49 protein-coding genes, 2 tRNA genes and 2 pseudogenes (2 of these 53 running past the window's edge) are annotated in these 57671 nt (G+C 67.1%); 22 read left to right on the plus strand and 31 right to left on the minus strand.

The annotated features are described in order from the left end of the window. Positions 1–37 carry the 3' end of a ribokinase gene (locus AC5Y4C_RS14705; RefSeq protein ID WP_499911205.1) on the plus strand. Its footprint begins 812 nt before the window's first position, so the window shows 37 of its 849 coding nt (coding positions 813–849); its start codon lies off the left edge, out of view; the stop codon is at positions 35–37. A gap of 82 nt (positions 38–119) precedes the next feature. On the opposite strand, the gene AC5Y4C_RS14710 is transcribed toward AC5Y4C_RS14705, so the two are convergent. Beyond that, positions 120–2162 carry an NAD(+) synthase gene (locus AC5Y4C_RS14710; protein WP_499911276.1) on the minus strand — a complete coding sequence of 681 codons (2043 nt, stop codon included), beginning with the start codon at positions 2160–2162 and terminating at the stop codon, positions 120–122. A gap of 58 nt (positions 2163–2220) precedes the next feature. Between AC5Y4C_RS14710 and AC5Y4C_RS14715 the strand changes: the two genes are divergently transcribed. The 6 genes from AC5Y4C_RS14715 to AC5Y4C_RS14740 are packed head-to-tail and all read left to right on the plus strand — an operon-like array spanning position 2221 to position 10711. Beyond that, complete coding sequence (locus tag AC5Y4C_RS14715) at positions 2221–2760, plus strand: cysteine hydrolase family protein (RefSeq protein ID WP_499963789.1); 540 nt, start codon at positions 2221–2223, stop codon at positions 2758–2760. 40 nt (positions 2761–2800) lie between these two features. Continuing rightward, positions 2801–6940 carry a SpoIIE family protein phosphatase gene (locus tag AC5Y4C_RS14720; RefSeq protein WP_499963787.1) on the plus strand — a complete coding sequence of 1380 codons (4140 nt, stop codon included), beginning with the start codon at positions 2801–2803 and terminating at the stop codon, positions 6938–6940. Beyond that, entirely contained in the window at positions 6937–7251 is a 315-nt protein-coding gene (locus AC5Y4C_RS14725; protein WP_499911212.1) for an STAS domain-containing protein, read from the plus strand. Before AC5Y4C_RS14720 ends, AC5Y4C_RS14725 begins: the two co-directional genes overlap by 4 nt. A gap of 3 nt (positions 7252–7254) precedes the next feature. Then, positions 7255–8058, plus strand: a complete 804-nt coding sequence (locus tag AC5Y4C_RS14730) for an ANTAR domain-containing protein (protein ID WP_499911214.1) — start codon at positions 7255–7257, stop codon at positions 8056–8058. Next, the gene (locus tag AC5Y4C_RS14735; RefSeq protein WP_500008500.1) at positions 8055–8879 is read left to right on the plus strand and encodes an NAD-dependent protein deacetylase; all 825 of its coding nucleotides are present in this window, start codon (positions 8055–8057) and stop codon (positions 8877–8879) included. The genes AC5Y4C_RS14730 and AC5Y4C_RS14735 overlap by 4 nt, the downstream gene beginning before the upstream one ends. Continuing rightward, entirely contained in the window at positions 8876–10711 is a 1836-nt protein-coding gene (locus tag AC5Y4C_RS14740) for a carboxyl transferase domain-containing protein (protein ID WP_499911215.1), read from the plus strand. The genes AC5Y4C_RS14735 and AC5Y4C_RS14740 overlap by 4 nt, the downstream gene beginning before the upstream one ends. A gap of 4 nt (positions 10712–10715) precedes the next feature. Here the strand turns inward: AC5Y4C_RS14740 and AC5Y4C_RS14745 are convergent, their stop codons facing one another. Both AC5Y4C_RS14745 and AC5Y4C_RS14750 read right to left on the minus strand, forming a co-directional pair. After that, positions 10716–11162 (minus strand): ATP-binding protein, encoded by a 447-nt coding sequence (locus AC5Y4C_RS14745; protein WP_499963785.1) that lies wholly within the window; start codon positions 11160–11162, stop codon positions 10716–10718. Between the two features lie 46 nt (positions 11163–11208). Beyond that, positions 11209–11577, minus strand: a complete 369-nt coding sequence (locus AC5Y4C_RS14750) for an STAS domain-containing protein (protein ID WP_499911218.1) — start codon at positions 11575–11577, stop codon at positions 11209–11211. 588 nt (positions 11578–12165) lie between these two features. On the opposite strand from AC5Y4C_RS14750, the gene AC5Y4C_RS14755 reads away from it, so the two are divergent. Together AC5Y4C_RS14755 and AC5Y4C_RS14760 are read left to right on the plus strand one after the other, a co-directional pair. Beyond that, complete coding sequence (locus AC5Y4C_RS14755) at positions 12166–13134, plus strand: Acg family FMN-binding oxidoreductase (protein WP_499963783.1); 969 nt, start codon at positions 12166–12168, stop codon at positions 13132–13134. 15 nt (positions 13135–13149) lie between these two features. Further along, positions 13150–13377, plus strand: a complete 228-nt coding sequence (locus AC5Y4C_RS14760) for a DUF1918 domain-containing protein (protein WP_499911224.1) — start codon at positions 13150–13152, stop codon at positions 13375–13377. A gap of 14 nt (positions 13378–13391) precedes the next feature. Here the strand turns inward: AC5Y4C_RS14760 and AC5Y4C_RS14765 are convergent, their stop codons facing one another. After that, on the minus strand, positions 13392–14300 hold the full coding sequence (locus AC5Y4C_RS14765) for a universal stress protein (RefSeq protein WP_499963781.1): 909 nt from the start codon (positions 14298–14300) through the stop codon (positions 13392–13394). A 62-nt stretch (positions 14301–14362) separates the two neighbouring features. Here AC5Y4C_RS14765 and AC5Y4C_RS14770 point away from each other — a divergent pair, with 62 nt between their 5' ends. The 4 genes from AC5Y4C_RS14770 to AC5Y4C_RS14785 all read left to right on the plus strand — a co-directional run bounded on the left by AC5Y4C_RS14770 (position 14363) and on the right by AC5Y4C_RS14785 (position 18604). Then, the gene (locus AC5Y4C_RS14770) at positions 14363–15319 is read left to right on the plus strand and encodes a 1-phosphofructokinase family hexose kinase (protein WP_499963779.1); all 957 of its coding nucleotides are present in this window, start codon (positions 14363–14365) and stop codon (positions 15317–15319) included. Between the two features lie 30 nt (positions 15320–15349). Beyond that, positions 15350–16186, plus strand: coding sequence for a universal stress protein (locus AC5Y4C_RS14775; protein WP_499963777.1), 837 nt, complete (start codon positions 15350–15352; stop codon positions 16184–16186). 29 nt (positions 16187–16215) lie between these two features. Then, on the plus strand, positions 16216–16863 hold the full coding sequence (gene dosR, locus AC5Y4C_RS14780; RefSeq protein ID WP_499963775.1) for a hypoxia response regulator transcription factor DosR/DevR: 648 nt from the start codon (positions 16216–16218) through the stop codon (positions 16861–16863). A 70-nt stretch (positions 16864–16933) separates the two neighbouring features. Next, a complete protein-coding gene (locus AC5Y4C_RS14785; RefSeq protein WP_499963848.1) occupies positions 16934–18604 on the plus strand; it encodes a GAF domain-containing sensor histidine kinase in 1671 nt (556 codons plus the stop codon). A gap of 5 nt (positions 18605–18609) precedes the next feature. Here AC5Y4C_RS14785 and AC5Y4C_RS14790 read toward each other — a convergent pair whose 3' ends face one another. The 11 genes and pseudogenes from AC5Y4C_RS14790 to AC5Y4C_RS14840 all read right to left on the minus strand — a co-directional run bounded on the left by AC5Y4C_RS14790 (position 18610) and on the right by AC5Y4C_RS14840 (position 32055). Continuing rightward, positions 18610–19605, minus strand: a complete 996-nt coding sequence (locus AC5Y4C_RS14790; protein WP_499963773.1) for an Acg family FMN-binding oxidoreductase — start codon at positions 19603–19605, stop codon at positions 18610–18612. 81 nt (positions 19606–19686) lie between these two features. Beyond that, a complete protein-coding gene (proB, locus tag AC5Y4C_RS14795; protein WP_499911237.1) occupies positions 19687–20796 on the minus strand; it encodes a glutamate 5-kinase in 1110 nt (369 codons plus the stop codon). Next, a complete protein-coding gene (gene obgE, locus AC5Y4C_RS14800; RefSeq protein WP_499963771.1) occupies positions 20793–22241 on the minus strand; it encodes a GTPase ObgE in 1449 nt (482 codons plus the stop codon). Before obgE ends, proB begins: the two co-directional genes overlap by 4 nt. Before the next feature lie 83 nt (positions 22242–22324). After that, positions 22325–22582, minus strand: a complete 258-nt coding sequence (gene rpmA, locus AC5Y4C_RS14805; RefSeq protein ID WP_499911241.1) for a 50S ribosomal protein L27 — start codon at positions 22580–22582, stop codon at positions 22325–22327. 16 nt (positions 22583–22598) lie between these two features. Continuing rightward, on the minus strand, positions 22599–22907 hold the full coding sequence (gene rplU / locus AC5Y4C_RS14810) for a 50S ribosomal protein L21 (protein ID WP_499911243.1): 309 nt from the start codon (positions 22905–22907) through the stop codon (positions 22599–22601). Positions 22908–23091: 184 nt separating this feature from the next. After that, a pseudogene (gene rne / locus AC5Y4C_RS14815) lies at positions 23092–25623 on the minus strand (ribonuclease E); the annotation flags it as partial. A 250-nt stretch (positions 25624–25873) separates the two neighbouring features. Continuing rightward, the gene (gene ndk / locus AC5Y4C_RS14820; RefSeq protein ID WP_499911245.1) at positions 25874–26281 is read right to left on the minus strand and encodes a nucleoside-diphosphate kinase; all 408 of its coding nucleotides are present in this window, start codon (positions 26279–26281) and stop codon (positions 25874–25876) included. Positions 26282–26291: 10 nt separating this feature from the next. Continuing rightward, complete coding sequence (locus AC5Y4C_RS14825; protein WP_499963846.1) at positions 26292–26639, minus strand: DUF4233 domain-containing protein; 348 nt, start codon at positions 26637–26639, stop codon at positions 26292–26294. 35 nt (positions 26640–26674) lie between these two features. Then, entirely contained in the window at positions 26675–28078 is a 1404-nt protein-coding gene (folC, locus tag AC5Y4C_RS14830) for a bifunctional tetrahydrofolate synthase/dihydrofolate synthase (protein WP_499963769.1), read from the minus strand. After that, the gene (locus AC5Y4C_RS14835) at positions 28075–30729 is read right to left on the minus strand and encodes a valine--tRNA ligase (RefSeq protein WP_499963767.1); all 2655 of its coding nucleotides are present in this window, start codon (positions 30727–30729) and stop codon (positions 28075–28077) included. Before AC5Y4C_RS14835 ends, folC begins: the two co-directional genes overlap by 4 nt. Before the next feature lie 69 nt (positions 30730–30798). Continuing rightward, positions 30799–32055, minus strand: a complete 1257-nt coding sequence (locus AC5Y4C_RS14840) for a saccharopine dehydrogenase family protein (RefSeq protein WP_499963765.1) — start codon at positions 32053–32055, stop codon at positions 30799–30801. Positions 32056–32078: 23 nt separating this feature from the next. On the opposite strand from AC5Y4C_RS14840, the gene AC5Y4C_RS14845 reads away from it, so the two are divergent. Further along, positions 32079–33245: an FAD-dependent oxidoreductase gene (locus AC5Y4C_RS14845; protein ID WP_499963763.1), complete on the plus strand. Its 1167-nt coding sequence runs from the start codon at positions 32079–32081 to the stop codon at positions 33243–33245. Between the two features lie 49 nt (positions 33246–33294). On the opposite strand, the gene AC5Y4C_RS14850 is transcribed toward AC5Y4C_RS14845, so the two are convergent. The 5 genes and pseudogenes from AC5Y4C_RS14850 to AC5Y4C_RS14870 all read right to left on the minus strand — a co-directional run bounded on the left by AC5Y4C_RS14850 (position 33295) and on the right by AC5Y4C_RS14870 (position 38506). Next, a complete protein-coding gene (locus tag AC5Y4C_RS14850; protein ID WP_499963761.1) occupies positions 33295–33780 on the minus strand; it encodes a transglycosylase family protein in 486 nt (161 codons plus the stop codon). A 179-nt stretch (positions 33781–33959) separates the two neighbouring features. Then, positions 33960–34193: pseudogene (locus tag AC5Y4C_RS14855) on the minus strand (transglycosylase family protein); the annotation flags it as partial. A 711-nt stretch (positions 34194–34904) separates the two neighbouring features. Then, positions 34905–35483, minus strand: coding sequence for a molybdenum cofactor guanylyltransferase (gene mobA, locus AC5Y4C_RS14860; RefSeq protein WP_499963759.1), 579 nt, complete (start codon positions 35481–35483; stop codon positions 34905–34907). Further along, positions 35476–36573: a 2-oxoacid:ferredoxin oxidoreductase subunit beta gene (locus AC5Y4C_RS14865; RefSeq protein ID WP_499948622.1), complete on the minus strand. Its 1098-nt coding sequence runs from the start codon at positions 36571–36573 to the stop codon at positions 35476–35478. The genes mobA and AC5Y4C_RS14865 overlap by 8 nt, the downstream gene beginning before the upstream one ends. Next, positions 36566–38506 carry a 2-oxoacid:acceptor oxidoreductase subunit alpha gene (locus tag AC5Y4C_RS14870; RefSeq protein WP_499908734.1) on the minus strand — a complete coding sequence of 647 codons (1941 nt, stop codon included), beginning with the start codon at positions 38504–38506 and terminating at the stop codon, positions 36566–36568. The genes AC5Y4C_RS14865 and AC5Y4C_RS14870 overlap by 8 nt, the downstream gene beginning before the upstream one ends. A 284-nt stretch (positions 38507–38790) precedes the next feature. Here AC5Y4C_RS14870 and AC5Y4C_RS14875 point away from each other — a divergent pair, with 284 nt between their 5' ends. Beyond that, positions 38791–41097, plus strand: coding sequence for a YncE family protein (locus AC5Y4C_RS14875; protein WP_499948625.1), 2307 nt, complete (start codon positions 38791–38793; stop codon positions 41095–41097). Between the two features lie 4 nt (positions 41098–41101). On the opposite strand, the gene AC5Y4C_RS14880 is transcribed toward AC5Y4C_RS14875, so the two are convergent. Beyond that, positions 41102–42235, minus strand: a complete 1134-nt coding sequence (locus tag AC5Y4C_RS14880; RefSeq protein ID WP_499948626.1) for a YeiH family protein — start codon at positions 42233–42235, stop codon at positions 41102–41104. Between the two features lie 249 nt (positions 42236–42484). Here AC5Y4C_RS14880 and AC5Y4C_RS14885 point away from each other — a divergent pair, with 249 nt between their 5' ends. Genes AC5Y4C_RS14885 through AC5Y4C_RS14895 form a run of 3 tightly spaced genes read left to right on the plus strand, consistent with a single transcriptional unit; the run spans position 42485 to position 45427 of the window. Beyond that, positions 42485–44119 carry a fatty acyl-AMP ligase gene (locus AC5Y4C_RS14885; RefSeq protein ID WP_499963757.1) on the plus strand — a complete coding sequence of 545 codons (1635 nt, stop codon included), beginning with the start codon at positions 42485–42487 and terminating at the stop codon, positions 44117–44119. Positions 44120–44141: 22 nt separating this feature from the next. Continuing rightward, positions 44142–44969: a formate dehydrogenase accessory sulfurtransferase FdhD gene (gene fdhD / locus AC5Y4C_RS14890; RefSeq protein WP_499963755.1), complete on the plus strand. Its 828-nt coding sequence runs from the start codon at positions 44142–44144 to the stop codon at positions 44967–44969. After that, positions 44966–45427: a pyridoxamine 5'-phosphate oxidase family protein gene (locus tag AC5Y4C_RS14895; protein WP_499908744.1), complete on the plus strand. Its 462-nt coding sequence runs from the start codon at positions 44966–44968 to the stop codon at positions 45425–45427. Before fdhD ends, AC5Y4C_RS14895 begins: the two co-directional genes overlap by 4 nt. 196 nt (positions 45428–45623) lie before the next feature. On the opposite strand, the gene clpX is transcribed toward AC5Y4C_RS14895, so the two are convergent. The 5 genes from clpX to AC5Y4C_RS14920 form a co-directional block, all read right to left on the minus strand. Continuing rightward, positions 45624–46904 carry an ATP-dependent Clp protease ATP-binding subunit ClpX gene (gene clpX, locus AC5Y4C_RS14900; protein ID WP_499908746.1) on the minus strand — a complete coding sequence of 427 codons (1281 nt, stop codon included), beginning with the start codon at positions 46902–46904 and terminating at the stop codon, positions 45624–45626. Positions 46905–47176: 272 nt separating this feature from the next. Beyond that, positions 47177–47827 (minus strand): ATP-dependent CLP protease proteolytic subunit ClpP2, encoded by a 651-nt coding sequence (clpP2, locus tag AC5Y4C_RS14905; protein WP_499909308.1) that lies wholly within the window; start codon positions 47825–47827, stop codon positions 47177–47179. 8 nt (positions 47828–47835) lie between these two features. Then, a complete protein-coding gene (locus AC5Y4C_RS14910) occupies positions 47836–48498 on the minus strand; it encodes an ATP-dependent Clp protease proteolytic subunit (RefSeq protein ID WP_499908748.1) in 663 nt (220 codons plus the stop codon). 41 nt (positions 48499–48539) lie between these two features. Beyond that, positions 48540–49949: a trigger factor gene (gene tig / locus AC5Y4C_RS14915; RefSeq protein WP_499963753.1), complete on the minus strand. Its 1410-nt coding sequence runs from the start codon at positions 49947–49949 to the stop codon at positions 48540–48542. A gap of 36 nt (positions 49950–49985) precedes the next feature. Beyond that, positions 49986–50059: transfer RNA gene (locus tag AC5Y4C_RS14920), tRNA-Pro, on the minus strand. 78 nt (positions 50060–50137) lie between these two features. On the opposite strand from AC5Y4C_RS14920, the gene AC5Y4C_RS14925 reads away from it, so the two are divergent. After that, positions 50138–50208, plus strand: a tRNA-Gly gene (locus AC5Y4C_RS14925). A gap of 122 nt (positions 50209–50330) precedes the next feature. After that, positions 50331–51128, plus strand: a complete 798-nt coding sequence (locus AC5Y4C_RS14930; protein ID WP_499963751.1) for a DUF1542 domain-containing protein — start codon at positions 50331–50333, stop codon at positions 51126–51128. A gap of 7 nt (positions 51129–51135) precedes the next feature. Here AC5Y4C_RS14930 and AC5Y4C_RS14935 read toward each other — a convergent pair whose 3' ends face one another. Then, entirely contained in the window at positions 51136–52092 is a 957-nt protein-coding gene (locus AC5Y4C_RS14935) for a cation diffusion facilitator family transporter (protein ID WP_499963749.1), read from the minus strand. Positions 52093–52223: 131 nt separating this feature from the next. Between AC5Y4C_RS14935 and AC5Y4C_RS14940 the strand changes: the two genes are divergently transcribed. Beyond that, positions 52224–53264, plus strand: coding sequence for a LamG-like jellyroll fold domain-containing protein (locus AC5Y4C_RS14940; protein ID WP_499963747.1), 1041 nt, complete (start codon positions 52224–52226; stop codon positions 53262–53264). A 1-nt stretch (position 53265) separates the two neighbouring features. Next, a complete protein-coding gene (locus AC5Y4C_RS14945) occupies positions 53266–55461 on the plus strand; it encodes a hypothetical protein (protein ID WP_499963745.1) in 2196 nt (731 codons plus the stop codon). Here AC5Y4C_RS14945 and AC5Y4C_RS14950 read toward each other — a convergent pair. The 4 genes from AC5Y4C_RS14950 to AC5Y4C_RS14965 all read right to left on the minus strand — a co-directional run. Beyond that, positions 55458–56252: an Fpg/Nei family DNA glycosylase gene (locus AC5Y4C_RS14950; protein WP_499948641.1), complete on the minus strand. Its 795-nt coding sequence runs from the start codon at positions 56250–56252 to the stop codon at positions 55458–55460. The genes AC5Y4C_RS14945 and AC5Y4C_RS14950 overlap by 4 nt on opposite strands. Beyond that, positions 56252–56725, minus strand: coding sequence for a ribose-5-phosphate isomerase (locus AC5Y4C_RS14955; RefSeq protein WP_499908762.1), 474 nt, complete (start codon positions 56723–56725; stop codon positions 56252–56254). Before AC5Y4C_RS14955 ends, AC5Y4C_RS14950 begins: the two co-directional genes overlap by 1 nt. Positions 56726–56742: 17 nt before the next feature. Continuing rightward, a complete protein-coding gene (locus AC5Y4C_RS14960; protein ID WP_499908764.1) occupies positions 56743–57351 on the minus strand; it encodes a mycothiol-dependent nitroreductase Rv2466c family protein in 609 nt (202 codons plus the stop codon). A gap of 94 nt (positions 57352–57445) precedes the next feature. Continuing rightward, positions 57446–57671: the 3' end of an Ig-like domain-containing protein gene (locus AC5Y4C_RS14965; RefSeq protein ID WP_499963743.1), read on the minus strand. 3617 nt of this gene lie beyond the right edge of the window; only the last 226 of its 3843 coding nucleotides appear in the window; its start codon lies off the right edge, out of view; the stop codon is at positions 57446–57448.

A 57671-nucleotide genomic window follows, 5' to 3' on the forward strand; every position in this document is an offset into this window, starting at 1 on the left:
GCCGTCCGCTGAGACAATCGACGACGCGGTGCACTGAGCTGAGCCGGCCGCGAGCGTGAACTCATTGCGACGACACGCCGGGCGGGTCCGCAATGGTTTCACGTTCGCGGACGAAGAAGCTAGTCCTCTGGCACTTCGCGTTCGATCTCGTCGAGCCAGGTGCGCGCTGACATGTCCGACGGCGCGCGCCAGTCGCCGCGCGGCGACAACGACCCGCCATGAGACACCTTCGGGCCGTTCGGCAGCGCCGAGCGCTTGAATTGGCTGAACGAATAGAACCGTTCACAGAACACCTGCAGCCAGTGCCGAATCTCCTTGAGCGAGTACGACGGCCGCTTGTCCGGCGGGAAGCCGGGGGGCCAGTCTCCGCGCTCGGGATCGCTCCACGCGTGGTATGCGAGGAAAGCGATCTTCGACGGCCGAAAGCCGTACCGCAGCACCTGAAACAGTGAAAAGTCCTGCAGCGAGTACGGTCCCACCTTGTCCTCGGTGCTTTGCAGTTCCTCTTCCTCGCCGCTGGGCACGAGCTCCGGACTGATCTCGGTATCGAGCACGGACTGCAGCACGTCGCACACCTCGGCGTCGAACTGGCCCGACGAGATGACCCAGCGAATCAGGTGCTGTATCAACGTCTTCGGCACACCGCCGTTGACGTTGTAGTGCGACATCTGGTCGCCCACCCCGTAGGTGCACCAGCCCAGTGCCAGCTCCGACAGGTCGCCGGTGCCCAGCACGATGCCGCCGCGTTGGTTGGCGAGCCGGAACAGGTAGTCGGTGCGCAGACCCGCCTGCACGTTCTCGAACGTGACGTCGTAGATTTTTTCGCCGCGCGCGAACGGATGGTCCATCTCCTTGAGCATCTGTTCTGCCGTCCCGCGGATGTCGATCTCCTCGAACGTCACACCCAGTGCACGACACAGCCGAATCGCGTTGTTCTTGGTCCTTTCACCAGTCGCGAAACCGGGCAGCGTGAACGCGAGAATGTCGCTGCGCGGCCGGTTTTCGCGGTCCATCGCCCGGGCGGCGACGATCAGCGCGTGCGTCGAGTCGAGACCCCCCGATACGCCGATCACCACCTTGGGGTAGTCCAGCGCACGCAGCCGCTGCTCCAAGCCGGCCACCTGGATGTTGTAGCCCTCGTAGCAATCCTGTTCCAGCCGTTCGGCATTCGACGGCACGAACGGGAACCGCTCGACGCGCCTGCGCAGGCCGATGTCACCGCCCGGAGGGTCGAGCCGAAACTCCAGACGGCGGAACGCATCTGACACCGACGCGTGATGCCGCCGGTTGTCGTCGAACGTGCCCATACGCAGGCGCTCGTTGCGCAACAGCTCCAGGTCGACGTCGGCGACCGAGTGCTGCGGCCCCTTGGGGAAGCGCTCGGTGTCAGCCAGCAACCGACCGTTCTCCCAGATCATCGTCTGCCCGTCCCACGCCAGGTCAGTGCTGGATTCCCCCTGCCCCGCCGCGGCGTAGACGTACGCGGCCAAGCAGCGCGCCGACGCCGAACGCGCAAGCAGGCAGCGGTCTTCGGCGCGTGCGATCGTGATCGGGCTGCCGGACAGGTTGGTCAGCACGGTCGCACCGGCCAGCGCGGCCTGAGCGCTCGGCGGCACCGGCACGAACATGTCCTCGCACACCTCGACATGCACCACGAAGCCGGGCACGTCTGACGCCGCGAACAACAGGTCGGGGCCGAACGGTACCTCTGCGCCGCCCACCCGGATGACCCCGCGCACGTCGTCACCCGGCGCCAATTGACGACGCTCGTAGAACTCCCGGTAGGTCGGCAGGTACGACTTGGGCACCACACCCAGCACCCGGCCGCGGTGAACCACGACCGCGGTGTTGTAGACCCGGTTGCGGTAGCGCAGCGGTGCGCCCACCACGAGCATGGGCAGCAACTCCGACGACGCGTCCACCACCGCGGCCAGCGCGTCCTCGACCGCGTCCAGCAGCGCGTCTTGCAACAGGATGTCCTCGATCGAGTACCCGCACAGGGTCAGTTCCGGGAAAACCGCCAGGGCGACGGCCTCGTCGTGACATTCCCGTGCCATCTGTAGCACCGACTCGGCGTTGGCGGCCGGGTCCGCGATCGCAGTGCTGATGGTGCAGGCGGCCACGCGGACGAACCCGTGCCGGTACGCCGAGTAGAAGTCCATGACCACATTGTTGCCCCCAACCGTGCGCGGATAACCCACGACTGGGTAAGCAGATGGCATGACCAACACCGCCCTGCTCGTGATCGACATGATGAACACCTACGAGCATGCGGATGCGGAGAAGCTGACGCGGAACGTGGAAAACGTGATCGATCCGCTGGCCGAGCTGATTTCGCGAGTCCGTGAGCGCGAGGACATCGACCTGATCTACGTCAACGACAACTACGGTGACTTCACCGCCACCCAGCGCGACATCGTTCAGTCTGCGCTCGAGGGAAAGCGGCCCGACCTGGTCAAGCCAATCGCACCTGACCCGGGGTGCCGCTTTTTGACCAAGGTGCGCCACAGCGCGTTCTACTCCACTCCGCTGGAATATCTTCTGGGCGGCCTCGACATCGATCGGGTGATCCTCACCGGCCAAGTGACCGAGCAGTGCATTCTCTACAGCGCGCTTGACGCCTATTTGCGCCATTTCTCCGTGGTCGTCCCGAAAGACGCCGTCGCGCACATCGACAGTGAACTCGGCGAGGCCGCCCTGCGGATGATGGCGCAAAACATGAGCGCGGAAATCGTCACCGCGGCCGACTGCCTCGAATAGTTCGCCGACGTCGGAGCCCCCGACGTGGTATGAGGAGGTAGTGACGCACGGTCCCGGCACCGATCCGGGCGGTCATCGCACCACACAGGTGCTGCCATTCGTCGGCGACGGCGAGATGGCGGCGCGCATGCGTGCGTTCAACTGGGCGGCAAGTCCTCTCGGGCCCGCAGCGAAGTGGCCACAGAGCCTCAAGACCGCGGTCGGGATCTGTCTGAGCTCGCGGTATCCGATGGTGATTTGGTGGGGCCCCGACCTTGTGCTGCTGTACAACGACGCGTGGGTGCCGATCCTCGGTCCCGAGAAGCACCCGGCGCTGGGGCTGCCAGGGATGCGGGTGTGGCCTGAACTGTGGCACATCATCGGCGCCCAACTGCACAGCGTTCTTGCCACGGGCCAGGCCACCTTCTCCGCCGACCAACTGCTGGCGCCGATGCGCTTCGGCCATCTCGAGGAGTCGTATTTCACCTACTCCTACAGCGCGATCCGCAACGAGCTCGGTGCGGTCGCCGGCGTGTTCACCGCGGTCACCGAGACGACGCAGCGGGTGCTGTCGGACCGGCGGCTGCGCACGCTGCGGACGCTGGGCGAGAAGACCGCCATGGCGGCGACCAAAGGCGCGGCGTCCGTGGTAAACGTCTGTGCGGCGGCCATGGAGGCGTTGGCCGGCGACCGCGCCGACATCCCGTTCGCCGCGATATACATGCTGCATCCCGGCGACCCGGTGGCACACCTGGTCGATTCAATGGGAATCGCCGACGAATCCGTGCTGTCGGCCGCGGTGTACGGATCGACCGCCGGGCTGGTGTTGCGCGACATCGTCAACACCGGGGCCTCTACGGTTTTAGACACCATGCCCGAATCCTGGGCGGCGGCGATGACGCCCGGTGCAAGTCCGGTGGGTGACGCGCCGCCGGAGATCGCGCTGATCCTGCCGGTGCAGGCCGGGGGCGACGACATGCCGGCGATCGTGATGGTGGCGGGCGTGACGCCGTACCGCCGCCTCGACGACGACTTCCGCGGCTTCTTCGATCTGGCCACCGCACAGATCAGCCGCGCAATCGTCGACGCGCAGGCATACGAAACAGAACGCCGCCGCGCCGAGGCGCTGACCGAACTCGACCGCGCCAGAAGCGAGTTCTTCGCCAACGTCAGCCATGAGCTGCGCACCCCGCTCACGCTGATCGCCGGTCCCGCCGAGGATGGTCTCGCCGATGTCGACCAGCCGCTCACCGGCACACAGCGCGAGCGCCTGGAAGTGATACGACGCAACGCCGGTCGGTTGCGCCACCTGGTCGACGACCTGCTGGACCTGTCGCGGCTCGAGGCCAACCAGCGCCAGCCTGAGTTGGAGCCCGTCGACCTCGCGGCCGCCACCCGCGAACTCGTCGCGTCGTTCGCGCCGGCGGTGGCACGGGCCGGTCTCGACTTGCGGGCTGAGATCGAACCGCTGCCGCGACCGTTCCCGGTGGACGTCGCCATGTGGGAGAAGATCGTCCTGAACCTCCTGTCCAATGCGGTCAAGTACACGCTGGCCGGCCACATCGACGTGCGGCTGCACCACGACGACGGCCGCGTGGTGCTGTCGGTCCGCGACACGGGCATCGGTATCCCGGCCGACGAGCTGCCGCGGCTCTTCGAACGGTTCCACCGGATCCGTGGGCGCACCGGACGCAGTCACGAAGGCGCAGGCATCGGGTTGGCGCTGGTGGCTGAACTCGTGCGGCTGCATGCCGGCACCGTCGACGTCGACTCCCGCGAAGACCAGGGCAGCGCATTCACTGTCACACTGCCCTATCCAGTGGCGTCCGACCCCGCCGTCACCGACTCGTCACCGCGGCTGGCGCGCGCGTACGTCGACGAGGCGCTGCAATGGTCCAGTGACAGCGCGCAACCCGCCGACGCTGACAGGGCCGAGGCCGACGCCACGGTGCTGGTGGTCGAGGACAACGCCGATATGCGCACGTTCATCACAAAGGTGCTCTCGCCGCACTGGCGCGTGCTGCAAGCCGTCGACGGCGCCGAGGGCCTCGAGATTGCCCGGGCTCATCGCCCCGACCTGGTGTTGACCGACGTGATGATGCCGCGGCTGGACGGGTTCGAGCTGCTGTCGGCCCTGCGGGCCGAGCCGCGAACCGCGTCGCTGCCGGTGGTCTTCCTGTCGGCCCGTGCCGGCGAGGAGGCCGCCGTCGGGGGTCTGGCCGCAGGCGCCGACGACTACTTGCCCAAGCCGTTCTCGACGGCCGAGCTGCTGGCCCGCGTCCGCTCGAACCTCGAGATGGCCCGGCTGCGCAACCGCGAGTCGGCGTTTCTGCGCACACTGATCGATTCCATGCAGGAGGGCTTCTTCCTGTGCGACGACAACGGAACCATTGTCGAAGCCAACCACGCGTTCTTCGCGCTCACCGGCTATGACGCCGCAGACCTGCCGTATCCGTGGCCGCAGCCGTGGGTGCCACCGCAGGACGCGGACCCGGCCGGTTGGACCGCCAACGCGACCGCGTTCGAACAATGCCAGCGCGACGGCCGCGGCCACTTCATGCTGCCGTTCCGGCACAGAGACGGCCACACGGTGTGGGTTGCCTGCTCCGCGGGCAGCGTCGGTGACCCACACACCGCGGAGCGGCTGTTCGTCGGCACCGCACGCGACGTCACCGACGAATGGCTGAAAAGCCGTCGAGACGCGGCACTTTCCCGCTTCGCCGCCGCAATCGCCGGAGTCGAGTCGTCCAGCGAACTGCTAAAGGTGGCGGCCAAGCAGCTGGGCACCGAGTTGGCCGCGCGCCGGGTACTGGTGGCCCAGTGGAGCCGCGGCATCGACCGGCCGGCGGTGCTCGGCTGGCCGGACGCACAGGCCGAGCGCACAACGCTGAACGTGCTGGACAGTGCACGGCGCCGACAACCTTCGGCCGCGACCATCGTTCCCGGCGACCACGACACCGTGCTCCTCGCCGCCCCGCTCGGCAGCAGCGGCTCAGCGGCGATTGCCGTGGAGTTCGGCGCGGCGCGTTACATCCGCCCCGAGCATCGCGCCTTGTTCGACCTGCTGACAGCTCAGCTGGCTCAGGCGCTGATCACCGCGCGCGAATACGAGCAGACCCGCGCCGTGGCCCTCACGCTGCAGCACGCGATTCTCGGGCCTACGCAGCTGCCGCACGGGTTCGCCGTGCGCTACACCCCGGCCGTCGAGCCGTTGGAGGTCGGCGGCGACTGGTACGACGTGATCACTCTCGACGAGAACCGCATCGGGCTGGTCGTCGGCGATTCCGTCGGCCGCGGGTTGCCCGCCGCTGCCGTGATGGGTCAGCTGCGGTCGGCGGCGCAGGCGCTGCTGCTGCGCACGCCTCGACCCGCGCAGGCGCTCAGCGACCTGGACAGTTTCGCCCGCCGGCTTCCGGCGGCCCGCTGCACCACGGTGTTCTGTGCGGTGATCGACCTGGCGAATGCGACCGTGCGCTACAGCAGTGCCGGCCATCCCCCGCCGGTGCTCGTGGACCGCACCGGCTCCCGGCTGCTCGACCACGCGCAATCGGTGCCGCTGGCCGCCACCGAGAGGGTGTGGTCACGGCCCGAGGCCGAACTGTCGCTGCTGCCGGGTGCGACGCTTCTCCTCTACACCGACGGGCTGATCGAGCGCAGACACGAGTCACTGCAGGTGGGTATCGATCGGGCGGCCACCGCGCTGGATCGCTACCGGCACAGCCACCCGGACTTCGTCGCCGATCATGTGGTGACCGAGCTGGCGCCGCCGGGCGGGTTCGACGACGACGTGGCCGTGTTGCTGTACCGGCACCCGCCGGCGTCGCTGCGTCTGCGGTCTCCGGCGCAACCGGCGAGCCTGGCCACCATCCGCGACCAGCTTCGCCGCTGGCTGCCCGCCGCGGCTGTCAACGCCGAAACCGCTGAGGAGGTTCTGCTAGCTGTGGGAGAAGCCGCGGCGAACGCCACCGAACACGCGAGCCGGGCGGCGGATCATCAGGTTCAGCTGACCGTCACCGCACAGCTGTCAGACGCCCATCTGGCGCTGACCGTCGCCGACGACGGGCACTGGCACGAGCCGCCCGCATCGCAGGCTCACCGCGGACACGGCATCGCGCTGATGAACGCTTTCGTCGACACCGTCGAGATCACGCAGACGGGACACGGCACAACCGTGAGGATGCTCAAGGAGCTGCACTCATGACCGAGGGGCAATTTCGGCTGGCGGTCAGCGCCAACGGACAACCGCCCGTCGTCGTCGCGACCGGAGACATCGACCTCGCCAACGTCAACCAGTTCGAGGACGTGCTGGCCAAGGCCGCCGCCGACTCGTCCGCAATCACCGTGGACCTGTCCGAGGTGTCCTACTGCGACAGCGCCGCGGTGCGCGCGCTGTTCACCGTCGCGGCCAGCACCGATCTCGCGCTCATCGTCCGTGCGACAGGTCCGATCAAGACCCTGCTGTCGGTATCGGGCCTCGATCGCGTCGCCACCGTCACCACGGCTGCCGAGTAGCCGATGTCCGGCGCCGAATTTCACCCGCGCAAGTACCCCCAACTGTTCGCGTTGCTGCATCGCATCCTGGACCGAGTGCACCGCGACATCCCCGAGGCGATCGGGCTGGCCATCACCGTGCACGGCAGGCGCTACAGCGACGGGCCGGTGGTGGCGGCGGCCTCCGGCGGGGGGTCCGACATTGTCAGCGCGCAACTGTCAGGCCTCGGCGGCCCGCTGGCCGATGCGCTTCGGTACGAGGTACCGGTGCTCAGCCTCGACCTGTGGACGGATGACCGCTGGCCGGAGCTGACACTGGAGGCGATGACGATGCGGGCGCCGCAGGACCGTGAGACCTGGGAGCGGGTTCGCGGCGCCGCGGTGGTTCCGGGGCTATGGGAAGACGGCGGCAACATCGTGATCTCGTGTCTTCTCGACCAGCCGGCGACGGCAGCGACGGTAGCGACGCTGATCAGCTACGAACGCCTGGTCAACGCGGCGTTTGTGACCAACGCCGTCCAGAACGCCGCCGGCATCGAGGACATGCTGGCCATCCTGCAATCCCGCGGGGTGATCGAACAGGCCAAGGGCGCGATCATGGGATGCATGGGGTGTGACGCCGACCAGGCCTGGAACGTTCTGCGCCGCGCGAGCCAGGACTTCAACGTGAAGGTCCGTGGGCTGGCCGTCGCGCTCGTCGAGCACATCAGCGGCGCACCCGCCGAGCAGCCCGCATTCAGCGCGCCGATCGTCCCCGACCGGCGCACGCGCCACGCCGCTGAGATGACGTGGGCGGCGCTGTCACGGCCGGCCCGGCCGGTGCCATGAACGCACCGGAGCTCTTGGCGGCGTTGCAGGGACGCCGGATCGCGGTGCTGACGGGTGCGGGACTCTCCACCGATTCGGGCATCCCCGACTACCGAGGGCCGGACTCGCCGCCCAGCAACCCCATGACGATCCAGCAGTTCAGGTCGGATCCGGAGTACCGGCAACGGTATTGGGCCCGCAATCACGTCGGCTGGCGGCACATGGACCGGACGGCTCCCAACGCCGGCCATCGTGCGCTGGCCACACTGGAGCGCGCCGGCGTCGTCACCGCAGTGATCACTCAAAACGTGGATCTTCTGCACACGAAGGCAGGCAGCCGCAGAGTGGTCAATCTCCACGGCACCTACGCGCAGGTGGTGTGTCTGGATTGCGGGCACACGATGACGCGCGCGCATCTCGCCGAGGTGCTGGAGGCGCTGAACCCCGCGTTCGACTCGGCCGCCGACGGGCTGGCGGTGGCACCCGACGCCGATGCAGTCGTGGCCGACACGTCCTCGTTCGTGATCGCCGACTGTCCAGCATGTGGCGGCATGCTCAAACCCGACATCGTCTACTTCGGCGAGAGCGTGCCGAAACACCGTGTGGCGCAGGCGTATTCGTTCGTCGACGAGGCCGATGCGCTGCTGGTCGCCGGATCGTCGCTGACCGTGTTCTCCGGATACCGGTTCGTCCGGCATGCCGCCGCGCGAGGCATTCCGATCGCGATCGTCAACCGCGGCCGCACCCGCGGCGACGACCTGGCGACGGTGAAGGTGGACGCCGGATGCTCGCCGCTGTTGACGCTGCTTGCCGACGAGCTGGCCGTGGGCGCAGTCGCGTGACGGAACAGATCCGCTCGCCGATGGCCGGCACGGTGATTGCCGTTGACGCCGAGATCGGCCAGACCGTGGCCGCCGGCGCAGTGCTGGTGGTGGTCGAGGCGATGAAGATGCATCACTCGCTGCGTGCGCAGCACAGCGGACGAGTCGAGGACATCCGCGTCAAGCAAGGCGACATCGTCGCCGCGGACGACGTGGTGGTGGTGCTGGAGCCCGCCCACTCCCCCGCGGCCGCCGGAGCACCGACGCGCCAGGCCGATCCCGGCGCAATCCGCCCCGATCTGGCGGAGGTGCATCGGCGCCGCGGCAAGCTGCTCGACGAGAACCGGCCTGAGGCCGTGGCGCGCCGCCACTCCCGCGGCATGCGTACCGCGCGCGAGAACATCGCCGATCTGACCGACGGCGGGCTGCTTGTGGAATACGGCGGCTTGGCCGTCGCGGCGCAGCGGGGACGGCGCCCCGTCGCCGAGCTCGAGGACGCGACGCCGGCCGACGGCGTGATCACCGGGCTCGGTCGCGTGAATGGCGCGGTGTTTCCGCCGGAACGGTCCACCTGTGCGATCGTCGCCTACGACTACACCGTGCTGTCGGGCACGCAGGGCCACTTCGGTCACCGCAAGACGGATCGGATTTTGCAGCTGGCCCGTCGGCATCGCTATCCGGTGGTGTTGTTCGCCGAGGGTGCCGGTGGCCGACCGGGCGACACCGACGCTCCGAACGTCGCAGGGCTGCACTACACCACGTTCGCCGAGATGGGTGCGCTGTCCGGGGTGGTGCCGCTGGTCGGGGTGGTGGCCGGCCGCTGTTTCGCTGGTAACGCGGCACTGCTGGGCACCTGCGATGTCATCATCGCCACCGCCGACGCGACCATCGGCATGGCCGGTCCGGTGATGATCGAGGGCGGCGGCCTGGGCAGCTTCACCCCGGAAGAGGTAGGCCCTATCGACGTGCAGACCCGCAACGGCGTGGTGGACATCGCGGTGGCCGACGAGGCGGAGGCGGTGGCCGCCGCGAAGCGCTACCTCGCGTATTTCCAAGGCGCAGTTGAGGATTACGAGGTGGCCGACCAGCGGGCGCTTCGCCACCTCGTGCCGGAGGACCGCCAGGCTGCTTATGACGTCCGCGCGGTGGTGAACGGGCTGTTCGACGTGGGGTCGGTGCTCGAGTTGCGGCCTCGGTTCGGACGCTGCGTCGTCACCGCGCTGGCGCGCATCGAGGGCCGCGCCGTCGGGGTGATTGCCAACGATCCCGCCGTGCTGGGCGGCGCGATCGATGCCGACGGCGCCGACAAGCTGGCCCGGTTCCTGTCACTGTGTGACGGCTTCGGCCTTCCTGTTGTATCTCTTTGCGACACACCGGGATTCATGGTGGGGCCGGAGGCGGAGAAGAGAGCGACGGTGCGGCACTTCGCTCGGCTGTTCGTGATCGGCGGCCACCTCAGCGTGCCGATGGTGACGATCGTGCTGCGCAAGGGGTACGGACTGGGTGCGATGGCGATGACGGCCGGATGCTTCCACAGCCCCGCGGCCACCGTGGCGTGGCCGACCGGCGAGTTCGGCGGCATGAATCTCGAAGGCGCGGTGCGCATCGCAGCGCGCGACACGCTGGCCGCGATCGCCGACGAGGCGCAGCGGCAGAAGACCTACGACGAACTGCTGGCCGCTGCGTACCGGCAGGGCAGTGCGTTGAACACCGCGGCGCACTTAGAGATCGACGACGTGATCGATCCGGCTGACACCCGGGCGGTGATCGCGGCGACCCTACTGTCGGCGCCGGCGCCGACCGCGGATGGCTGGGCCAATCCGGATCGAAGGCCCGGCATCGACACGTGGTGATGCCTCAGGCGCCGCTGACGTGGTCCCAGCGCATCTGCACTTGCGTTCCGGCGCTTGACGTCTCGATGCTGACGTGGTCAGCGAGGGCTTTCATCAACGGAAGGCCGCGGCCGCGCGAGCTGCTGGGAGCTCTAGAAGCCGGTGGGCGCCAGATCCCTTGGTCGGTGATAGTGACCGTCATGGTGTCGGCGCCGGCGTCGTAGTGGGCGCGCAGATCCATCGTCCTGGGCCGATTGTTGTTGAGGTAGGCGAACTCTGCGGCGTTGGCCAGCGCTTCGTTGATGGCCAGCACGAGATCGCTGGAGCGGATCGGGTCCAGATTGAAGAAGCGCTCCAGCCAGCCCGCGAACTCTTCCCGGATGCGACAAGCACTTTCAGGATCGGCCGTGACGCCAACACGCTCGAAACACTGAGCGTTAGCGACGTCGGCGCGTGACACGGATTCGATCATGGCAGACGCTTGACTACCCGATCATGTCGCTTTCTACGCCGGCTTCTTACGCACTCAAGGCCGACAGCGCTTCGTCGCGGGTGGCGTACAGCTTGATCAGGTCGGCGATGCCGACGAGCTTGAGCGGGCGGCTGGTTGCCGGACCGTCTGCGACCACGCAAAACCGGACGTCCGGTGTCACTTCGTCGTGCACGGCGACCAGCACGCCCATGCCTGCGGAGGCCAAGAAATCGATGTCAGTGAAATCGATCACCAGCCCCGCTGGCTTCTGCTCGAGAGCCGCGCGAATCGCCTGCTCCAACTGCGGCGCCGTCAGCATGTCCACTACGCCGGAGGCCGACACGACAGCCACGCGGCCGACCCATTCCTCATTGACAATGCAGCTCGTCGCCTTAGTTGCCTGTTGTTCGTCCACAGTCGAATTCTCCTGATGTCCCGGACGCTCGCGCGGCTGCGGTCTGAACCTGCACGTTCATGTGTTTCGGCCTGCACCGATGATGGTGCACCTAGAAACAGGGTAACGCAGACGCCTGCGGTTATCGTCTTGCTGGCCTGTCAGAAGGGTAAGGGGGACTATTTGCGGGGTTGGTCAGTGCATCTTGCGAGGCCTCATCCGGTGGTCGCTGCTCCGCCACCGGCGGTGGAGGCTTGGTGGCCGCCGCCTGTTGGCTTGATAGTCACCCAGGATGGCCTTGCTCAGCTTGCGCTCGTCGTCAACGGTGGGCTCATGCATTCGATGCTCCGGCTCGCTTACTTACGCCTTGTCGACCGAATCCTCATGTGGGCGACCGGACTGAAAACGCCAAATCGCGTGATCGGAACCTCTCGCCTGGAATAACTAAGGCGGTCGATCACAGAGGCAGTAATCTCACCCGTAACCGCGTCTGCGGTCTCAGCCGTAGGTGGTGCGGGGCGGGTATCCGATTTCAACCACGTTTGCGCTCATCCTAATTGCGGAAGAAGACCTCTGGCGCGCAGCCTGATTTCGCCTACTGTCGAAAGTGTGGACAGCGAGGTGATCACCAAGGCGGTACAGCTCGCGTGCCGGGCTCCGTCTCTCCACAACACCCAGCCCTGGCGCTGGCTGGTCGGGGTCAACAAGGTCGACCTCTTCGAGGACCCCACGCGCGTCGTCCGGTCCACCGACAGCTCGGGGCGGGAAGCGGTGATCAGTTGCGGTGCCGCACTCGGACACTTCCGCGTCGCGATGGCCGCTGCGGGCTGGAACACGCACGTCGACCGCTTCCCCAACCCCAACGAGCTCGACCACTTGGCCGCAGTTGAGTTCTCGCCCGCCCAGTTCGTCACCGCCGCCCAGCGGGACCGCGCCGACGCCATTCTGCGCCGCCGCACAGACCGGCTGCCGTTCGCCGCGCCCGAAAGCTGGGACGCATTCGAGGAGCTGTTGCGGCCCACGGTCGATCCCACGATGGCCAAGCTGGACGTGTTGCCCGACGATGCCCGTCCGGCGCTGGCCGAGGCCTCGCGACTGACCGAGTCGCTGCGTCGATACGACCAGTACTACCACGATGAATTACATTGGTGGACCCAGCCTTTCAGCCTCTTCGAGGGTCTGCCCCACAGTGCTCTGGTGTCCGAAGAAGAGAATACCCGGGTGGCAGTGAACCGGCACTTCCCGGCCGCGGGCCATGGTGAACGCCGCCCAGACCTGCCGGTCGACCAAGCCAAGATTCTGGTGCTGTCGACACCCGAGAACACCCGCGCCGACGCCCTCAATTGCGGCGAGGTGCTGTCCACCGTGCTGCTGGAGGCGACGATGGCCGGCCTGGCCACCTGCACGCTGACCCACATCACCGAAGTACCGGAGAGCCGCGAGGTCATCACCGGCCTGATCGGTGGCAGCGGCTTCCCACAGGTGTTGATCCGCGTCGGGAAGGTGCCGGCGCTCGAAGAGACTCCGGCGCCCACGCCGAGGCGCCCGTTGAGCGAAGTCATGCAAATTCGCCGCTGATTTCGGGAGGTAGTCATGAAGGCGCGAGTTGGTGACTGGCTGGTGATCAAGGGCACCACTGTCGACAAGCCCGACCAGCGGGGGCGCATCGAAGAGGTGCACTCCGACGACGGCTCGCCACCCTACGTAGTGCGCTGGGTCGCCACCGACCATGTTGCGACGGTGTTTCCGGGCCCCGACGCGCTGATCGTCACACCCGAGGAACAGGAGGCCGCCGAGCAACGGGCCAGATCCCGCGGATAGCGCTGTCGCGCAAGCTAATTGGACCGAGCGACGATCACCGGCGTGTGCGCGGCGTGCGCCACGGCGGTACTGACCGAGCCGAGCAGCATCCCCGTGAAGCCGCCGCGGCCACGGCTGCCCACGACCACCAGCTGAGCGGTCTCCGAGCGCTCGATCAGATGGCGTGCGGGATGGTCCCACACCACCACCCGCCGGACCGCGACGTCCGGATAGCGCTCCTCCCAGCCGGCCAGCCGCTCGGCCAACGTCTTGTCGGCCGCCGACTCGAGCGCTGACCACTCCAGGCTGGACAGGTTGGACGCATCCGTGTCGTTCCAGGCGTGCAGCGCCAGCAGATCGGCACCGCGCCACGACGCCTGATCGAACGCGATGGCCGTCGCCGCTTCGGATGCGGGTGAACCGTCGACGCCCACCAGCACGGGCCACTCGGATCGGGCCGCGACTTCGTCGTGGATCACGGCCACCGGGCAATGGGCGTGTTGGATCAAGCCGCTGCTGACCGAGCCCAGCAGCGTCCGCCGCATCGCGCCTTGACCACGACAGCCCACGACCACCATGTCGGCTGCGGCGGACAACTCGACGAGCGTCGGGACGGCCGCCGCGAACACCGTCTTGGTATGCACTTGCGGTCGGCGCACGGTCTCGGTGCGTTCGACGATCTTGGCGGCGTCGTCGAGCACCTGGCTGGCTTCCTCTTGTTGCCACTGCTCGACGGAATCGGGAACCGGGGCCACCGGCCATGCCAATGCGGCCGCACCGGCCATCGTGGTGCCTCGCACGTGGACGAGCGTGAGGGGCAGTTTGCACATCGCCGCTTGCTGCGTGCCCCAGCGCACCGCAGCGTTGGAAGGCGCCGAACCGTCGACACCGACGAGGATTCCCAACCGCGTGGGGGTCACGGGCGCACCTCCTGTGAAAGGCATTCTGTCAGCGACTCTAGGAGCTCTACCGCAGCGGCGGAGTGGTCGGATTAGATGGGAGCACAGTGCAAACCACCATCGTCACACTCACCATGAACCCGGCGCTCGACATCACGACAAGCGCCGACGAAGTCCGACCGACCAGCAAGGTGCGGTGCAGCGGCCTGCGGTACGACGCCGGCGGCGGCGGCATCAACGTGGCCAGAGTCGCCCAGGTGCTCGGGGGCTCGGTGTCCGCGGTGTTTCCCGCAGGCGGCTACACCGGTGACATGGTGACCGGACTCCTCCGCCAGGCCGGGGTGCCATACCGGCGCGTCGACATCCGCGACTCGACGCGCGAGAGCTTCACCATCGACGAGCAGAGCAGCGGCCAGCAGTACCGGTTCGTGCTACCGGGGCCGCGGCTGTCGTTCGTCGAACAAGCGAAATGCATTGACCAGCTGCGAGAAGTGGCGCAGTCGGCCGAATTCGTGGTGGCCAGCGGCAGTTTGCCGCCGGGCGTTCCTGACGACTTCTATCAGCGCGTCGCCGACATGTGCCAAGAGTTGGGCGTGCCGCTGATTCTCGACAGCTCGGGAGGCGGGCTGCGGCACATCAGCTCTGGAGTGTTCCTGCTCAAACCCAGCGTGCGAGAACTGCGAGATTATTGCGGCCGTGAACTGGCCACCGAAGCCGAGCAGGTGGCCGCCGCCCGTGAGCTCGTCGACTCCGGAATAGCCCAGAGCGTGGTGGTGTCCCTCGGCGCCAGCGGTGCCCTACTGGTGACATTGCATGACACTCAACGTTTTTCACCGGTGCCCGTGAAAGCGGTGAGCGGTGTGGGCGCGGGAGATGCGATGGTGGCCGCGATCACGGTCGGCCTGTCGCGCGGCTGGCCGTTGAGCAAGGCCGTACGGTTCGGGATCGCTACCGGCAGCGCGATGTTGATGACGCCCGGCACGGCGCCGTGCCACCGCGACGACGCGGAGCGGATCTTCGAGATGGCCGCCGAACCCGTGGACGTCAGCTCGTCATACCCCTGAGCAACGGCTGACTCCACTACGGTAGAGGCGATGTCCGAGCAGTCCGCACCTCGGTCGATAGTCGTCGGCGTCGACGGCTCGAAGGCTGCTGTGCGTGCGGCACTGTGGGCGGTCGACGAAGCGCTCGCTCGCGACATCCCGCTACGCCTGCTCTATGCCGCCGATCCCGGCGAGGCCTCGCAGACTCCCGAACGAGTCCCACGTGAAGCGATCGCAGCGATCGACGCGACCGGTAAGCCTGTCAAGACTGAGGTCCAGATCGACCATGACCGCCCCGTGAGCGCACTCGTGCGGGCGTCGCGTGGCGCCGCGATGCTCTGCGTCGGCGCGGTCGGCTCGAAGCACTTTCAGCCGGGCAGAGTCGGCTCCACGGCCGCCGCGGTGGCCACTGCGGCGCGCTGTCCGGTCGCAATCATTCACGGCCACAACGGCCTTCATTCTCGCGATGACGCGGGCTGGATCGTCGTGCAAGCCGACACCGCCCCGCACACCGGCGTGCTGCTCGAGGCCGCCGTGGCCGAAGCCCACTTGCGCGGGGCAGGGCTGCGGGTGGTGACGTGCTGGCGATCCAGCGGCGAAGACACTCACCGCGTCCGCGACGTCGCCGACGCCAATCGGCAGGTGCAGGGCGACCTCGAACGCCGACTGGCCCGCTGGACCCGCCACCACCCCGACCTCGACGTCCAGACGGTGGCGATGCACGGCAGCCTGCTCGACTATCTGAGCCAGAACGCGGAGTCGGTGCAGATGGTTGTTGTCGGCGCGCGCGACCGGCACAACGTCGCACAACTGGCCAGCCCGTCGGGAAATGCCACCCTGCGCCACACGAACTGTTCCGTGCTCGTCGTCGATCATCAACACTTGTGACGTGGTGACCGCCATGAAAGGGGTTGGCCGTGGTTAGGGTTTTTCTGGTCGACGACCACGAAGTTGTCCGACGTGGGCTGTTCGACCTGCTCGACGCCGACCCCGACCTCGAAGTGGTGGGCGAAGCAGCGTCGGTCGGTGAGGCGCTGGCCAAGATCCCGGCCGTGGCGCCCGATGTTGCCGTGCTCGACGTCCGATTGCCCGACGGCAACGGCATCGAACTGTGCCGGGAGTTGCTGTCGGACATGCCGGACCTGCGCTGCCTGATGCTGACGTCCTACACCTCCGACGAAGCGATGCTCGACGCCATCCTGGCCGGCGCCAGCGGATACGTGGTCAAAGACATCAAGGGCATGGAACTGGCCCAGGCGATCAAGGACGTCGGCGCAGGAAAGTCGCTGCTCGACAACCGCGCGGCGGCCGCGTTGATGGCCAAGCTGCGCGGCTCGGCCGAGCAGGCGGACCCGTTGTCCGGGCTGACCGCCCAAGAGCGCACGCTTCTGGGTCTGTTGGGCGAAGGCCTGACCAACAAGCAGATCGCGGCACGGATGTTTCTGGCCGAGAAGACCGTGAAGAATTACGTCTCGCGGCTCCTGGCCAAGCTGGGAATGGAACGACGCACCCAGGCTGCGGTGTTCGCCAGCAAACTCGGCCCCAGCCAGCGGATCACCGAATAACCGAAAGGCCTCCCGCACTCAGCAACCTCGATGCCAACATAAAGGCGTGCCAGAGCACGCAAACCGCGGCATGAGTCCGCTGCGTGACACCCTTTCCCAGCTCCGGCTGCGCGAGCTGCTCAAAGAGGTGCAAGACCGCGTCGAGCAGATCGTCGAAGGCAGAGACCGGCTCGACGGTCTGGTCGAGGCCATGCTCGTGGTCAACTCCAACCTGGAGCTCGACTACACGCTGCGCACGATCGTGCACACCGCGATCAATCTGGTGGATGCGAAGTACGGGGCGCTGGGCGTGCGAGGCCACGACGATCAACTCCGCGAGTTCGTCTACGAAGGCATCGACGAAGCGACCCGCAGGCGAATCGGGCCGTTGCCGGAGGGACGCGGTGTGCTCGGTGTGCTGATCGACGACCCCAAGCCGATCCGGTTGGACAACATCACGCAGCACCCCGCCTCGGTGGGGTTTCCGCCCAACCATCCGCCGATGCGGACGTTTCTCGGGGTGCCGGTGCGCATCCGCCACGAGGTTTACGGAAACCTCTACCTCACGGAGAAGGCCGACGGACAGCCATTCAGCGAAGACGACGAGGTGCTGGCGCAGGCATTGGCTGCCGCGGCTGGCATCGCGATTGACAATGCGCGCCTCTACGAGCAGTCCCGCGCCCGTCAATCGTGGATCGAGGCAACCCGCGACATCGCCACGGAGCTGCTCTCCAGCACCGACCCCGCGCGGGTGTTCCGGCTCATTGCGGACGAGGCGCTGAAGCTCTCGGAAGCCACCGCGACGTTGGTCGCGGTTCCGGCCGATCCCGAATCCCTGGTCACCGAGGTGTCCGAGCTCTTGGTGGTGGAGACGGCCGGTGAGGCGAATCTGCATGTCCCACAGAGCATTCCAGTCGCCGGTACACAGATCGGCGCCGTCTTCACGCAGCGCGCGCCCTGCCGGCTGGACGACCTGAAGATCAACGGCACGGAAGGCCCCGCGCTGGTGCTGCCACTTCGAACCACCGACACCGTGGCTGGCGTGCTGGTGGCACTGCGGCGCACGGGCGAGCATCGGTTCGACAGCGAACAACTCGACATGCTTGCCGCTTTCGCCGACCAGGCCGCATTGGCGTGGCAGCTCGCCACCACCCAACGCCACCTGCGGGAGCTGGACGTCCTCACCGACCGCGACCGCATTGCCCGCGATTTGCACGATCATGTGATTCAGCGATTGTTCGCCGTCGGGCTCACGCTGCAGGGCACGATCCCGCGAGCCCAGTCGACCGACGTGCAGGAGCGGCTGACCAATTGCGTCGACGACCTGCAAGCGGTGATCCAGGAGATCAGGACCGCGATTTTCGACCTGCACGGGGCGTCGTCGGGAATCACCCGGCTGCGGCAGCGGCTGGAAGAGGCCGTCACGCGGTTCTCCACGCCAGATGTGCGGACCTCGATTCAGTTGGTGGGTCCACTGTCCGTCGTCAGCACGACTCTGGCGGAGCACGCAGAAGCCGTTGTGCGCGAAGCGGTTTCGAATGCGGTTCGGCATGCCGATGCGTCCGCGGTGACCGTCTGCGTCACCGTCGAGGATGACTTGGCCATCGAGGTCACCGACAACGGCCGCGGCATCTCAGCAGACATCACCGGCAGCGGGTTGACCAATCTGACCCGACGCGCCGACGACGTCGGCGGCAGGTTCGCGGTGGCGCCGAATCCCGACGGCGGCACCGTGTTGCGGTGGACCGCTCCGCTGGAGTAGCGGCGTCAGACCGCCGGCGCCTCGCTGTCCAGCCACTCGACCACGTCGGACAGGGGGCGGCGCGGGGTGGCCGGCAGCGGTTCGGCGTTGACCGCCGCCCAGCCGACGCGAAGCAACATCTGCGGATAGCCGCTGTCGCCGAAGACGTCCTCCTGCACCGCAGCCCGAGTCGCCGGAATCTCCAGCGGTTCGGTGACCGGGCAACTCGCCAGGCCCTGCGCAGTGGCCGTCAGCAACACCAGGCTCGTGGCTTCGCCGGCGCGCAGGCGCGACAGCTGGCTGTCGTCCTTGGTGCCCAGCGCCAGCACCACGGCGTTGTCCTCGGCGGGCGCCACGCCGTCGGGCTGAGCCAGCCCCGGCCCGGCGAAGAAGCGGCCCGGGATCACGGCAGCCGGATCCGACGGCGGCGTACTGCGGGCCGGCACACCGGCCACCGACCCGTACCGCCCGCTCCAGGCCGTCAATTCAGTCAGGTACTCGCGGTCGGTGGCGTGCTCGCTAACCGCTTGTGCCACAACGCTTTGCAGCTTCGGCAGCGATTCCACCTGACGCAGCATCACGCCGGCCCGCGCGGCTCGCGCACCCATCAGACCGATGTCGGCGATCGGCACCGGCCAGGAGCTGTAATGGCGCCGGTCGGTCCGGCGCCGCGGGATGGCGGCAGCCAGCATGATGTCCAGCTCGTTGGCGGGCTGCCGCCAGACATGGATCGCGGCAAGGTGGTTCGGGTCAGCCGGGTTCGGCAGCCGCTGCACCTTGGCTTGCCAGCCCAGAGCCCCCAGAGCGACCACGCAGTGATGCAGCGATGCACCGCAGGACAGCATCAGATCGCGGCGGTCCGGGTCCGTCTTCGGCAGATGCCGGCTGGGGTCGGCATACAGGTGCAAACTGCGGTGACCCACCCGCCAGCGCCACGGCTGGGAGTTGTGCACCGACGGCGCGCGCGTGGCAAGCTCCATCACCGAACCGATCGTCCCGGTGTCGGGAAACTGCGCGCTCATGGACTGGACTCCCTGCTCCTGCCGTTGAACCTGCTCATAGGCTGCCGTCCGGCGGTCGCGGCGGGTAGGGAAGAAAGACCCTTATTGACGAGGCTGAAGGGCGACCAAGTCGTCGGCGTGCACCACCGGGCGGCGCAGCTCCGGTGCCAGCTCCGAGGTGGAGCGCCCGATCATCGCGGCCAGCTCGGTGGCGTCGTAGGCCACGACGCCGCGCCCCACCACGGTTCCGTCGGGACCTTGTAGCTCCACTACGTCGCCGCCGAAGAACCGGCCCGCCACCGCGGTGATGCCCGCCGGCAGCAACGAGCGGCGCTGTTGGACCACCGCCCGCACCGCCCCGTGGTCCAGAGTGAGCGCGCCCGTGGTCTCGGCGGCGTAGCGCACCCAGAACCGGCGGGCTGACATGCGCGACCCGCGCGGCGCGAACACCGTGCCCACCGACGCGTCGGTGAGCGCCGTGCCGGCGTCGTCGGCGGCGGCCAGCAGCACCGGCACCCCAGCGTCCGACGCCAACAGCGCCGAGGACAGTTTGGACGCCATGCCGCCGGTGCCGAAGTGGTGGCCGCGGCCGGCCACCACGCCCTCGAGGTCGCCCGGCCCGGTGACTTCGGGGATGAACCGCGCGTTGCCTTTGCGAGGGTCCGAGTCGTATAGGCCGTCGACATCGGACAGCAGCACCAGCGCGTCGGCCCCGACCAGGTGCGCGACGAGCGCCGACAGCCGGTCGTTGTCGCCGAAGCGGATCTCGTTGGTGGCGACGGTGTCGTTCTCGTTCACGATCGCCACCGCGTGCAATGCCCGCAGCCTGTCCAGCGTTCGCTGGGCGTTGGTGTGTTGTACCCGCTGGGCGATGTCGTGGGCGGTGAGCAGCACTTGGCCCACGGTGCGGTTGTAGCGGGCGAACGCAGCGCTCCACGAGTTCACCAGCGCCACCTGACCGACGCTGGCCGCCGCCTGCTTAGTCGCCAAATCCGTTGGCCGCCTGGTCAATCCGAGCGGCTCCAGGCCGGCGGCGATGGCGCCCGAGGACACGATGACGACGTCGGAGCCGGCCTTCATCCGGGTTTCGATCGCGTCGGCGAGCCGGTCCAGCCGCGCCACGTCGAACATCCCGGTGGGCGTGGTCAGCGCCGTGGTGCCGATCTTGACGACGACGCGGCGCGCGGTGCGCACCGCCTCGCGGGCGCTCACGACGGTTCGCCCTGCCGGCGCTCACGCCGCGCGGCTTTGCGTTCGGCGGCCGAGATGCGCTCGGTCCTGTCGAGCCGGGCGTCGGTGCCGCGTCCGGAGGGCGTCACATCGACGCCGGCCGGGGTTTGCGGTTCCCAGTCGAACGTCACGTCGCCGATGGTCACCTCGCAACCCGGGGTGCCGCCCAGCCGCAGCAGCTCGTCCTCGACGCCCAGCCGGGCCAGCCGGTCACCGAGGTAGCCGACGGCCTCGTCGTTGTCGAAGTCGGTCTGGTTCACCCAGCGCTCGGGCCGGGCGCCGCGGACGACGAACGCTCCCGGGTGTTCGGGATCTTGTTCGACGGTGAAGCCGCTGTCGTCGACGGGCACCGGCCTGATCACCGGCCGCCGGGCTGGTGCGGCGGGATGGGCGGCACGGTACGCCGAGATCATGTCCCACAACGCAAACACCAACGGCCGCAGACCTTCTCGAGTAAGCGTGGACACTTCGAACACCGGCCAGCCGAAGCGGCGCTTGACTTCGTCGCGGACAAAGTCCGCCAGTTCCCGCGCCTCCGGCACGTCGATCTTGTTCAGCACGACCGCACGCGGCCGCTCGGACAAGTCAACGAGTGCCGAATCCACTTGCAGCGTAGGCGAATACGCGGCCAGCTCGGCTTCCAGTGCCTCGATGTCGGACACCGGATCACGACCGGGTTCCAAAGTGGCGCAGTCGACCACGTGAACCAGTACCGCGCAGCGCTCGATGTGCCGCAGGAATTCCAGGCCGAGTCCCCGGCCTTGCGACGCGCCGGGGATCAGCCCGGGCACGTCGGCGACAGTGAAGGAATGCTCACCGGCCGACACCACGCCGAGGTTGGGAGTCAGCGTGGTGAACGGGTAGTCGGCGATCTTGGGTTTGGCCGCCGACAGCACCGATACCAGCGACGACTTGCCCGCGGACGGGAAGCCGATCAGCCCGACGTCGGCGACAGTCTTGAGCTCCAGCGTCAGGTCGCGGGCCTGTCCCTTCTCGCCGAGCAACGCGAAGCCGGGCGCCTTCCGGGCGCGGGACGCCAGTGCCGCGTTGCCCAGCCCGCCGCGGCCGCCCTTGGCCGCCTCGAAAGTGGTGCCCGCGCCCACGAGGTCAGCCAACAGCCGGCCGTGCTCGTCGAGCACCACGGTGCCGTCGGGCACCTTCAGGTAGAGGTCGTCGCCGTGCGCGCCGTCGCGGTTGCCGCCTTGACCCTGCTTGCCGTTCGGAGCGGTGACGTGCGGGTGGAAATGAAAGTCCAGCAGCGTGTGCACTTGCGGATCGACCCGCAGATAGACACTGCCGCCGCGGCCGCCGTTGCCGCCGTCAGGTCCGCCGAGGGGCTTGAACTTCTCCCGGTGCACCGACGCACAGCCGTTGCCGCCGTTGCCGGCCCGCACATGGATCACGACGCGGTCGACAAACCTGGGCATCGGTGGTTCCTTTCACCGAGAAGTGACGTTCTGAAGAGGAAGCGCGCGAGGGCGGACCTGCAAAACGTCGCTCTCGGCGCGCGTCACTCCCCCGCGGGGACGATGCTGACCGTCTTGCGGCCGCGCTTCTCGCCGAACTGGACCGCACCCGCGGCCTTGGCGAACAGCGTGTCGTCGCCGCCGCGCCCGACGTTGACGCCGGGATGGAAGTGAGTGCCGCGCTGGCGGACCAGGATCTCGCCGGCCTTGACGATCTGGCCGCCGAACCGCTTGACGCCGAGCCGCTGTGCGGCTGAATCACGACCGTTACGTGAGCTGGAAGCGCCCTTCTTGTGTGCCATCTGTCGTCGCCTCCTGCTAGTTGATCCCGGTGACTTTCACGACGGTCAGCTGCTGGCGATGACCCTGCCGCTTGTGGTAGCCGGTCTTGTTCTTGAACTTGTGGATGCGGATCTTGGGGCCTTTGGTGTGCTCGAGCACCTCGCCGGTGACGGCGACGTTCGCGAGCTTGGCCGCGTCGGTGGTGACGTCTGAGCCGTCGACCACCAGCGCGACGGGCAGGCTCACCGTGGCGCCCGGCTCGGCATCCAGCTTCTCGACCTTGACCACGTCACCGGCCGACACCTTGTACTGCTTGCCACCGGTCTTCACGATCGCGTACGTCATCGGTCCTCTTTCTGGGCGCGCGCTACCCGTGGGGCGCGCGGGTCTGGGTTTCTGCCACCGCCCCGTGTGCTGACAGGGCCTGGCGACAACCCGTCAAGGGTACGTGACCAGCGAGTAAAGGGTCAAACCGCGTCGTTACGTCCGCTGAGGTTGTCGTAGCGACAGAATCGGGCTCTACGACAGCTCACCCATCGTGACTCGGCGGACCGGCGGGACGCGCCGCGGCCCGACGGGGCCTGCGGGCCACCGCACCTGACACCGGCGTGACGGCCGGGGAGTCGTCGCGGCCCTCCGAGTCCACGTCCGAATCCGCCCGCGAAACCTCGATCTCCAGATCATCGTCGAGGTCTTCGTCGTCCTCGTCGAGATCGACGTCGATATCGTCGTCCTCGTCCTCGTCGTCCTCGTCGTCTTCGTCCGACGCGTCCAGATCCTCGTCTTCGAGGTCTTCATCGGCGAGTTCGACCACGGCTTCTTCCAGCTCAGCGACCGATTCCGCGCTCTGCGAACCCTCGTCGTCGTCGCCGTCTTCGCTGCGGGCCGCCGCCATCGCCTTGAACAGCGGGTGCTCGCCCGGCGCATGCGCGGGCACCTTCGCGATCGCGGGCTCGTCGGCGCGGGCCTTGCGGGAACGCTTGCCACGCCGGCCGCCGCCTTCCTTGCGCGCCGGACTGGACTCCACCGGGTCCGTGTGCAGCAGGATCCCGCGGCCGCCGCAGTGCGGACAGGGCGTCGAGAACGCTTCGATCAGCCCGGTGCCCAACCGCTTTCGGGTCAGCTGCACCAGCCCCAGCGACGTCACCTCCGACACCTGGTGCCGGGTGCGGTCGCGGGCCAGCGCCTCGGTGAGCCGGCGCAGCACCAGGTCGCGGTTGGACTCCAGCACCATGTCGATGAAGTCGATCACCACGATGCCGCCGATGTCGCGCAGCCGCAGCTGTCGCACGATCTCCTCGGCCGCCTCCAGGTTGTTGCGGGTGACGGTCTCCTCCAGGTTGCCGCCCGAGCCGGTGAACTTGCCGGTGTTGACGTCGACGACCGTCATTGCCTCTGTCCGGTCGATCACCAGAGTGCCGCCCGAGGGCAACCACACCTTGCGGTCCATCGCCTTGGTCAGCTGCTCGTCGATGCGGTGCACGGCGAACACGTCAGGCCCGTCCGGCGACGCGGGCTCGTATTTGGTCAACCGCGGAAGTAAATCTGGCGCAACGGAATTGACGTAAGAATTGATGGTGTTCCAGGCCTCGTCGCCGGATACGACCAGCCTCGAGAAGTCTTCGTTGAACAGGTCGCGGATCACCTTGACCAGCACGTCGGGCTCTTCGTAGAGCGCCACCGCGGCGCCGGCGGCGTTGGCTTTGACCTCCTGGGCCTGGGCCTCGATCTGCTTCCAGCGCTCCTGCAGCCGGTTCACGTCCGCGCGGATGTCCTCTTCCTTGACGCCCTCCGACGCGGTGCGGATGATCACGCCCGCATCAGAGGGCACCACCTCGCGCAGGATCTCCTTGAGCCGCTGCCGTTCGGTGTCGGGCAGCTTGCGGCTGATCCCCGTCGACGACGCGCCCGGCACATAGACCAGGTAACGGCCGGCCAGCGACACCTGCGTGGTCAGCCGTGCGCCCTTGTGCCCCACCGGATCCTTGCTGACCTGGACGACGACGTAGTCACCGGGCCGCAGCGCCTGCTCGATCTTGCGGTTGGTGCCGCCCAAACCCGCTGCATCCCAATTGACTTCGCCCGCATACAGCACCCCGTTGCGGCCGCGGCCGATGTCGACGAACGCGGCCTCCATCGACGGCAGCACGTTCTGCACGATGCCGAGGTAGATGTTGCCGACCAACGAGACCGACGCCGCAGACGTGACGAAGTGCTCGACGAGCACGCCGTCCTCGAGCACAGCGATCTGCGTGTAGCGGGCGCCTTCATGAGGCGGCTCCGTGCGCACCTTGTCGCGCACCACCATCACCCGCTCGACGGCTTCGCGGCGGGCCAGGAACTCGGCCTCGGAAAGGATCGGTGGGCGACGGCGGCCCGCGTCGCGGCCGTCGCGGCGACGCTGCCGCTTGGCCTCGAGCCGAGTGGACCCGGTGATGCCCTGAATCTCGTTGTCGTCCTGGTCAGATTTGCCGGAACTGCGGGGAACACGTTCGTGGACAACGGTATTCGGCGGGTCGTCGGACGAGCCGTTGCCGGCGGAATCGTCGCCGGGTCCTGACCCGGCCTTGCGGCGGCGGCGACGGCGACGCCGCCGGGTCGTCCCCTCGGCCGCCGTCGATTCGTCGTCGCCGTTCTCGTCGTCGCCCTCGTCGGACTCCTCCCCGTCGGCCTCAGCCTCGGCCTCGCCGGAATCGCCGTCGTCGTCGGAATCCTCACCGCTGCCCTGCTCGCCGCGCCCACGTCCACGTCCGCGCCGCCCGCGGCGGCGCCGCCGGCTGGACGGCCGCTCGGACGGCTCGCCGTCGGCCGACTCGACGTCGTCGGACTCGTCCTCGTCCTCGTCGTCGTCCTGGTCGTCGGTGTCCTCGCGCTCGATCGGCTGCGGAGCGACGAACAGCGGCATGTAATCCGGCGGATCGTGCTGCCCGTCGTCGGGTACCGGAGTCAGCGCATCGACGCTGGACGGGTCCGGTGACACCTCCGGCGGTGCGCTGCTGTCGGGCTGATCAAGGATTTGGTCATCGTCGGCCACGTAATCTCCTAGAAGCCCCCGGGCGCGTCCACAGACGCGGCCACGCGAGGGCTATCGCTATGAACCCGGGCGCTGGTCCCGAGTGTTGTAGGTCTTCGCGCCGAGTGGCCCGGAAGCTCTCGGCACCTGGTGCGAATGACGGCTGTGACGGTCCGCGCCGCATCGCAGAGGCCGCGATCGTCGCGCTCGTCTAAGTCTTCATTCGGGTCGTCAGCACCGTGTGGCGCCGGCTACCCGCGCCCAGTATCCCATACGACCGCCAGCACACGGCCAACTGCTATCGATCCGGGAACCACAACGCGATTTCGCGGGCCGCGGACTCCGCGGAATCGGACCCGTGGACCAGGTTGTACTGCGTCTCCAGCGCGAAGTCGGCGCGGATACTGCCCGGTGCGGCCTTCTCGACCGGATCCGTGCCGCCGGCGATCTGCCGGAACGCCGCCACCGCCCGCGGGCCTTCGACGACCGCGGCCACCACGGGCCCCGAGGTGATGAACTCCAGCAGCGAATCGAAGAACGGTTTGCCGTCGTGTTCGGCGTAGTGCTGGCGGGCCAGCTCGTCGCTCACAGACCTCAGCTCCAGCGCCGCCAGCGACAGACCCTTGCGCTCGATGCGGCCGATGATCTCCCCCACCAGCCCGCGCTGGACACCGTCGGGCTTGATCAACACAAGGGTGCGCTCCACGGCGGCCAGATTAGTCGAGCCCGTCGGGCGGGGGCTGCTGGCCGGGCAGCAGCCCCCGCTGCTGGCGGCGCAACACCTCGGCGCGCAGGTAAGCCAGCAGCAGCCACACCGCGGTGAACAGCACGCCGATGAACCCGATTGCCGGATCCAAGAAGAACCCGGCCAGCAGCACCAGCTGCACCCCCAGGTTCAGCCAGATCGCCCAGCTGTGGCGCTGCAGCGCGGGCAACACCACGAGCACGGCCGCTACCGCGATCAAATACGTGCCGGTGCTCTCCAGCACTGAATGGCCGACCACCAGCACCACCGGAAGCGCGAGCAAGACCACCACCGCCTCCAGCAGCAGCACACCGGCCATCACGCCACGGAAGCTCTTCCACGGGTCGGGCTGCGTCACGCCGGGTCCTTTCCGAACAGCGTCCGGGCGGCACCCGCGGTGACCACCGATCCGGTGATCACCATGCCTGCCCCGGCGAAGCCGTCGTCGGCGCCGGCCTCCTCCACCAGCGCAGTGGCCGTCTCGATCGCGTCGACGAGTGTGGCCGCCCGCACCACGCGGTCGGGCCCGAAGCGCTCGACGGCCGCGTCGGTGAGCACGTCGATGTCAAGACCGCGCGGGGATCCGTTGTGGGTGACGACGATCTGGTCGAACGCCGGTTCCAGCGCCTCGAGAATGCCGGCGACGTCCTTGTCGGCCATCACTGCGACCACCCCGACCAGATAGCGGAAGTCGAACTCGCTCTGCAGCGTGTGCGCCAGTGCCGCTGCGCCGGCCGGGTTATGCGCCGCGTCCAGCAATACAGTCGGCGCCGAGCGGACACGTTCCAGCCGCCCGGGGCTCTTGACCGCGTTGAAGCCGGCGCGCACGGCGTCGACGTCGAGTTGGCGCTGCGCTCCGGCACCGAGAAACGCCTCCACCGCGGCCAGCGCGATCGCCGCGTTGTGTGCCTGATGCTCGCCGTGCAGCGGCAAGAAGATGTCGGAGTACACCCCACCCAAGCCCTGCAACGTCAGCAGCTGGCCCCCAACGGCGATTTGGCGCTCCAGCACCGCGAACTCCGAATCCTCCCGCGCCACAGCGGCATCCGCGCGCACGGTCTGCGCCAGCAGCACCTCCATTGCTGCAGGAAGTTGACGGCCGATCACGGCGACGGTGTCGGTGGGATCCAACGATTCCGGCTGGCGGGTGATGATGCCGGCCTTCTCGCTGGCGATCTCGGCGACGGAGTGACCCAGATAGTCGGTGTGGTCGATGCTGATCGGGGTGATGACGGCGACCGGCGCGTTGACCACATTGGTGGCGTCCCAGCGCCCGCCCATCCCCACTTCGATGACGGCGACGTCGACGGGCGCGTCGGCGAACGCTGCGAACGCCATCGCGGTGACCACCTCGAACTTGCTCATCGCCGGCCCGCCCGCCGCTTGCGACTGCGCGTCCACCATCTGCACGAACGGCTCGATCTCGCGGTACACCTCCACGTAGCGCGCCGGGGTGATCGGCTCGCCGTCGATCGCGATGCGTTCCACCGCCGACTGCAGATGCGGACTGGTGGTGCGGCCGGTGCGCCGGTTCAGCGCAGTCAACAACGCGTCGACGGTCCTGGCCACCGACGTCTTGCCGTTGGTGCCGGCGATGTGAATCGACGGGTAGCTGCGTTGCGGCGAGCCCAGCAGATCCATCAGCGCACTGATGCGGGCGAGACTGGGCTCGATCTTGGTCTCCGGCCAGCGCTGGTCCAGCAGATGCTCGACTTGAAGCAGTGCGGCAGCCTCGTCGGGGGTGGGATCGAGGCTCATCCGAGCGATGCGAGCCGGTTCGTAATGCGCTCGACCTCTTCCCGCGCGAACTGCTGACGGTTGCGGATCTTGTCGACGATGTCAGCCGGCGCCTTCGACAGGAACTGCTTGTTGTCGAGCTTGGCCGAGGTCTGCGTCAGCTCCTTTTGCGCTGCGGCCAAATCTTTTTCGAGCCTGCGCCGCTCGGCCTCGACGTCGACGGTCCCCGAGGTGTCCACTTCGACGGTCACGGTGCCGCCCGCGAGTCGCACCTCGACCGACGCTGAGGGCGTGAAGTCGCCCTTCGCCTCGGTCAGCCATGCCAGCGACGACACCGCCGACACTTGACCGGTCAGGTCGGCGGCGTCCACGCCCACCAGCCGCGCGGGCACCTTCTGGCGGTCGGCCAGCCCCTGGTCGCTGCGGAACCGGCGCACCTCAGTCACAAGCTTCTGCATGTCCGAAATCCGGCCTGCAGCAGAGGGATTCAGCACCCGGCCGGACGGCTTCGGCCACTCCGCAATCACCAGCGATTCGCCACCGGTGAGCGCCTTCCACAATGCCTCGGTAACGAACGGCATCACCGGATGCAGCAACCGCAGCAGCGTGTCGAGCACTTCCGCCAGCACGGCGGTGGTGTGGTAGATGCCTTCGGCCAGTTGGACTTTGGCCAATTCGACATACCAGTCGCAGAACTCGTCCCACGCAAAGTGGTACAGCGCTTCGCAGGCGCGGTTGAACTCGTAGCCGTCCAGCGCCGAATCGACCTCGGCGCGAACCTCTTCCATGCGGCCGAGAATCCAGCGGTCGGCGTCGGTGAGCCAGCCGTCGTCGGGCAGAGCAGCCGGGGCAGCACCATTGATCAACGCGAACCGGGTGGCATTGAACAACTTGGTGACGAAGTTGCGGGACGCCCTGGCATGGTCCTCGCCGATCGACAGGTCACCGCCCGGACTGGCACCGCGCGCCAGCGTGAAACGCAGCGCGTCGGCGCCGAACATCTCCACCCAATCCAGCGGATCGATGCCGTTGCCGCGCGACTTGCTCATCTTACGGCCGTACTCGTCGCGAATCAGCCCGTGCAGGAAGACATTCTCGAATGGGACCTGCGGACCGCGTTCGCCGCCGAGCGTGATCGCGTCGTCGTCGGCGACGAACATTCCGAACATCACCATCCGCGCAACCCAGAAGAACAGGATGTCGTAGCCGGTGACCAGCACGTCGGTGGGATAGAACGTGCGCAATTCGGGGGTGTGGTCGGGCCAGCCCATCGTCGAGAACGGCCACAGCGCAGAGCTGAACCAGGTATCGAGCACGTCGGGGTCCTGGTCCCAGCCCTGCGGCGGAGTCTCGTCGGGCCCCACGCACACCATTTGCCCCTCGGGCCCGTGCCAGATCGGGATGCGGTGACCCCACCACAGCTGGCGCGAGATGCACCAGTCGTGCATGTTGTCGATCCACGCGAACCAGCGGGATTCGAGGCTGGCCGGGTGAATCACGATGTCGCCGTTGCGAACTGCGTCACCGGCGGCTTTGGCCAGCGACTCGACCTTCACCCACCATTGCATCGACAGGCGCGGCTCGATCGGTTCGCCGCTGCGCTCGGAATGCCCGACGCTGTGGATGTAGGGCCGCTTCTCCTCGACGATGCGGCCCTGCTCGGCCAGCGCCTCGCGCACCTTGACCCTGGCCTCGAACCGGTCCATCCCGTCGAAAACCGTTCCGGTGTCGGCAATTCGGCCACGCGCGTCCATGATCGTCGGCATCGGCAGCTTGTGCCGCAGGCCGATCTCGAAGTCGTTGGGGTCGTGAGCCGGGGTGACTTTGACTGCGCCCGTGCCGAATTCGGGGTCGACGTGCTCGTCGGCGACGATCACCAGCTTGCGGTCGAGGAACGGGTGCGGCAGCGTGGTGCCCACCAGATCGCGGTAGCGCTCGTCCTCGGGATGCACCGCGATTGCGGTGTCGCCCAGCATTGTCTCGACCCGAGTGGTGGCGACGACGATGTGCGGCTCGTCGTCGCGAAGCGAGCCGTACCTGAACGAAACCAGCTCGCCCGGAATGTCTTCGTACTTGACCTCTAAATCCGAGATCGCAGTCTGCAGCACCGGCGACCAGTTCACCAGCCGCTCGGCCCGGTAGATCAGGCCCGCGTCGTAGAGCCGCTTGAAGATCGTGCGCACCGCCCGCGACAGGCCCTCGTCCATCGTGAACCGGTCGCGGGTCCAGTCGACACCGTCGCCCAGCCGCCGCATCTGCGCGCCGATGGTGCCGCCCGAGTCGTGCTTCCAGTCCCACACCTTCTGGATGAACAGCTCGCGGCCGAAGTCCTCTTTGGTCTTGCCGTCCGCCGCGAGCTGCTTTTCGACCACGCTTTGGGTGGCGATACCCGCGTGATCCATACCGGGTAGCCACAGGACCTCGTAGCCCTGCATGCGCTTGCGCCGGGTGAGCGCGTCCATCAGCGTGTGATCCAGCGCATGGCCCATGTGCAGGCTGCCCGTGACGTTAGGTGGCGGCAGCACGATCGAGTACGCGGGCTTTTTGCTGTGGGGGTCGGCGGTGAAGTACCCGGCGTCGACCCAGCTCTGGTACAGCTCGCTTTCAGCAGCGGCCGGATCCCATGCCCTGGGCAGGGCGTCGGCAGCCGGCGAAGTGGGTCGGGGGGTCACCGGTCAATTCTAGGAATGCCCGGTGACCCGGCGCGAAAGCGGCTACTGGGCGCGCAGGTGAAACCGCTGTCAGGCCAGGCGGACGGTCTCCAGTGACACACCCGCGCCCGGGAAGCGCGCCAGCAGCGCGTCACCCATCGCGGCGGCCGGCGTCAGCACACCGCGCAGCTCCGACAGCTTGTCGCGGTCGAATGCGAGCGCCAGAGCGCTCTCACCCAGCAGCACCGAGGTGGCCTTGTAGCCGGGGTCACCCTGCTGCGTCATCCTCGCCACGTACCGGGCGCCCGTCGTCGTGGTGCTGTAGGTCTCCACCTTGTAGTAGCCGCGTTCTCGGGCGGTCTCGCTGGGCCCGGTGCCCGGCTTCGGGACCACTCGCTCGACAAGCCGCTGCGGAAGGAATCGGAAGAACCGGCTGCCGAGGCCGGTTGCGACCGCCGTACCGCCCGTCGCGACCGCTGCCAGAACCGGCGCCACCGGCGACGTCCCGACGCTCATCACCTCGGAGTATCGGAACCGCCGGCCGTACGACCAGCCCATCAGCGCGTTACTGCGCCGCACAGTTCGGGTGTTGGGCAGCGCCATCACGAAGCCGGTGGTCCACAGGCCGGCGAGTTCGGGAGCGATGTCGCGGCCTCGGCGCAACGTGTTGTCCGGTTGTGCTCCCAGATCTGGTTCTGCGGGCCGGTCGGGCGAGAGCAGATACGGGTCGGCAAGCATGCGCCGCACTTCGGGGTTGGTCGACGAGTCGCGCATCACCTCGAGCATCGAGGCGATCGTTCCCCCCGACAGCCCCCCGGACATCCCGCGCAGCACGAACGTGGTGTCAGTCAATTCGCCGGTGCCGTCCTCGGCCGCCTTGCGGTAGAGGGCGTACACGGTCAGATCGGACGGTATCGAGTCGAAACCGCACGCGTGCACAATGCGCGCGCCGGTGTCGACGGCCTGCTTGTGGAACAGGTCGATGCTCTTGCGGATGAACTGCGGCTCGCCGGTGAGGTCGGCGTAGTCGGTGCCGGCTTCGGCGCAGGCTTCGACCAGCGGAAGGCCGTACTTCGCGTAAGGCCCGACAGTGGTGACGACGACGCGGGTACGCGCGGCCATCGCTTTCAGAGTGGACGGCTGCGACGCGTCGGCAGTCACCAGCGGCCACTCCTTCGCCGCTTCGCCGAGCGAGTCTCGGACCGCACGCAGCTTGTCGGTGGAGCGGCCCGCCAGCCCGATGCGAGCCCCCGAACCGGCGCTGGCCAGATACTGCGCGGTCAGCTTTCCGACGAACCCGGTGGCGCCGTACACGACGATGTCTAGTTCACGCTCCGCTGCGGTCATGTGTTGAAACTACAGTCGTGCCCATGCCGAGACGGGTCGTGGTGGTGGGAGCGGGCATCGCAGGGCTGGGGGCCGCGGTGGCGCTGCAGCGGCGCGGCTTTGACGTCGCGGTGGTCGAGGAACGCACTGACACCTCCAGCGGCGCCGGCATCAGCATCTGGCCCAACGCCCTTGCAGCGCTCGACCAGATAGGCCTCGGCGACGCAGTCCGTGCCGCCGGCGGCCGCGTCACCGCCGGCGCGATGCGCTGGCGCGACGGCACATGGGTGCGCCGCCCACATCGGGATCGGATGATCCGGGCGCTCGGCGAGCCGCTGGTGGTGATCCAGCGCGCTGCGCTCACACGCATCCTGGAGAACGCGCTGACCGAGGGCACGGTGCGCCGCGGCGTAGCGCTCACCGGTATTGAAGAAACCGCAGGTGGTGTCCGGTTGGCGCTGTCCGGCGGGACGGAGGACGCCGACGCGCTCGTCGGCGCCGACGGCACCCGCTCGCTGACCGCGCGCCACCTCAACGGTCCGCTCGCCGACACCTACACCGGGTACACCGCCTGGCGCGGGGTGGCGGACTGCTCGATCGACCCGGATCTGGCAGGCGAGACCATGGGCCCCGGCGTCGAATTCGGGCACGTTCCGATGGGTTCCGCGCACACGTACTGGTTCGCCACCGAACGCGCTACCGAAGGCGCGGCGGCCGCCGAGGGCGAGCTGGCCTATCTGCGCCGCAGATATTCGTCATGGGCGCAACCCATCCCGGACATCCTCGCCACCACGGATCCCGCGGTGGTGCTGCGCCACGACCTCTACGACCGCACCCCAGCGAAAGTATGGGCGAAAGGCCCGATCGTGCTCGTCGGCGACGCTGCGCATGCGATGCGCCCGCATCTGGGCCAGGGCGGCTGCCAAGGGCTGGAGGACGCCGCGATCCTCGCCGCGTTCGCCGGCAACGCCGACGATCTGACCGTCGCGTTCGCCCGATTCGCTGCGTTCCGCAAGCCGCGCGTCACGCCGCTGATCCGGGAATCGGCGGTGCTCGGGCGGATCGTCAACCTGCGCCCACCCATGCTCTCGGCCATCGCGACGCGTGCCAGCGTGCTGGTGCCCGAGGCCCTGGTGACCCGCCATCTCGCCGCGATCGCCTCCAGGGGCGCGTTCGCCATGCCCACCGACCGCGACGCGCAGCCGGCATGACGCACGCCGAGATGGGGCGTCCGTGTGGTCGGGGCGGCGGACCCCGGTGTCAGCGAACGGGGCCGCCCAAGACCTGCAGTGGAGCGGTGAGTGTGGTGCACAGCAGGTCGAGCCTGATCCCGGCCAGGCTGCCGACATTCTGGCAGCCGGTGGTCGCAGACACGGTGCGGACGGCCGGCGCCTGAGCGGTGCGATTCACGGCAGGCATGGGGCTGCCGGCGTAGGCGCCGCACTTCGGCCACGCACCGAGCCCCTGCGTGCGCAGCACGTTCTCGGCGACCCGGATCTGCTCTTCGCGGCTGGCGCCGGCCGGTGAGCCGACACCGCCGTTTGCCGTCCAGGTTGCCTGCTTGAACTGGAGACCGCCGAAGTGGCCGTTGCCGGAGTTGCTGGCCCAGTTGCCGCCCGACTCGCACTGCGCGATCGCGTCCCAGTTGACGGTGTCGGCGTGAGCGGTGGCGGTGGACAGTACCAGCGGCGCGCTCAGTAGTGCACCGGCGCAGGCGGCCATTGTGATCGTCTTGCGGATCCCCATCATCGCGGTCCCTTTCCCAAAGCCCCCGAAACATTGGTCGATGGGGTGATCGGGATCACATGGGCAGGTGTTACTCAGGAGACCGCTGATAAGAAATGTTTTTAAAGTTAAGAGATTTGCAAAAGAGGCGGGCGGTGTCGAAATTCTTCGACACCGCCCGCCTCTACAGCAGCGATTTCTCAGCCGCGCTTGCCGCACACCGGCCACGCGCCGAGCCCCTGCGAGCGCAGAACGTTCTCCGCGACCCGGATCTGCTCCTCGCGCGAGGCCTGCGCCGGCGAGCCGGTGCCGCCGTTGGCCCGCCAGGTGCTCGGCGTGAACTGCAGGCCGCCGGCATAGCCGTTGCCGGTGTTGATCGACCAGTTGCCGCCCGACTCACAAGCCGCGATGGCGTCCCAGTTCACGCTGTCCGCCTGCGCGGTCGCCGTCGACATCGCCAACGGTGCAGCGACGAGCCCGCCGGTGACGGCGGCCCCTGTAATCACCTTCGTGATCACCTTGCGGAGGTTGTTCACATCATTCCTTTCGCCAAGCGCGCGCCAAGGACGCCCGCCGAAGCGGACGTAAGCGCCCCAGGAGGGGCGGGGTGCTTCCTCGAATCGCGCCGTCTCGGTCAGGCGCGACAGGGAGACAAGATTCGTCTCACCGGGCCACGGTGTCCCGGTGGCCGACGGAGGCGACGCGATCAGTCGCAAGCCTCCCAGTGGCCCCACACACGCAGGTTCTGGTTTGAAATTGTTTTGCTCCGGTTACGAAGACAAATGGAAGTTACAAACGATCCGACAAAAAGTCACATCGCGAAATCGCCAATCTCGAACCGATAACGACGCGGTCACGGGAAGTGGCTCTCAGCGTCCTGCCAGGTCAGCCCGGCGTGTCTTAGAAACTCTCAGCCTCGGGTTCGCCCGTCGATTGGTGATCCGAATCACCAGCATTTTGTGAACTGGCTCACCGAATTCGGGGGTCGATATCCCCGTGAGATGCGGCCTGACGTGCTGTGATCCAAACCGGCGCTGTCGCATCAGGTGATATTGGTAACACTATTACCCGGCGGCGAAGACCGGACCATTGACGAATATGTCAATAAATGGCGGGCCCAGATAGGGCGCACAGATCGGTGCGTATCAGCGCAGCAGACGTAAATCCGCAGCGGAATTTACGTTGGTCAGCGGCCGGCTGTCGGCGACCACAATTCGCTGCGCGTCAACGGAATTCACCAACGCCGCCATACTGCGCTCGCCCGCGGCTACCAACTCGTTGATCCGCTCGACCAGCGACGTCCGGTATAGAGCCGCGAGAAAGTGGTCGCGGCCGTCCCACGGCAACACCACCTCCGCGGGAAGATCCTTCGACGACTCGATCAGCACGTCGATGAGCGCCGCGTCCAAGAAAGGCATGTCCACGGCGCAGACGAACGCCCACGGCACCCCGGCTTCGGCTGCGGCACGCAGTCCCCGGCCAGTGGCGAGGAGCGGGCCCACGCCGCGTACGTCGTCGCGTAACACGTCGGCGTCCACGTCCGGGATGCGCTGCCCCGGAGCGGCGATCACGAACACCGGCGAGCAGCGCTGCTTGACCACACTCACCACATGCTGCACCAGCGTGGTGCCCATGTACGGCAGTGTGGCCTTGTCGCGGCCCATCCGGCGGGAAGCGCCACCGGCCAGCACCACACCGGCCAGCGGCGAACCGAGATCAGTCAACAGTCCAGGTGTCGCGTCCCCGCAGCAGCGATTGCAGTGCTGCGGTGTCGTGCGGGGTGGCCGCCTTCGCGTCGCGTACCTGAGTTCGGACGCCGTCGTCGTAGGTGGGTCGCTGCACCTGCCGGAAGACACCCATCACGGTGTGTTCTAGGTCCTGGTCGCTCAGGCGCGACAGCGCGAAGGCGTAGCTGGGATCTTCGATGGACGGGTCGTGCACGACGATCTGGTCGACGGCCACATCGGCGGTCTTGGCCACCTCGAGGCCGAAGCCTGATTGCACGACGCAGTATTCGCCGTTGTTGCCGAAGGTGATCGGCTGGCCTGCCGTGAGGTTGATCAGCCGCTCCTCGGCGCCCTCTTTACGCAACAGGTCGAATGAGCCGTCGTTGAAGATCGGGCAGTCCTGCAGAATCTCGACGAACGAAGCGCCTCGATGCTGGGCCGCAGCCCGCAACACCGCGGAGAGCCCCTTGCGGTCGGAATCCAACGCGCGGCCCACGAACGTGGCTTCTGCTCCCAGTGCCACCGACACCGGGTTGAACGGCTGATCCAGCGAGCCCATCGGCGTGGACTTGGTGATCTTGCCGACTTCTGACGTGGGCGAATACTGGCCCTTGGTCAGCCCGTAGATCCGGTTGTTGAACAGCAGGATCGTGATGTTGACGTTGCGGCGCAGCGCGTGGATGAGGTGGTTTCCGCCGATCGACAGGGCGTCGCCATCACCGGTGACCACCCAGACCGACAGGTCGTCACGGGCCAAAGCCAGCCCGGTGGCCAGCGTCGGCGCGCGGCCGTGAATCGAGTGCAGACCGTAGGTTTCCAGGTAATACGGGAAGCGGCTGGAGCATCCGATGCCGCTGACGAACACCATGTTCTCGCGGCGCAGCCCCAGCTCCGGCAAGAAGTTGCGGATCGTGTTGAGGATGACGTAGTCGCCGCACCCCGGGCACCAGCGCACTTCTTGGTCGCTGGTGAAGTCCTTGGCCTTCTGCGGAACGTCGGTGGTGGGCACACCGCTGATCGCGGTCAGTCCCAGGTCTACACCGATCCCGGCCGGAGCCGCTCGGCCGGCGACATCCACATCAGTCATGCACTAGCTCCCGCTTACTCACCGACACGCTACCGTCAAACTTCGCGAATCTGGTCTTGTCTCTTTCTTTTTCAGCCAGTGACCCGTCGAGGGCGGAGTCGATGACGTCCTCGATTTCGTCGGCGAGGAACGCCATGCCCTGCACTTTGGTGACCGACTGCACGTCGACCAGGTACTTGCCGCGTAGCAGCAGCGCCAGCTGCCCGAGGTTCATCTCCGGGCAGACCACGGTGCGGTACCGGCGCAGCACATCGCCGAGATTGGCTGGGAACGGGTTGAGGTGGCGAAGGTGGGCTTGGGCAACCTTGATGCCGTTGCGACGAGCGCGCCTGCACGCCTCACCGATGGGCCCATAGCTGCTGCCCCAGCCGATCAGGAGCAACTCGGCGTCGCCGGTCGGGTCGTCCACTTCGACGTCGGGCACCGGGATGCCGTCGATCTTCGCCTGGCGCAACCGCACCATCAGGTCGTGGTTGGCCGGGTCGTAGGAGATGTTGCCCGACCCGTTCGCCGACTCCAGACCGCCGATACGGTGCTCGAGCCCGGGAGTGCCCGGAATCGCGAACTGGCGCGCCAACGTCTCGGGGTCGCGAGCGTAGGGCTGGAAGTCCTCGCCCGGCTGCGCCAGGTTGCGCTCGATCGGTGCGAAAGTGCTGACGTCTGGAATACGCCACGGTTCAGAGCCATTCGCGATCGCGCCGTCCGAGAGCAACAGCACCGGCGTGCGGTAGGTCAGCGCGATCCGCGCGGCCTCGATCGCGACGTCGAAGCAGTCCGATGGGGAGCGCGCGGCCAGCACTGCAACCGGCGACTCGCCGTTGCGCCCGAACAGCGCCTGCAGCAGGTCGGCCTGCTCGGTCTTCGTGGGCAAGCCCGTGGACGGACCGCCGCGCTGCACGTCGATGACCAGCAGCGGCAGCTCGGTCATCACCGCCAACCCGATAGCCTCTGACTTCAGCGAGATGCCGGGGCCCGAGGTGCTGGTGACGCCCAAGGCGCCGCCATACGATGCGCCGATTGCGGCACCGATTCCGGCGATCTCGTCTTCCGCCTGGAACGTGATGACGTCGAAGTTCTTGTGCTTGGAAAGTTCGTGCAGGATGTCCGACGCGGGCGTGATCGGATAGCTGCCCAGCACCACTTTGGTGCCGGCCAGCTGGCCGGCGACGATGATCCCGTAGGCCAACGCGGTATTGCCCGAAATCTGGCGGTACTCCCCTGGCTGGAGTTTGGCGGGCGCCACCTCGAAGGTGGTGCCGAAGGCCTCGGTGGTTTCGCCGTAGTTCCAACCGGCGCGCAGCGCCAGCACGTTGGCCTCTGCAACGTCGGGCTTGCGGGCGAACTTCTCGCGGATGAAGGTTTCCTGCGGCTCGATCTCGCGGCCGTACATCCAGGACAACAGGCCCAACGCGAACATGTTCTTTGCCCGCTGGCCGTCCTTCTTCGACGCGCCGATCTGTTCGACGGCCCCCAGCGTCAGCGTGGTCATCGGGACGGCATGCACAACGTAGTCGGACAGTTCCCCGGACTCCAGCGGATTCGCCTCGTAGCCGACCTTGGCGAGGTTGCGTTTGGTGAACTCGTCGGAGTTGGCAATCACCAGGCCGCCGCGCGGGAGGTCGCCGATGTTGGCTTTCAGCGCCGCCGGGTTCATCGCGACGAGAACATCGGGCCGGTCACCGGCGGTCAGGATGTCGTAGTCGGCGATCTGGATCTGGAACGACGAAACGCCGGGAAGCGTGCCTTGGGGTGCACGGATCTCGGCGGGGTAATTCGGTTGGGTGGCAAGGTCGTTGCCGAAGAGCGCGGCCTCAGAGGTGAACCGGTCACCGGTGAGCTGCATGCCGTCGCCGGAATCGCCGGCGAATCGGATGACGACCCTCTCGAGTTTTTGTCGCCCGTGAGGGCTGGCGCCGTTGCCGGTCGGCGTCACGACAGACCACCTTTCGCCCCAAGCCGCAAGGTTGATGTCACTGCTAGTACCGATTATGCACTTTCTTAGTGAACCCTTTACCTACGACGCACGCGTAATCGCCCATTGTGCTCACAAAAAAAGCAGCTCACGGGGTGCGACACTCGCGCAGCCACGAGAAAGTGTGGTTTTCGTCACGTCGTGTTTGAACGGTTTCTAAGAGATGTGCTTACTTGCGCAAGCACCAGAGCCGGGTCTGCGATAACGCCTTCCCGGCAGCGCCGCCAAACCTATGCTCATCGGTGATGAACCGGAACCTCCCGATGTGGCGGGTCAGCATCGCTGGCCTGGTTCCGATGGCAACAGCCTCCGCCGCGTCGCCGGGTATCCCCGGGACACTGTTCAGCTCCGTCCGAGCGGCGCTGCGGCGACCCCGCGCCCGCGTCCCAGCACTCGTCGACGCACCCGACGCGGCCTACGACATCCCGTTGAACACCCCGGCGCCGCCGCTCGAGACGGCGCCGAAGCAGGCGCTGGGCAGCGCTTCGGTGGGTGCGTTCCCCACCGGAGTTGCGGTCAGTCCGGACGGTAACCGCGTATACGTCGTCAACACCGGTGACGACTCCGTGTCGGTGATCGACGCCGAAAGTGGAATGGCGGCCCTGACGATCGCCGTCGGGCGCGCACCCTACGGGATCGCGCTGAGCGCCGACGGCCGGAATGCTTACGTGGCGAACGCGGCAAGCGATTCCGTGTCGGTCATCGACACGCAGATCCAGGCGGTGACGGCGACGATCGCGGTGGGCTCGAACCCCTACGGCGTCGCGGTGTCCCCCGACTCCGAGCGGGTGTTCGTGACGAACCAGGGTGACGGCACGCTGACGGTCATCGATGCCGCCAGCTCGACGATTCGCCTGGGCGGCGCACCGACCGGCGTGGCCGTCAGCCCGGACAGCCGCGAGCTGTATGTGGTCGACAACGCCCGTGACCGGTTACTGGTCGTGGATGCGGACGTGGGGATCGTGGTCGGGACCATTCCGGTGGGCAAGCATCCCGCGCAGGTCGCCGTCACTCCTGACGGCAGCCAGGCTTTCGTCACCAACGCCGGCGGCGGTTCGGTGTCGGTGATCGACCTCAGAAGGCCGGCGGTGACAGAAACCATTCCCGTCGAGGCGCACCCGATCGGGGTGGCGGTGGACGCCTGCGGGCGATTCGCCTACGTGACCGCGCTCGACGCTTCCCGGCTCACCGGCACGGTGACGATCGTCGACATCGCGACCGGCGCGACGAACGTCGTGAGTGCGGGCGCGCCCTACGGTGTCGCGCCCGACCCGTCCGGTGACTACGCGTACGTCACCGACATCCGTTGCCACACCGTGTCATTGATCGACGTCGCCGAATCCGGCGGTCCCGGCAGTACGCGGGTCGAGCGAACGGCGCCGTCGCGGCGCGACGGCAAGGTTCGCGTGATCGAGTTCGACCGCGGCAGGTGCGGCGTCACCACCGACCCGAATGCGGGGCGCGCCTTCGTGGTTCGCAGTGACGACGACCTCGTCGAGGTGGTGGGGGCCTGCGGCACCACCGCGGTGGTGCCGGTGGGCCGCTACCCGTCGGCGCTGGTGCTGAGCCGCGACCGCAGCCGCGCGTACGTCACCAACCACCAGGACGGCACGCTGTCGGTCGTCGACACCGTCCGCGACAGCGACAGGTGCCACACGGTCGTCGCCACACTCGAGGTCGGCCGGTGCTGGTCCACCGGCGTGGTGCTCAGCACTGACGGCAGTCGCGCCTACGCGGTCGACGAAGTGGACGGCCGCCTGTCGGTGATCGACACCGACGCCCAAAGCCCCACCCGCGACTCAGTGATCGGCCACATCGAGCTCGGCTGTCCGCCCACGGCACTTCAGGTCGCTCCAAACCAGCGATGGGTGTATGCGATCAACCAGTTCGACCGTGCGGTATGGGCTCTGCATATCGCCACCGGCCGAGTCGCGGCCATCCCGCTGCCGTCTCAACCGTATCGAATCACCATGGCGCCCAACGGGTTACGCCTGTATGTGAGCCTGCACGACGACGGATCGGCCTGTGTTGTCGACACCGACCCGACAAGCGCCGGCTACCACCAGGTGATCGCCCGCCTGCGGCTCGGCGGCCATCTGCCCGACCCGGTGTTCACCCCCGCGGGTTCGCGCGCCTACATCGTGAAGTCCGACGCAAATGCGGTGGCGGTCATCGACACTGTAACCAGTTCTGTCAAAGACGTTGCGGTGGGCCAGTATCCGTGGGACGTGGCGGCCAGCCCCGATGGCCGTCGCGCGTACGTCGCCAACTATCTCGACGATTCGCTGGCGGTCATCGGCTCGGCAACCGATGCCGTCGCCCGAACGTTGTCCGTCGGTGCGCGCCCGTGCCGTGTTGCGGTCGACGCCGACGGGACCCGGGCGTTCGTCGTCAACAGCCGGGACAACTCCCTGTCGGTGATCGATACGGGCAGAACCGCGGTCGCCACCACAATCGCGGTGGGCCGCAGACCATTCGACGTCGACGTGAGCGCTGACGGCAGGCGTGCGTTCGTGCATGACCGCGACGGCATGTCACTGCTGTCGCTCTAGGCGCTCAGCCCAGGTGCACGCCCCAGCCGAACACCCGCGACGTCAGCAGCACCAGTCCCAGCGACACCGACGCGACCACCACCAGCCCGATCACCGCCACCACCAGTGGCCGCCAGCCGGTGCGGGCCAGCTCCCGCAAGTTCGTGTTGAGCCCGACACCGGCGAACGTCAGCAGGAAGGCCCACTTGGACACGTTGGCCAGGTTGGTGGTCTGCCCTTTGGTCAACCAGCCCGCGGTGGCGATCGCCGACACCGCCAGGAAGCCGAGCACGAACTTCGGGAACTTCTTCCAGACGAACAGCGCCTTGGCCTTGACGCCCGGAGCGAGTTCGTCGGCCTCACCGCGCGACGCCCAGTAGAGGGCGAATCCCAAGACCACAAACCCGATCAGCGCGTTGCGGGTGGATTTCACCAGCACCGCGATCTTGCCGGCCTCGTCGGAGAACAGGTATCCGGTGGCGGTGGTTTCGGCGGTGTTGTCGACCGCTAAGCCCGCCCACAGCCCGAACTCCTGGTCGGTCAGTCCGAGCGCATGCCCCAGCGGCGGCAGCGTGAACAGTCCGACGGCGCCCAGGGCCAGGATCGCTGCGATCGCATATCCGGCCTCGGTGTTGCGGGCCCGGATGGCGCCTTTGGACGCGATGATCGCCGACACCCCGCAGATCGAAGTGCCGACGGCAAGCAGCGAACCGAGCTTGCCAGACAGTCCGAATAGCCGGGCCGCGGCCAGGATGATGCCGCCGGCGACCGTCATGTCGACCAGGATCTGGATCAAGCTCAGACCGCCGAGTTTGACGACGTCGCCGAGGACGAAACGCGCGCCCAGCGCGACGATGCCGATCTTGAGCCAGAACTCGTAGGTCGCCACACCCGGCCGGAAGATGCGGTGCAGGCCGACAGTGTTGGTGATCAACAGCCCAAAGACGATGGCCCACAACACGTATTCGATGTCAGGCACGGTCCAGTGCTGGTGGCGCGCGAGCGCGTTCCACCCCACCTGGGCGTATTTGCCCAGCAGGCCGATCGCGATCAGCAGCAGCACCCCGGGCACGTAGTCGAGCACATTGCGAGCCGGGAAGGTCGGCTCCGGTGTCTCGGTGTCGGGTTCGGTGTGGACGGCGCTCATCTCGCTCACCACGGGATCTTCGGCAGCACGTCGGCGACCGCCAGGATCACGATCACGCCGGCCACGATCGTCGCGCACCAGTCGACGCCGAGTTTCTTCACCCTATGCTCACTCATGGCCGACATGCTGACCCCGGTCAGCGCTGGTTGCCTAGAGATTCGATCCGCCTGAGCGCAGCATCGGCGCGTTTGCCCGCGAAACAACCCGCCGGAGGGCATGCTGAGCGCCGATGCTCGTTTCAGGCGAAGGAAGGCCGCTCCGATGAGTCGATTCACCACGACGATGTACCGGAATGCCCGCCTCAGCTCGCACGGGCTGGTCACCGGGGAACCGCACGCACCGCTTCGGCAAAGCTGGTGGCAGGTGCACGAACGCGCCCGCCGAATAGCCGGCGGCCTCGCCGCCGCCGGGGTGAGCCGTGGCGACGCCGTGGGTGTACTCGCCGGCGCTCCGGTCGAGATCGCGCCGACTGCCCAGGGCGTATGGATGCGCGGTGCCAGCTTGACGATGCTGCACCAGCCGACGCCGCGCACCGATCTCGCACTGTGGGCACAGGACACCACCCGGGTCATCGACATGATCGCCGCCAAGGTCGTAGTGATCTCCGAGCCGTTTTTGGCCGCGGCACCGGTGCTGACGGCTCACGGCGTCACCGTGCTGACCATCGAGGAGCTACTCGCTGCCGATCCGATCGACCCCGTCGACACCGACGAAGACGACATCGCGCTGATGCAACTGACGTCCGGGTCGACGGGCCATCCGAAGGCCGTTCAGATCAGCCACCGCAACATCTACTCCAACGCCGAGGCCATGTTCGTCGCCGCGGAATACGACCTCGACCACGACGTGATCGTCAGCTGGCTGCCGCTGTTCCACGACATGGGCATGACTGGATTCCTCGCAGTGCCAATGTATTTCGGCGCCGAACTGGTCGTGGTCACCCCGATGGACTTCCTGCGCGACATCTTGTTGTGGGCACGGCTCATCGACAAGTACAAGGGCACGATGACGGCTGCGCCGAACTTCGCCTACGTGCTGCTGGCCAAGCGGCTGCGCAAACAGGCCAAGCCCGGCGACTTCGACCTGTCCTCGCTGCGGTGGGCGCTGTCGGGCTCCGAGCCTGTCGAACCTGCCGACGTCGAAGACCTGATCGAGGCGGGCAAACCGTTCGGCCTGCGTCCGGAGGCGATCCTGCCCGCGTACGGGATGGCCGAGTCGACGGTCGCGGTGTCGTTCTCCGAGTGTGGCGGCAGCCTGGTGGTCGACGAGGTCGATGCGGATCTGCTCGCCGTGCTGCGTCGCGCCGTTCCCGCCAGCGGCGGCCGCACCGTCCGTTTGGCCACGCTCGGCCCGCTGCTGAAGGGATTGGAGGCCCGGGTCGTCGACGAAGACGCCAATCTGCTGCCGCCACGAGCGGTCGGCGTCATCGAATTGCGCGGCGAGCCGCTGACTACCGGCTACATCACGACGGCGGGCTTCGTGTCGGCCCAGGACGATCAGGGCTGGTACAACACCGGCGATCTCGGTTACCTGACGGAAAACGGCCACATCGTCGTCTGCGGGCGAGTCAAGGACGTCATCATCATGGCGGGCCGCAGCGTCTACCCCACGGACGTGGAGCGTGCGGCCTGCCGCGTCGACGGCGTCCGCCCGGGCTGCGCGGTGGCGGTACGGCTGGACGCCGGCCGCTCCCGGGAGACGTTCGCGGTGGCCGTCGAGTCGAACGCCTGGGAGGACGCCGCGGAGGTCCGCCGCATCAAGCATGCGGTGGCTCATGCCGTGGTAGCCGAAATCGGCGTGCGTCCCCGCAACGTCGTCGTGCTCGCGCCCGGCATGATCCCGAAGACGCCGTCGGGCAAGCTGCGTCGTGCGCACGCGCTCGCGCTGGTGAACTGAGCTGTTCGTTAGATTTGAGACGATGGGCCGGGTGACCGCGCGCCGGCGCGCACAGCATCTCAAGGGCGGCGATATCGTCGACCGGCCCGAGACGCTGGCAGTCGAAGAGCCGCTGGAGATCCGGGTGAACGGCGAGCCGGTGAGCGTGACAATGCGTACGCCTGGCTCGGATTTTGAACTGGCGCAAGGGTTTTTGCTCACCGAGGGGGTGATCACGCGCCGCGACGACGTGCTCACCGTGCGCTACTGCCGCGGCGCCGACGACGGACCCAACACCTACAACGTGCTCGACGTGACGCTGGCCGACGGCGTCGCGGTCCCCACTTTCAGCGTCACGCGCAACTTCTACACGACCTCGTCGTGCGGTGTGTGCGGTAAGGCGTCCCTGGAGGCGGTGCGACTGATCAGTCGTCACGGCCCGGGCGACGACCCCGCCACCGTCACCACCGACGCTCTGACCGCGATGCCCGGCCAATTGCGAAGAGCCCAGCGGGTTTTCGCGAGCACCGGCGGACTGCACGGGGCCGCGTTGTTCGAGGTGGACGGCACCATGCTGGCGGTGCGCGAAGACATCGGCCGCCACAACGCCGTGGACAAGGTGATCGGCTGGGCAACCGAACAGCGACGGATACCGCTGAGCGGGACGGTGTTGCTGGTCAGCGGCCGCGCCTCGTTCGAGCTCACGCAGAAGGCGCTGATGGCTGGGGTGCCGGTGCTGGCGGCGGTTTCGGCGCCGTCGTCGCTGGCGGTCGATCTGGCCAGCCAGTCCGGGGTCACGCTGGTCGCGTTCCTGCGCGGCGACTCGATGAATGTCTACACCCGTCCGGACCGCGTGGTGAGCCCGCGGTGAGGCTTTCGCCGGAGATGCAGCAGACCGTTCTCGAGCAGCGGTTGGGCTTCGTCGCAACCGTCACCGCGGATGGACGGCCCAACCTCTCACCCAAAGGCACCACCACGGTGTGGGACGACGAGCGGTTGATGTTCGCCGACGTGGCGTCGCCGGGAACCGTCGCCAACCTGAAAGCGAATCCCTACGTCGAGGTCAACGTCGTCGACCCGATCTTGCGAAAAGGCTTCCGGTTCAAGGGAACAGCCGCGGTGTACACATCCGGTGAGATGTTCGAGCGGGGTATCCGCATACTGCGCGGGCGCGGTTCCGCGCTGTCGCTGGACCGAATCCGCTCGATCGTCGTGATCGACGTGACGTCAGCGGCGCCGCTGATCTCACCGGTGTACGACGGCGGGACCACCGAAGAAGTCATCGTCCGGCGCTGGCTGGACTACTACGGGGATCTGTACCCGCGGTAGCTACGCGCCGAGCGTGCAGTCACCGCGAAAATTCGGCCCGGAATCCGCAGTGGGCTCGCGCTCGGCGACGGGTCAGGCGAGTACTTGATTGCCTGACTCCTCAACGCGGCTCGTCCCTCGCCGCTTGATCGTCGTCAGGCGAGTACTTGATTGCCTGACTCCTCAACGCGGCTCGTCCCTCGCCGCTTGATCGTCGTCAGGCGGTCTTGTCGCGACGTTCTTGTCGCGACGGCTTGCGCGGCACGATCGTGGGCAACACGTTGTCCTGCACGGTTTCCTTGGTGACGACCACCTTCGCGACGTCGTCGCGGCTGGGGATGTCGTACATCACCGGCAGCAGCACTTCTTCCATGATCGCGCGCAGCCCGCGAGCACCGGTGCCGCGGTGGATGGCCTGATCCGCGATGGCCTCGAGCGCGTCCTGGGTGAACTCCAGCTCGACGCCGTCCATCTCGAAGAGCTTGGTGTACTGCTTCACCAACGCGTTCTTCGGCTTGGACAGGATCTGCACCAGCGAGTCCTTGTCCAGGTTGGTCACCGAGGCCACCACCGGGAGCCGGCCGATGAACTCGGGAATCAGCCCGTACTTGATCAGGTCCTCGGGCATGACTTCGGCGAAGTGATCCTGGGTGTCGATCTCGGCCTTGGATTTGACCTCGGCGCCGAACCCGAGCCCGCGTTTGCCCACCCGATCGGAGACGATCTTCTCCAGCCCCGCGAATGCGCCGGCCACGATGAACAACACGTTGGTCGTGTCGATCTGGATGAACTCCTGGTGCGGATGCTTGCGTCCGCCCTGGGGCGGCACCGACGCCTGGGTACCTTCCAGAATCTTGAGCAGCGCCTGCTGTACGCCCTCACCGGAGACGTCGCGCGTGATCGACGGGTTCTCGCTCTTGCGCGCGATCTTGTCGACCTCGTCGATGTAGATGATCCCGGTTTCGGCGCGCTTGACGTCGTAGTCGGCGGCTTGGATGAGCTTGAGCAGAATGTTCTCGACGTCCTCGCCCACGTAGCCGGCCTCGGTCAGCGCGGTGGCGTCGGCGATCGCGAACGGCACGTTGAGCATCTTGGCCAGCGTCTGCGCCAGATACGTCTTGCCACAACCGGTGGGGCCCAGCATCAGAATGTTGGACTTGGCCAGTTCGACGGGCTCGGAGCGGGAGTCGCGACTCTTCTCCCCGGCCTGGATGCGCTTGTAGTGGTTGTACACGGCGACGGCCAGCGTCCGTTTGGCGTTGTCTTGGCCGATCACGTAGCCCTCGAGGAACTCGCGGATTTCGGCCGGTTTGGGTAGCTCGTCGAGCTTGACGTCGTCGGCGTCGGCCAGTTCCTCTTCGATGATCTCGTTACACAGGTCGATGCACTCGTCGCAGATGTACACGCCAGGGCCAGCGATCAGCTTCTTGACCTGTTTTTGGCTCTTGCCACAGAACGAGCACTTCAGCAGGTCACCGCCGTCTCCAATGCGCGCCATGGTGGTCGGGTCCTACTTCCTGTCGCCGTCGTCAGTTCTCTATGTTCCGTGTCGTTTCGACGTCGTATCCGACGTCTGCTCCGACGCTACCCGCTTGATCGGCCGGGGTGCGACCCATCGAGCGAATCGCGTCAGTGGTTTTTGTTACGCGGGCGGGGGCCTGCGCTGCACTGAAACATATCCCCTGTCCGGGCGGACGGCGCGTTGTACCGCAGACCGTGTCCTGGGCGTGTCGTGGCCGCAACCCGCGCGCGACGTCACGACGCAGAAAGTCAGGCCGTCTGCGCCGACAGTTTGCGGTATTCCAGCACCGTGTCGATGATCCCGTAGTCCTTCGCATCTTCGGCAGTCAGGATCTTGTCGCGGTCGGTGTCCTTGCGGATCACTTCTGGATCTTTGCCGGTGTGACGCGCCAGCGTGTGCTCCATCAGCTTGCGCATCCGCTCGATCTCCGCAGCTTGGATCTCCAAGTCGGAGAACTGACCCTGGATCACCCCGGCCAGCGCCGGCTGGTGGATCAGCACCCGAGCATTGGGCAGAGCCATCCGCTTGCCGGGCGTGCCGGCGGCCAACAGCACTGCGGCCGCCGACGCGGCCTGGCCCAGGCACACCGTCTGGATGTCGGCGCGCACGTACTGCATCGTGTCGTAGATCGCCATCAGTGACGTGAAGGAACCGCCTGGCGAATTGATGTACATGGTGATGTCGCGGTCGGGATCCAGCGATTCCAGCACCAACAGCTGGGCCATGATGTCGTTGGCCGACGCGTCGTCAACCTGCACGCCGAGGAAGATGATGCGTTCCTCGAACAGCTTGTTGTACGGGTTGGATTCCTTGATGCCGAAGCTCGAGTGCTCGATGAACGACGGGAGGATGTAGCGAGCTTGCGGCTGATTCACGGCTCCGCCGTGGGCCGGCTGCATGTGCGATGTCATTTGTCTAGTCCTGCTCCCGGTCCTGACCCGTTGACTTCGGCGCGGGTGATGATGTGGTCGACGAAGCCGTACTCCAGCGCCTCTTGGGCGGTGAACCAGCGGTCGCGGTCGGAGTCGGCGTAGATGCGCTCGATCGGCTGGCCGGTGAACTCCGCGTTGAGGCGGAACATCTCCTTTTTGATCACCGCGAACTGCTCGGCCTGGATTGCGATGTCCGCGGCGCTGCCGGTGACACCGCCGAGGGGCTGATGCATCAGGATCCGGGCGTGCGGCAGCGCGTAACGCTTGCCCTTGGTGCCCGCGGCGAGCAGGAACTGTCCCATCGAGGCGGCCATGCCCATCGCGTAGGTGGCGACGTCGCACGGCGCGAGCACCATGGTGTCGTAGATCGCCATGCCCGCACTGATCGAGCCGCCCGGTGAGTTGATGTAGAGGTGGATGTCCTTGGTCGGATCCTCGGCGGCGAGCAGCAGAATCTGCGCGCACAACCGGTTGGCGATGTCGTCGTCGACCTGCGAGCCGAGGAAAATGATGCGCTCGGTCAGCAATCGCTCGTAGACCGAGTCCACCAGGTTGAGCCCCGGCGCGCTCGAACGCATGTCCGTCACAGCTGGTACCTGCTTTCTCGCTGCTCTGCTTGTTTCCTCGACACTAACCAACTCGCCGCGCCCCGCACTCCCGGCAAGGCGCCGGTTCGCTCTCAGCGTGACTGGTCGTCGTCGGCCGCGTCGTCTTCGTCGTCTTCTGCTTCACCGGCGCCGGCCTCGTCCGCTTCCGATTCTGCCTGCTGGCGCGGACCGAAGAACTCGTCGGTGTCGATGACGTTGCCGTCGCTGTCTTTGACGGTCGCGCCGTGCACTATCGCGGCGAGCGCCTTGCCCCGCCGCACGTCGGCGTACATCGCCGGCAGCTGGTTGTTCTGCTGGAGGAACTGAAGCAACTGCTGCGGCTCGACGCCGTACTGACGGGCCTGCAGCACCAGCCGCTCGGTGAGGTCCTCCTGGCCGACCTCGATGCCGAGCTGATCGGCGATCGCGTCAATGAGCAGTTGGGTCTTGATCCCCTTTTCGGCGTTCTGGCGTGCTTCCGCTTCGAACTGCTCGCGGCTGCTGCCCTGCTCGGCCAGCGCCTCGGCCAGCCGGTCCTCGTCGTGGTCCAGGCCGTGCAGCGCATTGTGCACTGCCTCGTCGACCTGAGCTTGGACGATGTTCTCCGGCAGCGGCACCTCCACCTGCCCCAGCAGCGTCTCGATCGCGGCGTCGCGGATCTTCTCCGCCTGCTGAATACGCTTCACCCGCGCCACCTGCTCGCGCAGGCTGGCCTTCAGCTCGTCGATCGTGTCGAATTCGCTTGCCAGTTGCGCGAATTCGTCGTCGGGCTCGGGCAGCTCGCGCTCCTTGACCGACTTCACGGTCACGGTCACCTGCGCTTCCTTGCCCGCGTGCTCGCCCGCGGCCAGCGTGGTGGTGAACACGCGCGACTCACCGGCCGTCAATCCGACGATCGCCTCGTCCAGCCCCTCGATCAGCTGCCCGGAGCCGACCTCATGCGACAGGCCCTCGGTGGCGGCTTCCGGAACCTCCTCGCCGTCGACGGTGGCGGCCAGGTCGATGGAGACGAAGTCGCCGTTCTGCGCCGGGCGGTCGACACCGGTGAGCGTGCCGAAGCGGGTCCGCAGCGACTGCAACTCGGCGTCGACGTCCTCGTCGGTCACTTCGAACGGGTCGACGGTGATGGTCAGCGTGCTCAAATCGGGCAACTCGATCTTGGGCCGCACGTCCACCTCTGCCGTGAACACCAGTTCGTCGCCGTCCTCGATCTTCGTGATCTCGATTTCGGGCTGGCCGATCGGCTGCACGTCCGAGGACGTGACGGCCTCGCTGTAGCGGCTGGGCAGCACGTCGTTGACCACCTGCTCGAGGATCGCGCCCCGGCCGATGCGTGCCTCCAGCAACTTCGCGGGCGCCTTACCGGGCCGGAAGCCGGGTAGCCGAACTTGCTGCGCGAGCTGCTTGTAGGCACGGTCGAAGTCGGGCTGCAGCTCGGTGAACGGCACCTCCACGTTGATCTTGACCCGGGTGGGGCTCAGCTGCTCGACGGTGCTCTTCACGTGCTCATGGCTCCTTGATTGGGTAGTCAGCTCCAGTCGGGGTGACAGGATTTGAACCTGCGGCCTTCCGCTCCCAAAGCGGATGCGCTACCAAGCTGCGCTACACCCCGAATCCAGTAACCAGGCGATCCTACGGCTAGCTTGGCGTGGTGCGCGAAGGCACCGTACAGTGCCATCGTTGCTGCACTGCGGGTGTAGCTCAGTGGTAGAGCCCTAGCCTTCCAAGCTAGTTACGCGGGTTCGATTCCCGTCACCCGCTCCGAACGCCGGGCCCGGTGATCGTCCAGAGCGACGTTTCGCAGAAGAAGTGCGAGAAGAGCCCTGCAAAACGTCGCTTTCGGCGCAGCCTTGCGCTGGGGCATCGTCGGTACTGTGGACGCCATGAACGCCGCGCTACTCGTCATCCTCGTCTTGGTGATCGCGGCGATCGCCTGGGCGGTCATCGGCTCCTCGCGAGCGTCGCGCCGTCGCACCGAAGCCACGCTGGCTGACGCCAAAGCAGACGCGCGCCGGCTCATCGAGCGGCTCGGTGGCCAGGTGCTCAACCTGACGGCCACCGACGATGCAGCCAAGCAGGCGCTGGCTGACGCGTCGGAGCGCTACACCGCAGCCTCGTCGCAGATCGAGCAGGCCACCACTGTGAAGCAGGCCCAACTGGCAAAGGAGAGCGCGCTCGAAGGGCTCTACTATGTGCGCGCCGCGCGGCAGGCGATGGGCATGGACCCGGGCCCCGAGCTCGAGTCACTGAACGGGCAGCGCGCCGCCGGCGCGGTCACCGAAGACCGTCGGGTGCAGGTGGAAGGCCGCGAGATCGAAGCATCGCCCACGCCGTCTCCGCGCACGCCGAACTACTACCCCGGCGGCACCGTCGCCGGCCGTCCAGTGCCGGCAGGCTGGTACTCCGAGCCGTGGTGGAAGACGGCGCTGGTGGCCGGCGCGTGGGGTGTCGGCTCGATGCTGGTGTTCGATGCGCTGTTCTCCGGGATGCACGGCGTCGGCTACGACAACGCGTACGACAGCGGATACGACGCCGGCTTCGACGCCGCTGAGGCCCAGGACGCCGGCAACTGGGACAACAGCGGCTGGGACAGCGGGGTCGGTGACAGCAGCGGCTGGGGCGACTTCGGCGGCGGCGATTTCGGGGGCGGAGACTTCGGCGGCGGCTTCGGCGACTTCTGAGCCGGTTTCACTTCACGTCGCCGGTTTCCGGGTCGGCGATTGTCAGCACCGCGTCGGCGATGTGCGGGTCGGATTCCAGTTCCCGCTCCAGGCGTCGAAGAGTATGGGCGACGCTCGATTCCACGTCGTTGCCGACGAGATCCACACTGGCGACGACAAACAGGCGCTTCGGTCCGACGAACACCAGACGGATGAACCGGACATCGACGACCTGGGGCAGGTCCTTGATGCGCGCCACGACGGCGTCGCGCAGTTGATCAGAGGCCGGCTCGCCGGTGATGAATCGGCGGTTGCGGTCGATCAGCACCACGGCGATCACACCCAGCAGCACACCGACGAGGATCGAACCGATCGCGTCCCACATTGCGTTGCCGGTCAACTGGTGCAGTCCGATGCCGGCGAAGGCGATCACGATCCCGATCACCGCAGCGCTGTCCTCGGCGAACACCGCCCGCGTCGTCGGATCGGACGTGGCAAGCGCATGCTGCAGGAGGTCGCGGTGGTACAGCCGCGCCTCACCCCGCAGTTGCCGCACGGCCTGAAGGAACGAAATGCCCTCCAGCACAAGCGCAATGGCCAACACGACGTAGGCAGGAAGGTAGTCACCCCGCTCGGATTCGCCGCGGAGAAGTTCGGTGATCCCGTGCCAGATCGACACCGAAGCCCCCACCACGAACAGGCCCACAGCCGCTAGCAGCGACCAGACATAGGCTTCACGGCCGAAGCCCAGCGGATGACGGGCGTCGGGAGGCCGCCTGCTGCGGCGGTCGGCGACCAACAGAAACACCTGGTTTCCGGTGTCAGCCCAGGAGTGCGCCGCCTCGGCCATCATCGATGCCGAACCGGAAAGCCCGGTGGCGATCGTCTTGGCAGCCGCGATCAAGCCGTTGGCCACAAGTGCGATGATCACGGTGCGGGTGCTCTCGTTGGAGTCCGCCGCAGGGGCGATCTGATCGTTCGTCACCGGCGCCGAATTCCCAATTGCCTGTCCTTCCAATCAGCGTGCGCCATGGTCGTCGCTGCCGCGTTTCGCCGAAAAGCGGTACTGATGTGCGATACCGTCTGCCTACCTTCCGCGCGGCCCTGAGGGGACCAATGGACTATCCCTGGGAATTGGTGCTCGACCACAGCTATAAGGGCGTGCCCGGTGTGATATTCGACCAGTCTCCCGCGCGGGCTGGCCATGGCACAGCACACCGCATCGCCGACACGGATTTCCTTGTCGACGGCAGTGCGCCGCGTTCGGGCGCGGTTCGCATGCGCGGCGCGGACAGCGCGATCGCCGTCCACCTGCCGTTCCAGTGGAGAGTGGTCGGTGGTGTGGCGGTCGACATCGTCTGCTCCCGAGATGTTCTCGATCAGCCCGGCACGCTGATCGAAAGCGAGTCGTTCAATCTGGCGGTAAGGGCTCCGCGAAAATTCGACGGGTTTGTCCAAACCCAAAACCGCAGCGTCGGTTTCGGTGGGGATGAGCCGGTCAGCGTCGACGTCGGCGGCTGGGTCACTGTCAGCTTGTTCTACGACGGCTGGCAGTTCCTCGACGTCTCGATCGATGGCCAGCTGGTCCTCAGTTTTCCGGACCGGGGCGGATATACCCCACTGATCGCCGGCCAGCGGATCGCTATTGGCAACCGGCTCAACGGATCCGATGGCGTCCGCACGGTGATCGACGACGTCAAGATCTGGCGGCTGAACCCACGGGCAATCGACGAGAACGTGCGACGCCGACCGGTGTTTGGAACGGTGAGCCACTGCTGGGCGGACTGGGGCAGGCAACTTGTGCTGGCACTCAAAGACGATCGGGAGTGTGCTCTGGAATTGCGTCGCCTGATAGAGGCAGCGACGAATGCGCTTCGCGGTGTGGTGCACACGGACGAGGCCTTCGACCGTTGGGAGTCAGGCGCTCGTGATTACGCGACGGCATGGTCGACCAACAAGCTCCACAAGATTCCGCCGATAGCCACGGCCATGTTGGGTTGGCTGCGCGAGCAGGGAGTCGAGCCGATGGACCTGCCGGAAGTTCAAGCGCTGCTCGCAAGCAAGTGCTTGAAGAAGGTGATCGACCGTACGTTTTCGCCGCTCGCTTGTGACCCGGCATTTGGCAACATGATCGTCGGAATCGCACAGGGCTACTGACATGCCGAGCATCAGTATCACCTCGGGCAGCGGCACCGGGGACGCCGCGATCTTCCTTACCGACACCGCCCATGTCGACGCCGACACCGTGGTGTTCGTCTTCGTCACCAGCGCCCGGGCGGCCCTCCTGCCGGCCGTTCCGGCCAAGCCGACCGTAACATTCGCTGGCGTGACACTCAAAGAGATCCAGACCGCCAATACCGACGACCGTCGGCTGACGTGCTACCAGCTCGTCCCGGTAGGGGCCGAAACATCGCAATTCACAATCGATTTCGGCGGCGAGAAGCAAGATTACTGCGCCTGGTCGGCCTTCGCCTTTGTCAACGCCGCTCTCGCGGATCCTGTCGTGCAGGCAATTGCCGCGAGCGATCAAGCCACCACTGCCGCTACCGTCGCGTTGCCTCCCCCGACACCGGCCGACCACCAACTCTGCGCCGCCGCGATCGCGTTGTCGTCGAGCCAAACTGTCGCCGTCGCAGGCACTTTGACTCAAGTCCACCAGCTACCTGTGACACAGGGGGTGCTCGCCAAATCGGCAGTCCTGCAATCGGCCGCCGCCGACGACGTACCGCCGAGTGTCAGCTGGACATGGCCCACCCCGGCCGACGTGGCCGCCATCGCGCTCGAAATCAAGGTTCGCACTGCTGATCCCGGCGCGACGCATCCCGACGAGCCGCTGATCCGCCGCTTCGAGCCGATCCTGGTGCTGCATCCCAGGGAGAAGTACGTGCCGGTCAACGTCAAGCGCTTCGTGGAAAGTGCCGCTCTGTGGTCAGCCGGATCTCCGGCCGACGACAAGTCGCGTTGGGGTGGTGCCGCGAGTGCTGCGTTCCCACGCGAACCCAAAGTCGTTGCGGGTCAGCTCACCGCCGTGCCGGAAGCGAGCGGCACCTTCCTGGGCAACGCGCTCGCCGGCGAGAACCAGGAGCACTTCCTGGAACTCGGCGGCTGGAAAGACGTGGCGGGGTCGCACGAGAGCGGCGTGACGAGCACCAGTGTCAACGTCTACTCCGATCGCGACGCCATCAAGACCGCCTACGACGGCGCGCTCGAGGACTCTCGCTTTTGGTACCACGCTGAGGTTTTCGACCAGAATCGACTGACCAGGCTGGCCTCGCGCAGCGCCGCGCCGAATCTGAAACCGATCGTGAACAAGCTGCACAATCCGAAGCTGTTGTGCTATTACTTCTTCTTCCCCGCCCACGAGCAGTCGGTCGCATGCAGCGAGATGTCCGGCGCCGAGGTGTCCAGCCACGCCGGGGACTGGCAGTGCATCGCCGTCATGCTCGAGGGCGACGGCACCGGCGACCTGGAAGGCTACACGCCAAAATACCTGGGGCTCACCGGGTCTCGGCCGGCGCCAGGTGACAGCGGCTACCCCGCTCATCAGTTCGACGACGAAAACCGGACCGCCATGACGGTGCGCACATGGAGCGGATCAGACACCCCGGATACCGTTCGGGGCCACCCGAGATTCTATGTTGCACTGGGTACGCATAGCCTCAACCTGCAGCCGGGCAACCACGACGTCGACCCGTATCCGGCATCGGAAGAACCTCAGGGCTGCGGCGCATTCGACGGACCGGGCCTGGTGCCACCACCGCCGCCGCCGGGACCGGACCCGTCTGGAGACGACGGCAGTCCCGGTCGGGTCCTCGAGGGACTGGCCGCATGGCTCGCCAAGATTGTGGCCGGCGCGAAGGCCGGTGCGGCGGTGGGCGGAATCCCCGGTTCGGCAGCGGCCGGCTGGGCCGGGTTCGCCTCAGGGATCTATGAATTCATCGACGCCGCCAGCGGCTCGTTCGCCGGTCCGGATATCCCACGCCCCTCTGCGGACACCCCGACACCGGACAACGGCCCCGACGAGCCGACGTCGGGACGGACGATCCGCCCGAAAGACCTGCCGATACCCGGCATCACCGACGTAGTCGACTGGAACTCGGCGCAAGCAGCGACCGTCCTGTCCCAGCCCGGCCGCACCTACGACTACATCGTCGACCGCTCCATCCAGACCTGGTGGCCCAGCGACGACGAGGAGGGCGGTTTTCACGGCCGGTGGGGCCAGCGCGTCACCAACGACAGTCTTGGCCGCCGCGCGGGGCCACGCTTCCCCGATTACGTTCGGCTGATGCTGTTGGCGCTGGCCGATGGTGCCAACCGCGACATCTTCCCGGAGCTGCACACCGCTGACGGCTAGCTCTGACAGGCCGGGCACCAGAACACGTTGCGGCCCTCGACCACGGCCGTGTGTACCTTTCCGCCGCATACCCTGCACGCCTCACCGGCGCGGCGATACACGTACGTCCGCGGCCGGCCCGGCCGATACGACGGTGCACCATGGTCATGTTCCGGACGCACGACGTGGATCTTGCCGCGCCGGTATCCGACTTTCATCAGCTCCACCAGGTCGACCCACATCGACTCGAACTCACTCGCGTCGATGGTCCGGCCCGGACGGTAAGGATCGATGCCGTGCCGATACAGCAGCTCGTTGCGGTACACGTTACCCACGCCGGCGATCACCGCTTGATCCATCAGCAGGGCACCAATTGGCCGCTGCGACTTGGTGATTCGGCTCCACGCGCGGGCGGGGTCGGCGTCGCGTTGCAACGGGTCGGGACCGAGCCGGGCGATCACCGCGTCCATCTGTGCCTCGTCGATCACCTCACATGCCGTCGGCCCGCGAAGATCGGTGCCGAAGTCGACGCCCACCATGCGCATCCGCACTTCACCCACCGGCAGCGGCATCGGCACCTCCGACTCGGAAAACGACCCGTAGAGACCGAGGTGCACATGCACGATCGGCCCCCCGGCGTAGTGGTGGAACAGGTGCTTGCCGTAGGCGGTGGCCCGCTTGAGCACGCGGCCGTCGACAATCGCTGCGCCGTCGGCGAATCGGCCCTGCGGGCTGGATACCGCGACGGGGCGCCCGCCGAATTTGCGTTGGTGCAACCGGGCCAGCCGGTGCAGCGTGTGGCCTTCGGGCACTAGGCCCCCGGCACGGGCGGCGCCTCGTGCGTGCGCTCGTACTCGGCCAGAATGTCGATACGGCGTTGGTGCCGTTCGGCTTTCGACCACGGGGTGGACAAGAACGCGTCGACGATTGCCAGCGCCTGCTCGACGGTGTGCATGCGCGCGCCGATCCCGATCAGCTGGGCGTCGTTGTGCTCGCGGGCCAGCGACGCCGTCTCGGTGCTCCAGGCCAGTGCGCAGCGCACACCAGGCACCTTGTTGGCGGCGATCTGCTCGCCGTTGCCTGAGCCGCCGATCACGATGCCGAGGCTGCCCGGGTCGTTGACGGTGCGTTCGGCCGCCGCGATGCAAAACGCCGGGTAGTCGTCGTCGGCGTCGTACGAGTAGGCGCCGCAGTCGATCGGCTCGTGGCCGCTACGTTTCAAGTGGTCGACGATCGCCTGCTTGAGTTCGAATCCGGCATGGTCACAGCCGAGGTAGACGCGCATGGCGCCGAGCCTATCGGTCAGTCGAACTGCGGCGGCTCGGTGCGGGTGCGCTTCAGTTCCCAGAAGTGGGGGTAAGAGGCGAACGTCACCGATGCGTCCCACAGCTTGCCCGCGTCCTCGCCGCGGGGAATGCGCGACAGCACTGGGCCGAAGAACGCGACGCCGTTGACGTGGATGGTCGGGGTGCCGACGTCTTCGCCGACCGCGTCCATGCCGGCGTGGTGGCTCTTGCGCAGCGCCTCGTCGTAGCGGTCGGTGGTGGCGGCTTCGGCGAGTTCGGCGGGCAGGCCGACTTCGGCGAGCGACTCGGAGATGACGGCGTCGAGGTGTTTGTTGCCTTGATTGTGAATGCGGGTGCCCATCGCGGTGTACAGCGGCGCGAGCACCTCGGAGCCCTTGGCCTGCTCGGCAGCGATGAGCACGCGCACCGGCTTGAACGCATCCTTGAGCTTCTCCCGATACTCGTCCGGCACGTCCTTCTTCTCGTTGAGCACCGCGAGGCTCATCACGTGGAAGTTGGCCTCGATGTCGCGGACCTTCTCCACCTCGAGGATCCAGCGCGAGGTGATCCAGCACCACGGGCACAGCGGGTCGAACCAGAAATCGGCAACAGACTTCTCGGGCATAGCGGTCCTCTCGAGCGGATGCGTTCAGTGTTGCACTCAGGCACAACCCACAAGCGCGAGGACCTGTTCCGAGCCGATCGGAGGCGTCTGTTCCCTACAGGGTGCCGGAAGGTGAGGACATCCCGGTCTCGATGACGGTCACACTGCTGTCTGAATGGTTCGTCACGTAGAGGCGGCTGCCGCCCACGGCAATGTTTCTGGGGTTTGGTCCCACCTGCAAGGTATCGACATCAGAGGTCGTCGGATCGACATCAATGACCTTGTTCGTCGCCGTGTCGATGACCGTCACCTCGTCGCCCAGGTGGCTGGTCACGTAGAGC

The organism is Mycobacterium sp. NGS35, assembly GCF_059812855.1.

Bases quoted from the DNA above. Each gene is read 5' to 3' on its own strand.
- AC5Y4C_RS14710 (WP_499911276.1), bottom strand. From the start codon at position 2,162: ATGGACTTCTACTCGGCGTACCGGCACGGGTTCGTCCGCGTGGCCGCC.
- AC5Y4C_RS14715 (WP_499963789.1), top strand. From the start codon at position 2,221: ATGACCAACACCGCCCTGCTCGTGATCGACATGATGAACACCTACGAG.
- AC5Y4C_RS14725 (WP_499911212.1), top strand. From the start codon at position 6,937: ATGACCGAGGGGCAATTTCGGCTGGCGGTCAGCGCCAACGGACAACCG.
- AC5Y4C_RS14730 (WP_499911214.1), top strand. From the start codon at position 7,255: ATGTCCGGCGCCGAATTTCACCCGCGCAAGTACCCCCAACTGTTCGCG.
- AC5Y4C_RS14735 (WP_500008500.1), top strand. From the start codon at position 8,055: ATGAACGCACCGGAGCTCTTGGCGGCGTTGCAGGGACGCCGGATCGCG.
- AC5Y4C_RS14745 (WP_499963785.1), bottom strand. From the start codon at position 11,162: ATGATCGAATCCGTGTCACGCGCCGACGTCGCTAACGCTCAGTGTTTC.
- AC5Y4C_RS14760 (WP_499911224.1), top strand. From the start codon at position 13,150: ATGAAGGCGCGAGTTGGTGACTGGCTGGTGATCAAGGGCACCACTGTC.
- AC5Y4C_RS14765 (WP_499963781.1), bottom strand. From the start codon at position 14,300: ATGCCTTTCACAGGAGGTGCGCCCGTGACCCCCACGCGGTTGGGAATC.
- AC5Y4C_RS14775 (WP_499963777.1), top strand. From the start codon at position 15,350: ATGTCCGAGCAGTCCGCACCTCGGTCGATAGTCGTCGGCGTCGACGGC.
- AC5Y4C_RS14785 (WP_499963848.1), top strand. From the start codon at position 16,934: ATGAGTCCGCTGCGTGACACCCTTTCCCAGCTCCGGCTGCGCGAGCTG.
- AC5Y4C_RS14790 (WP_499963773.1), bottom strand. From the start codon at position 19,605: ATGAGCGCGCAGTTTCCCGACACCGGGACGATCGGTTCGGTGATGGAG.
- obgE (WP_499963771.1), bottom strand. From the start codon at position 22,241: ATGCCCAGGTTTGTCGACCGCGTCGTGATCCATGTGCGGGCCGGCAAC.
- rpmA (WP_499911241.1), bottom strand. From the start codon at position 22,582: ATGGCACACAAGAAGGGCGCTTCCAGCTCACGTAACGGTCGTGATTCA.
- rplU (WP_499911243.1), bottom strand. From the start codon at position 22,907: ATGACGTACGCGATCGTGAAGACCGGTGGCAAGCAGTACAAGGTGTCG.
- AC5Y4C_RS14825 (WP_499963846.1), bottom strand. From the start codon at position 26,639: ATGGCCGGTGTGCTGCTGCTGGAGGCGGTGGTGGTCTTGCTCGCGCTT.
- folC (WP_499963769.1), bottom strand. From the start codon at position 28,078: ATGAGCCTCGATCCCACCCCCGACGAGGCTGCCGCACTGCTTCAAGTC.
- AC5Y4C_RS14840 (WP_499963765.1), bottom strand. From the start codon at position 32,055: ATGACCGCAGCGGAGCGTGAACTAGACATCGTCGTGTACGGCGCCACC.
- AC5Y4C_RS14845 (WP_499963763.1), top strand. From the start codon at position 32,079: ATGCCGAGACGGGTCGTGGTGGTGGGAGCGGGCATCGCAGGGCTGGGG.
- AC5Y4C_RS14850 (WP_499963761.1), bottom strand. From the start codon at position 33,780: ATGGGGATCCGCAAGACGATCACAATGGCCGCCTGCGCCGGTGCACTA.
- AC5Y4C_RS14865 (WP_499948622.1), bottom strand. From the start codon at position 36,573: ATGACTGATGTGGATGTCGCCGGCCGAGCGGCTCCGGCCGGGATCGGT.
- AC5Y4C_RS14875 (WP_499948625.1), top strand. From the start codon at position 38,791: ATGAACCGGAACCTCCCGATGTGGCGGGTCAGCATCGCTGGCCTGGTT.
- AC5Y4C_RS14885 (WP_499963757.1), top strand. From the start codon at position 42,485: ATGAGTCGATTCACCACGACGATGTACCGGAATGCCCGCCTCAGCTCG.
- fdhD (WP_499963755.1), top strand. From the start codon at position 44,142: ATGGGCCGGGTGACCGCGCGCCGGCGCGCACAGCATCTCAAGGGCGGC.
- clpX (WP_499908746.1), bottom strand. From the start codon at position 46,904: ATGGCGCGCATTGGAGACGGCGGTGACCTGCTGAAGTGCTCGTTCTGT.
- clpP2 (WP_499909308.1), bottom strand. From the start codon at position 47,827: ATGCAGCCGGCCCACGGCGGAGCCGTGAATCAGCCGCAAGCTCGCTAC.
- AC5Y4C_RS14930 (WP_499963751.1), top strand. From the start codon at position 50,331: ATGAACGCCGCGCTACTCGTCATCCTCGTCTTGGTGATCGCGGCGATC.
- AC5Y4C_RS14940 (WP_499963747.1), top strand. From the start codon at position 52,224: ATGGACTATCCCTGGGAATTGGTGCTCGACCACAGCTATAAGGGCGTG.
- AC5Y4C_RS14945 (WP_499963745.1), top strand. From the start codon at position 53,266: ATGCCGAGCATCAGTATCACCTCGGGCAGCGGCACCGGGGACGCCGCG.
- AC5Y4C_RS14955 (WP_499908762.1), bottom strand. From the start codon at position 56,725: ATGCGCGTCTACCTCGGCTGTGACCATGCCGGATTCGAACTCAAGCAG.
- AC5Y4C_RS14960 (WP_499908764.1), bottom strand. From the start codon at position 57,351: ATGCCCGAGAAGTCTGTTGCCGATTTCTGGTTCGACCCGCTGTGCCCG.